The following is a 54583-nucleotide window of genomic DNA, read 5'->3' as shown; positions in this document are numbered from 1 at the left end:
TGTCGTAGACGCCGGGCCCGTCGATGATGGCGGCGGTCTCTGAGATGGCGGTCACTGGGCGCCGTCCTTGCGGCGGTAGAGCAGCGTGAGGTCGTCGCGGGAGCTACGGACTGACTCGAGCAGTTCCTGCGGCGATTTCGTGTTGCCGCCGCCCCTCACGTTGGTCATGACCACGTAGGTGCGGGTGGGCCAAGCGTCGTTCTCCCCCTCTTCGGGGTACGCGCGGGCGAACCACAGCGAGTCCCACGGCATGCCGTCGTCCCACACGTCGCCGGGCTGCGGCGGCCAGTGACGGGGCGGCAGACCGAGGGCCTTGCGCACGCCGGCGGCGACGTACGGCTCGATGTAGCCCTCCAGCTCCCATGCGTCGAGCAATGCGAGCGCCTTGGCGATGGGCTCGGTGGAGTCGAGAGCAGGGGCGGTGGCGTCCGGCTCCGGCTGCTTGTGAGGCGTGATGGCGGCCTGGGCGGGCATGGTGTAGCGGCGGCCGTCGTCGGCGCGGATAGAGGTGAGTCCTGCGCGATGGTCGATGGTGCGCTCGTAGGCGAACTGGACGCCTCTGATGACGACGTCTACGGTGTCGCCGGGGTTGATCTCGGTCATCGGGCACCGTCCTTGCTGGCTGTGGCGGCGAGGTGGTGGGCGTAGGCGATGACGTCGCCGCGGTGCAGCCGCGCCCGCCCGTCTGTCCGGAAGGCGGGGATGCCGCTGACGATCAGCAGGGCGACAGCCTCGACGTCGCGGATGTCGAGTTGCTGGGCGATGACCCGCACCGCGTCGCGGACGCTGACCGAGTCCAGCTCGTCAGCTTCGGCTTCGGCCGCCGCGTCGGCTGCCGCGCGAAGTTCAGACACGATCGCGTCTGCGTTGTGGCGGGCGGACCAGCGGGTGAGGAACCCGCCAGGGTGGCGGCGGCCGGTGTATCCGACCCTGGCGGCGAAGGTCCGGCACGCCTCGGCGAACAGCGGCACGCGGAGCGGCTGGCCGGGCTTGAAGTCCTGCGGGCCGCAGAGGGCGAGGTAGAGGGCCCCGTGCACGGTGACGGCCTTCCGGGTTTCAACCAGGCTGGCGGCGGTGCGCAGGACGTCGGCGACGGTCTCCATCAGCGGTCACCGCCCTCGGGGTGGCTGCCTCGGCAGTGAGCGCCGAATCCGCGACCACCGCAGGTGAGTTCGGGCCGTCCGGGAGGCGGATAGTGCGCGACCGGGGTGCCGTCCTTGCGCTGGACGACGTCGCGGGTGCAGATGGGGCAGGTGGTGCGGGGGCGGGTGGCCATCAGCGGTCACCGCCTGTCGCACTGTCAGGCTGAGTGCCGACGCGGACCGCGCAGCCGTATCCGTCAGGTGCGCTGCCAGCCTGCTGTGCGGTGTAGCCGCGTTCCTTCAGGTACGTCTCGATTTCCAGGGCGTTGCCGCCGCTGTTGACGAGGACGATGATGTGGTCGCCCTGCCCGTAGACGTTGATCACAGCCTCGGGCATTGCGTAGCCGAGACGCCGGGCGATGGCACGCTCGCAGTGGCGTCGGATGTGCGCTCGGTTGAGCCGAGTAGGCGTCCTGGCCATCACTCACCGCCCTGGTCGTCGGAGCTGAGGTAGAGGCCGGAGGTGGCGTTGAACGCCCGGTCGAGGCGTTCGCCCATCACGGCGGCGTCGGTGCGCAGGAGTTCGATCTGGCGTAGCGCCTCGTTGACGGCGCGGGACGGGTCCTCGTGGGTGTGGCGCAGCCGGCCGGTATAGGCCATCTGGGTGAGCCGGTTGCTGAGCTGGCCGAACATCTGGTCTGCGCGCTGCATGCCGTCGCGGAGGCTGCCGAGCACGTCGTGCACGGTGGCCGGGTGTTTGAGCGCGTCCGGGTTGCGGGTGGCGTGGTTGAGGACGCGGACGGCTTCGGCGAAGGCTTGGGCGGCGTGTCGGATGCTGTCGTCGTCGTGCGGCCCATCCGGGTCGAGGCGGTAGGTTGTCACAGCGCCACCGCCGCAGGCTGCTCGTTACCCGTCCACCCGATGCCGTTGTACGAGGGGTAGAACCTTCTGATCTCGGCTCGGTCGTAGAACTCATCGTCGGCGATCTCGCCGCACAGTCTGCACAGGGATCGTCCGCGCGGCGCGACCAGGCGGTTCCTCTGATTCAGCCCCAGCCCACAGAGTCCGGTGTAGATCCGCTCGGGGTTCACGACGTCCTCGATGTGCGCCTCTGCGTCCCAGTCAGCGCCGAGGTAGCGGACTTCTCGTGGCTCGCTAAGTGTCGTCACAGCGCCACCGCCGTGGGGGCGTCGTCGATGGCGGTCAGCTTGTTGCGGCGGATCTGCTTCACCATGTCGTCGGCGATCCGCCCGGCCTCGCGGACCCGCTCGTCGAAGCTGTTGGTGCGTGCCAGCTCGACGGCGTCGTCGCCGGTCGCGTGCCCGTTCGCGGCGAGGATGGCGGCGATCAGCATGGTCCGTTGGGATCCTGAGTTGCCGTAGTCGGCGTTGTGGGCGGCGAGCGCCCATAGGGCCGGGTCCGGCTGCGGCTCCGGCAGGAGTCCATCAGCATCCAGATCGGCGATCGCGGTCACGATCTCCGCAGAGGCGACGTCCGGCACCTCGGACAACGGCACGTCCGGCTTGCCGATGCGGATGACCGTCTGTATCGCGCCGTTGAGCAGGTGCGCGCCCGGCTCGCCGACGTGCATGGCGATCATGGAGGCGAGGGCGGTGATGATCTGGTCGATGACGCACGGCGTCTCGGTGTCGCGGTCGGCCAGCCAGGCGTCGACGTCCTCCTCGGACACTTCCGGCAGGAGATCGGTCAGGGTGAGCAGGTGGGCGGCCGTGTCGCGGGGCAGCGGCAGGGTGACGTCGACCCGGGTCGGGTCGGCCAGCCACGAGATGAAGATCCGGGTGGCGGGCGGCGTCTTGTCCCAGTAGGTGAGGAGCGCGAGAGCCTGCCGGTCCTGCGGGGTGAGGCTGGTGCAGTCGGCGGCGGTGACGTTTCGCAGCGCGGCGGTGATGTCGAGCACGTCGTGCGGGGTGAGCATGCTCTCCGGCGTCGACTCGGGGTCTGCGGGCTTGGTGACGCCGGCGACGGTGTGGGTGGCGAAGAACGCGTCCTCGTCGGCCTCGGATACGGCGGGCAGTCGGTGGATGAGGTCGAGCAGCACCTGCGTGCAGCGCTGGTTGAGGGGCAGCGGGTAACCATCGAAGATGCGCCGGATAACCAGCCGGGCGAGCATCTTGCAGCCGGGCCAGTAGGTGGCGACCGCGAGGGCCTGCCGGTCGGCGGCGTCCGGGGTGATGCCGTAGTAGGCGACGTTGACGATCGCCTTTTCGATGGCGAGCACGTCACACGCGGTCAGTAAGCCTGCCGTCGTGACCGTGTGCTGCTGCCTGTCGGGGGCATGTGTGGTAGTGGTTGTCATGGCTTGTGGTCCCTTGCTGCAGTAGGGATGGCGGGTCGGTTCGTGAGGCTCGGTCGGTGGCTCGGCCGGGCCTTGCGGCTGTCTAAGGGGCGTGCACGCGGGGGCGGCTGGCGATGAACGCCTTGAGTTCGTCCAGCGGCACACGGAGGCAGGTGACCTTGCTGCCGGGGCGGGCCAGGTCGACCGGGTTGAGCAGGCCGTCGGCGATGTAGGTGTAGACGGTGTCGCGGTGCACGCGGAGTTCTTCTGCGGTTTCGGGGATGGTGAGCAGGAGCGTCTTGCGCTCGGTGGCCGGCTGGCGGCCGTTCTTGGCGGTCATGACGCCACCGCTTCGGGTTCGCTGAGTTGGGTGACCTCAACCTCGACCGTGCCGAGGTCGAGGACAAAGTCGAGGTCGAGGTCGAGGAAGGTTTCGATCTCTTCGCGGAGGTTGGGGGCGAGCAGGCCGAGCAGTCGCAGCGCGTAGAAGGCGCTGGGTTCGCGGTCGCCCTTGAGCGCGCGGTGGTGGATGGATGGGACGACGCCGATGGCGCGGGCTTGGGCGCTCTCGGAGTCGTAGCCGAGGGCGTTCATGCGGGTTCTGACGGCGTCGGCGCGCAGTCTCACGCGGTGCTGCGCCATGCGGTCCTCCAGGTGATCCAGAATCAATTTCTGTGCCATTCGGCGTGGTTCGGGAGCGAGTTCTGTGCCGTTCGGCACACCGAAGCGCCCTCAATGTAGCGCTGTGCCGAACGGCATAGCAATACCCGCGCGTCATGATTTTTTGGAGTCAAGACCTCGGGCTTCACGTGGGTAAACCCGGCCGGTCAGGATGTGGTGCCCCAACTGCCCATATTGCGGCGCGTGATCAACGGGGTATCATCTGTGCCCGTGGGCAAAACTCCTGGTCGGCTCGGCGTGTGGTTGAACGCAGAGCTCACCAAACGCGGCTACAACCTCGAAAGAGGTGGCCAGTCGAAGTTTGCGCGCGAAGCGGACGTTCACGCCTCAATGATCAACCGGATCCTGTCCGAGGACCGCGGTGCAGAGGTGGACGTTCTACGCCGGATCGGCAAAGCGCTCGGCTACAACCTGGGGGAGATGCTTCTCCACGCAGGGATGGCTGAGCGCGACGAGCTGCCGCCCCGGCCTCCCGACGAGCTGCAGGCAACGTCGGACAACCCGTACACGGATCCGCAAGAGCGTCACATCTGGGCGATCCCCGGGATGAGCGACGAAGACAAGAGGATGTTCCTTCGGCTCCTCCGCACCATCCGCGCCGAGGAGAACGCGCCAGAGGAACGTCCGTCCGCAGAGGTGCGGCAACTCCGCCGCCCCTCGTGACGCGATGCCGGCCGCGGATTCCGAGACGCCGCGGCCAGGCGATTTACGCTCCGTAACCCGCCTAAAGGATCAGTTCGTGCGTCAGCTGTGCGTCACAAGCGGCCGACACTAGGCGACACACGCCGACACTGGCCGACAGTTGACGCTGGTCAGGGCACAGGTCGCCTATGCTGACCTGTATGTCTTCCTTCGTTCACACCGAAGAGGTCACTGGTTCGATCCCAGTATCGCCCACCGAGCTCAAGGGCCACATCCCTGACACGGGGTGTGGCCCTTGATCTTTCTGCCTGACCGACTGCCTGACGACGCCCCTGCTCGTCAGAGGGCAGGTGCGGCTCATGGCGGTCGCGTCCTGCTCCCCCGCTGTCCGGTGGCAGCGGGCCGTCCAAGGCCGACGCGGCCCTGCGGGCGCCTAGGGGGCGGATGATCCGTGGCGGTGAGCGGCTGCGCGGGCATGCGGCACGTGGCGGCGCCTCCAATCGGCCTGCTTCTCGAGACTCCGGCCGCGCACTGTGGCGGCTCGGCGGCAGGGCTCACGGGCATGGGGCTGAGCTGCGGCGACGGCGGCGGCTACAGAGATATCGCGTTTGTGGCGAAACCGCTGAGGGCAGCCGCGAGTGCGGGCAGCGTCCCCCTGCCCATCCCGGGTCGAAAGGGCTGTGCCGCACATGGCATTCGCATTGGGTCTTCTCGGTCATGACATAGCGGTCGACTTAGGCACCGCGAACACGCTCGTCTACGTCCGCAGGAAGGGCATCGTGCTCAACGAGCCCTCCGTCATCGCGATCAACCTCCACAAGAACACCGTCGTGGCCGTCGGCAAGGCGGCCAAGCGCATGGTGGGTCGCACTCCCCCGCACATCGCCACGATCAGGCCGCTCAAGGACGGCGTGATCGCGGACCTGGACGCGGCGGAGCGGATGCTGCGCATGTTCATCCAGAAGGCGCACCCCAGCAGGTTCCTGGCCAAGCCCCGCATCGTGGTGGCGGTGCCGAGCGGCACCACCTCCATCGAGCAGCGGGCGGTCAAGGAGGCCGCCTACGAGGCGGGCGCGCGCCGGGTGCACATCATCGAGGAGCCGATGGCCGCGGCGATCGGCGCCGGGCTGAAGGTCGGCGAGGCCACCGGCAACATGGTGGTCGACATCGGCGGCGGCACCACCGAGGTCGCCATCGTCTCCATGAGCGGCGTCGTCGTCGCCAAGTCGCTGCGCGTGGGCGGCGACGAGCTGGACGAGGCCATCATCACGTACGCCAAGAAAGAGCACGCGCTGCTGCTCGGCGACCGTACGGCCGAGCGGCTGAAGATCGATCTGGGCATGGTGCGGCCCGCACCCACGCGGGACGCCGAGATCGCCCCGCGCGGCCGGCACCGTGTGGGCGTCCCCGCCAACGGGGACTCCCTGCCGCCCATCGTGGTGGACGAGGAGGAGCCGGAGCCGCCGCCCGCCCCCCGCCGGTGGAACCCGTTCCGGTCCAGGGTCAAGCAGGACGCCGCGCCGCCGCCGGGGGCGCCGCGGCCGATCGCCCCGGACGCCAGCGCCCCGGTACGCGGCCGCGACCTGGTCAGCGGGCTGCCGAAGACGGCGACGATCACGTCGGAGGAGATCAGCGAGGCCATCGAGGACCAGGTGCAGACCATCATCGACTCCGTCCAGACGACGCTCGACCAGTGCCCGGCCGAGCTGGCCGGCGACCTGCTGGACAACGGCATCGTGCTGACCGGCGGCGGAGCGCTGCTGCGCGGCCTGGCCGAGCGCATGGGCCAGGCCACCGGCATGCCGATCAGGGTCGTGGACAAGCCGCTGTACTCCGTGGCGCTGGGCGCGGGCCGCTGCGTCGAGCGCTTCCAGGCGATGCGTGACGTCCTGCTGCCCGATTGGTCCAGGCGGTGAAGCGGACGATCGTCCTGCTCGTCCTCCTCGCCGGTGTGGCCCTCGTGGCGGTCGACCGTACGCTCATGCCCCTGACGCCGCTGCGGTCGGCGGGCTCGACGGTGTACGGGACGGTCCAGAGCGCGATCGGCTCGGTCACCCGGTCGGTCGGTGGCGAGGCCCGCCTGCGGGCCCTGGAGCAGGAGAACGCCCGGCTGCGGGCCCTGGAGCAGGAGAACCTCCGGCTCCGGTCCGACCTGCGGTCCACCGGAGGCAAGAGCCAGGCGACGGCGCGGCTGCAGGGCGTGGCCGCGCACGTGGTCGGGTTCGGGCAGGGCCAGAAGGTGACCATCGACGCCGGGTCGGCGGCGGGCGTCGTGCGGGACGTGACGGTGTTCAACGCCGACGGCCTCGTCGGCAAGGTCACCTGGGCGGGCCCGGCCACCGCGTCCGTGTCGCTGATCACCGATCCCGGCTCCTCGGTGGGCGCCCGCATGGCGGACTCGGGCGAGCTGGGCGTGGTGACGGGGCTGCCGGGCGAGGGCCGGCTGCGGCTGAGCCTGTTCGACCCGAACGCGCCGCTCCGGGTCGGCGACGAGGTGGTGACGCTGGGCTCGGCGGGCGGGCGGCCGTACGTGGCCGGTCTGCCCATCGGCGCGGTGGAGCGGATCGAGAGCGTGCCGGGCGCGGCCACGCGCACGGCGCTGGTGCGGCCCGCCGCCCGGCTGTCCGCACTCGACCTCGTCGCGGTGGTCGTGCCCGAGCCCGGGAGGTGAGCCGTGGGCCTGGTGCTGGTGCTGCTCGCGGCGCCGCTGTTGCAGGTGCTGCTGGTGAACAGGTCGCCGTGGGGCGGGCCCGATCTGGTGGCGCTGGCCGTGGTGTGGCTGGCGCAGTCCAGGGGGCCGGTCTGGGGCTGCGTGGCCGGGCTGGCCGGCGGGCTGATCGCGGACGTGACGCCGCCCGCCGACGGCACGGTGGGCCGCACGGCGCTGGTGCTGGCCGTGACGGGCCTGCTGGCCGGAGGCCTGCAGGGCAGGCAGCTGCCGGAGGGCCGGTGGCGCGAGGGCAGGCCCTGGCTGGTCGGCGCCGTGGCCGCCGCGCTCGCCGTCCTGCTGCAGGCGGGCGCGGCCGTGGCCCTCGGCGACGAGCCCTGGCAGGCGGTGGTCGCGGCGCTGCCGTGGACGCTGGGCTGGACGGTGGCGCACGGGACGCCGGTGAGCGCCGTGCTGCTGCGCCGCCGGCGCTCCGCCGCGGTCGCCGAGCCGAGGGTGGCGATGCGGCGTGTCTAAGGCCAGGTTGTTCGTCCTGCGGCTGGTCGTCGTGGCGATGGTGGCCACGCTGCTCGGGCGGCTGTGGTTCCTGCAGGTGGTCAGCGGCGCCCAGTACGTGCAGGCGGCGGCGGACGTGCGGATCAGGACCGTGCCGGTGCCGCCCGTCCGAGGCCAGATCCTCGACGTGGCCGGGCGGCCGCTGGTGACGAACCGGACCAGGCCCGTGGTCACCGTGGACGCCGTGGCGCTGGCCCATCAGCCGGACGCAGGGCGGGCGGTGCTGGAGCGCCTGGGCGGGGTGCTGAAGCAGCCGTACCAGCAGATCGCGGAGAAGGTCCGGCTCTGCGGGCCGGAGGTGCCGCAGCCGTGCTGGCAGGGGTCGCCGTACGAGCCGATCCCCGTCGCCGAGGACGTCACGCCGCCGGTGGCGCTGCAGATCAGCGAGCGGCAGCAGGACTTCCCCGGCGTACGCACGGAGCTGCGCCCGGTGCGGGTCTACCCGCTGGGGTCGGCGGCGGCGCACACGCTCGGGTACGTGCAGGGCGCGAAGGGCCGCGACGGGCTCGAAGGCGTGTACGACCGCGAGCTGGCCGGGCGACCCGGCCGGCGCGACGTGGCGGTGGACAACACCGGCCAGGTCACCAGGACGCTCCGCCAGGACCCGCCCGTCCCCGGGAACACGCTCGTGACCAGCATCGACTCCCGCATCCAGAGCCTCACCGAGCAGGCGCTCGGCCGGGCGGTGGCCTCCAGCGGCGCCGAGTCGGGGGCGGCCGTGGTCATGGAGTCCGGGACCGGGCGGCTGGTCGCCCTGGCGGGGCTGCCCGCCTATGACCCGGCCGTGTGGACCGACGGCGTGACGGCCCGCGAGTACAAGCGGCTGCCACTGCTGTCGCAGCCCGTGCAGGGCGAGTGGGCGCCCGGCTCCACCTGGAAGGTGAGCTCGGTGGCGGCGGCCGCGGCCGCCGGGTACGGGCTCGGCGCCTTCTACGACTGTCCGAGCGGCTACATGGTGGGCAACCGGGTGTTCAGGAACTTCGGCAGCGCCGACCTCGGGATCATGACCATGCACGGGGCGCTGGTGGAGTCGTGCGACACGATCTTCTATCGGCTCGCCGACGAGCTGTGGGAGCGCGGCTCGCAGACGATGGAGAAGACCGCCCGCGGGTTCGGCTTCGGAAAGCCGACCGGGGTGGATCTGCCGGGCGAGGCGGCCGGGGCGGTGCCAGACGCCGCGTCGAAGAAGGCGTACTGGCAGGCCACGCGCAAGGAGAGCTGCCGCCGTGCCGTCAAGGGCTACCCGGAGATGGCCGACCGGGGGCGGGCGGCGTACCTGACCGCGATCGCCAAGGAGAACTGCCGCGGGGGCGGCGTGTGGCGGGGCGGCGACGCGGCCAACTTCTCCATCGGGCAGGGCGGCGTGCTGGTGACGCCGCTGCAGCTGGCCCGCGCGTACGCGGCCATCGCCAACGGCGGGACGCTGCACAGCCCGCGCGTCGGGCAGAAGATCGTCCGGCCCGACGGGACCACCGTCAGGGCGATCACCCCGCCGGTGGCGGGGAAGCTGCCCGCCTCGGCCGAGACGCTGCGGTTCATCCGGAACGCGCTGAGCCAGGTGCCGAGGAAGGGCACGGCCGAGGGCGCGTTCAAGGGGTTCCCGTTCGGCAAGGTCGCGGTGGCCGGGAAGACGGGGACGGCGGAGTCGTTCGGGCGGCGGGACACCTCCTGGTTCGCCTCGTTCGCCCCGGATCCGGCCTACACCGTGGTCGTCGTGCTGTCGGAGGGCGGCCGGGGCGCGGAGGGCGCGGCGCCGGCGGCCCGGGACATCTGGGAGGGCATCATCGAGCTGACAGAGGAGCGGACGGTCAGGCCCGAGAGCGGTAGCACACGCGACCATCCCACACAGGAGCGGCGGTGATCGCGGTCACCGGGAGGCGGCGGGTCGTGTGGGCGCCCACGCTGGCCTCGCCCGACTGGACGCTGACGCTGCTCGCGCTGGCCCTGTCCGTGACGGGGCTGCTGCTGGTGTGGTCGGCCACGCGCCTGGGGGGCGACTACGCTCTGCTCGTCCGTCAGGCGGTGGCCGTCGGCATCGGGCTGGTCCTGATGTGGTTCGTGTCGCGGTGCGACCTGCGGGTGCTGCGGGCGTACGTGCCTGTGGCGTACGTGCTGGCGCTGATCTCGCTGGCCGCGGTGCTGAGCCCGCTGGGGGTGCGGGTGAACGGGGCGCACTCGTGGATCGTGCTGGCGCCCGGGGTGCAGTTCCAGCCGTCGGAGTTCGCCAAGGTGGCGCTCGCGCTGGCGTTCGCGGTGCCGCTGGGCGAGCTGCGCGACGGGCAGCGGCGGCCGGGGTTCGGCGGGGTGGTGCTGGCGCTGATGCTGGCGGCGGTGCCGATCGGGCTGATCGCGCTGCAGCCGGATCTCGGGACGATGCTGGTGTTCGCGGCCATGGTGACGGGGGCGCTGCTGGTGTCCGGCGCGCCCAAGCGGTGGCTGCTGGTGCTCGTCGTGGGCGCGGCGGGCGCGGCCGTGGCGGCGTGGAAGCTCGGGCTGGTGCGGCCGTACCAGCTGGAGCGGCTGCTCGTGCTGGCCAACCCGGCGGCCGACCCGGGCGGCGTCGGGTACAACGCCGCTCAGGCCCGCATCGCGATAGGCTCCGGCGGCCTCACGGGCAAGGGCCTGTTCAACGGCGAGCAGACGGCCGGGCATTTCGTGCCGGAGCAGCACACGGACTTCATCTTCACCGTCGCGGGCGAGGAGCTCGGCTTCGCCGGGGCCGCGGCCATCGTGCTGGCCATGGGGGCGCTGCTGTGGCGCGGGCTGTCGATCGCGCGGCACAGCGCATCCCCGTACGGGACCGTGCTGGCCGGGGGCCTGGTGTCGTGGATGGCGTTCCAGACGTTCCTGAACGTGGGCATGACGGTGGGGCTCATGCCGATCGTGGGCGTGCCGCTGCCGTTCGTCTCGTACGGCGGCTCGGCCACGGTCGCCGGCCTGCTCGCGATCGGGCTCCTCCAGGCCGTGCACCGGACCAAGGCCATGCAGCCGTAGCAGCGGTCAGTGCGGCGGGCGGAGGGCCGCGAGCTGCTGCTCGAACGGCACGACCTCGTCCTCCTCCCGCGCCGTCCGGGCCTGGGGCGCGCGGCGCAGGAGCAGGTCGGCCAGCTCCTCGGCGGCGCGTTCGATGCGCTCGCCGAGCCCGTCGGTGAAGGGATCCTGCGCGCCGCCCCAGTCCTCCGTCGCCGCGTAGACGGCGGTCGGGACGACGACGGCCCGCAGGTACGCGAACAACGGCCGCAGCGCGTGCTCCAGCGCCAGCGAGTGGCGGGCGGTCCCGCCGGTGGCCGCGACCAGCACGGGCTTGCCCGCCAGCGCGGTGTTGTCGAGCACGTCGAAGAACGACTTGAACAGCCCGCTGTAGGAGCCGCTGAAGATCGGCGTGACCACGATGAGCCCGTCGGCCTCCGTGACCGCCTCGATCACCTCGCGCAGCCTGCCGTTCGGGAAACCGGTCACGAAGACGTTCGCGATGTCCACGGCCAGCTCACGCAGCTCGATCACCCGAGGCTTCCCGGCCTCGGACAGCCGCCGCCCCACCGCCTCGGCGAGGCGGTCGGCGAGCAGGCGGGTCGAGGACGGCTGAGTCAGTCCCGCCGTGATGACGACGAGCTTCATGGGTTCTCCTTCCAGCCAGGTCAGGCGTCCACCGGCTCGGTGGCGGCTGAGGCGGTCTTCGCGGCGAGCAGGGAGGCGTGCGTGGGCGCGTCCGGCACCTCGGCCGGCCGCCCCTTGGCGAACTCGGCGCGCAGCACCGGCACGACCTCCTCACCCAGGAGGTCGATCTGCTCCAGCACCGTCTTCAGCGGCAGCCCCGCGTGGTCCATGAGGAACAGCTGGCGCTGGTAGTCGCCGAAGTAGTCCCTGAACTGCAGGGTCCGGTCGATGACCTGCTGCGGGCTGCCGACCGTGAGCGGGGTCTCGGCCATGAACTCCTCCAGTGACGGCCCGTGGCCGTACACGGGGGCGACGTCGAAGTACGGACGGAACTCGCGGACGGCGTCCTGGGAGTTCTTCCGCATGAACACCTGGCCGCCCAGGCCCACGATGGCCTGCTCGGGGGTGCCGTGGCCGTAGTGCGCGTACCGCTGACGGTAGAGGCCGATCAGCCGCTGGAAGTGCTCCTTCGGCCAGAAGATGTTGTTGGCGAAGAAGCCGTCACCGTAGTAGGCGGCCTGCTCGGCGATCTCGGGGCTGCGGATCGAGCCGTGCCAGACGAACGGCGGCACCCCGTCGAGCGGGCGCGGCGTGCTCGTGAAGCCCTGCAGCGGCGTGCGGAAGCGGCCCTCCCAGTCCACCACGTCCTCGCGCCACAGCCGGTGCAGCAGCGCGTAGTTCTCGATGGCGAGCGGGATGCCCTGCCTGATGTCCTGGCCGAACCACGGATAGACGGGCCCGGTGTTGCCCCGGCCCATCATGAGGTCCACCCGTCCGTCCGCCAGGTGCTGCAACATGGCGAAGTCCTCGGCGATCTTCACCGGGTCGTTGGTGGTGATCAGCGTGGTGGCGGTGGAGAGGATGAGGCGCTCGGTCCTGGCCGCGATGTAGCCGAGCATCGTCGTGGGCGACGACGGCACGAAGGGCGGGTTGTGGTGCTCACCGGTCGCGAACACGTCGAGCCCGGCCTCCTCGGCCTTGAGCGCGATCGTCACCATCGCCTTGATCCGCTCGTGCTCGGTCGGCGTCCTGCCGGTCGTGGGATCCGTGGTCACGTCGCCCACGCTGAAGATTCCGAACTGCACTTTAGTCACCATCCATGACTGTTGAATCTTTGACGGCTACGGTAGCGCTGAGCCCTTTCCGGATATTCCATCATCCGGTATGAGGGGTTCGCGCGCGATCAGCCCTGCCGTTGCGCGGCGCTGTAGACCCGGAGCGCGGCCTGCGGGCCGGCGGGTCACAGGGAGTTGATGTCGGAAGGACCCAGGATCCGCTTCGGGGCGCCGCGCTCGGCGACCGTGATCATGGCCTGCCCGATCCGCTCCGTCGTGGTCACCGCTCCCGGGAACAGCATCCGCAGGAGCGGATAGAGGGGCCGCGCCACGACGTACGCCACCCGGTAGATCCGGGTACGGGACCTGACGCCGTGCATGGGCTGGATGTAGCCGGGCCGGAACATGTACGCCTCCAGCGGCAGCGCCAGCAGCGCGTTCTCGGTCTCCCCCTTCACCCTGGCCCACATCGCCCGCCCGTGCGCGTCGGTCCCGACGCCCGACACGTACGTGAACGTCGAGCCCGGGTTGAGCCTGGCCAGAGTGTTCGCCACGGACATCGTCACGTCATAGGTGACGTGACGGTAGTCCTTCTCGCTCATCCCGGCCGACGAGACGCCCAGGCAGAAGAAGCACGCGTCGAACCCGCTCAGCCGATCCTCGATCGGCGCCAGGTCGAGCAGGTCGCCGTGGACGATCTCGCGCAGCTTCCCGTGAGAGATCCCCGTCGGGGCGCGCCCGACCGTCAGCACGGCCGACACCCGGGGGTCCAGCAGGCACTCGCGGAGCACGCCCCGCCCGACCATGCCGGTCGCCCCGAAAATGATCACTTTCATGGCGGGCTCGCCCCGATCGTCTCGACGATGCCGTCAGGGAGAGGATAGGCCCGCTCTCCGGGCGGCAGCCCGCCCCAACGGTGACCGCCCTGGCGCCCGCCGCGCCCGCCGTCCTCCTCGGAGGCCGGCTCGCAGCACGGCGCGGCGAGCGCCAGGGCGGTGGCTCCGCCCGACGCCGGATCCCGCTCCGATGAACCTGGAGCAGGCCCGGGTCAGCGCTTGACGGCGACCACGTTGTACGGGGTGTCCGGCGTCGGCGTGGTCGTGAAGCGGGCGTTGGGCAGGTAGAGGCGGCTGCCGTAGGCGGCGACCGTCGTCGGGACGTCGAAGCGCGGATCGGTCAGGCGCTTGGCGATCTTCCCGGAGGCGCCGTCGCCGGCCAGGGAGATGACGGCGACCGTGTTGGCCCGGTTGAGCACGGCGTACAGGGTGCGCCCGGACAGCAGCAGGCCGTCGCCGTTGGTGAGCAGCTCGCCGCCCAGGTCGACCTCGGTGGTGACGCCGCTGGACGGGTCGACCTCGAACAGTTTGCCGGTGTTCGACTGGACGATCAGCAGCGACTTGCGGTCGGGGCTGGGTGCGATGCCGTTGGCGTTGTTGCCGGTCGTGTACTGGATGGCGCCGCTGAGCGGGATCTTGACGGCCTCGTCGGGCAGGGATCCGCCGCGGCCGAGGTCGAGCTTGTACAGGACGGGGTTGCGGGAGTCGGTGAAGTAGGCGGCCCGCCCGGTGAGGATGACGTCGTTGACGAACGCCGGGTCGGTGGTCAGCTTGTACGACTTGACGACCTCGCCGGTACGCAGGTCGATCACCCGGGCGTCGCCGCCCGTGCCACCGGCCACGAACAGCCGGCCGCGCCCGTCGGTCTTGAGCCCGAGCGACGGTGACCCCGGGCCCTTGCTGATGACCGATCCCTTCCCGGTACGCAGGTCGGCCCGGTAGATGTCGCCGGTCGCGCGGGAGCCGAAGTAGGCGTACGGCCCGGGCCCGATCGCGATGCCCTCCGGCTGGAAGCCGTTGGGCAGCGCGAAGACATCGGGCTTCGACGTGGCCTGCGCGGGCACGGTGACGGACACCAGGCCGAGCGCGGACACGATTAAGGCACTGAGTGCGGTCTTCAGGATCGCGGGTCTCATGCGGCCCACGATGCCGGTGCGCGCCGCCCCCGGCAAAGTGCTACTGCACGCTTCACAGGGAGTTTGCAGAAACGATCTGCGACGATGCCGGGCCACATCGGCGTCAGGAGATTGCTCCCGGCTCCACGACCACGCCACGCCGAGGGATCCCGCAAGGTAGGTTGGGCACCAACCACACAAACGGGGTTCGGTCATGTCAAATGGTGCCCGTCATGCTTTGGGAGTGGTCGCAGGGCTGCTCCTCCCGCCCATGGTCGCCGCCGGCCTGTGGTTCGGCGTCGGCGACCTCACCGACAAAGCCCAGGCGGCGTTCCAGATCTCCTGGCCCGCATGGGGCGCACTCGTCGCCGCCGCAGTCGTCTTCGCCTTCCTGGCCGGCTCGCGCCTGTCCCCCGCGGCCTCTCTCCTCGGCGGTCTGTCGTTCACCGGCGTCGGCGCCATCCCGCTGGCGGAGACGATCGGCGGTGTGCGGCTGATGCCGGACGGCATCCTGCCCGCCTCCCTCCAGAACGGCTACCTCACCCTGGGATTGTCGGGACTCCAGCTGGCCCTCGGCGTGGCGCTGCTGGTCGTCTCGACGTTCCCGTCGCGCTGGCGGTCCAGCGCCGAGCCGGCGGTCCACTCCCCCGCGTACGCCCCCGCGCCGTCGCCGTACTACCAGTCGGACGCCGGTCCCGAGGACGCCACACGGCCGATGTTCCGCGATTGAGCACCGCGTGGCCTGGCAGAATGCCGCCATGCGCGACTTGAAGATCGTCGACTTCCTGACCGAGCTGGCCGACCGGGTGCCCGCGCCCGGCGGCGGCGCGACGGCGGCCCTGCACGCGGCGCAGGCCGCCGCGCTGCTCGGCATGGTCGCCCGCTACACGACCGGCGAGAAGTACGCCGACCACGCCGAGACCGTGGTCGCCGTGATCGCCGAGACCGACACGCTGAGGGCCCGGTCGCTGCGGCTGGCCGAGGAGGACGCGGCGGCGTTCACAGCGGTCACCGACGCCTACCGACTGCCCAAGGGCGAGGAGCGCGGCGCCGCGATCGCCAGGGCGCTGGCCGGCGCGGCCGAGCCGCCCGCCCGCGTCATCGAGGCCGCCGCCCGCGTGATCGAGCTGTGCGAGCTGCTGCTGCCGATCGCCAACCGCAACGTCGTCACCGACGTGGCCGCCGCGGCCGAGGCCGCCCGCGCCGCCCTGACCACCGCCAGGGTGAACGTCGAGGTCAACCTGGGCGGCATCAAGGACGAGCGGGTACGCGAGGAGCTGAACATCCGCACCTCCGGCGTGGACGCGGCCGTCGCCAGGGCAGACTGGGTGACCGCCGAGGTACGCGAGGAGATCAACCGGTGAAGACCCTGACCGGGAAAGACCTGGCCGCCGCCATCCGCGCCCAGACCCAGGCCGAGGCCGCCTCGGGCCCGCAGCCACGCCTGGCCGTGGTGGTGGCCACCGACGACGAGGCGAGCCTGTGGTACGTCCGGTCGATCGCCAAGGCGGCGGCCGGTGTCGGCATCGCCTGCGACGTGGTCGACCTGGGGCCGCGGGCCCGCCCCGAGGAGATCGCCGAGACCCTCGTCCGGCTCGGCGGCGACCCCGGCGTGCACGGCGTCATGCTCCAGACCCCGCTCCCCGAGGGCGCCTCGGCGCAGGAGCTGGCCGCGGCCATCGATCCGCGCAAAGACGTCGACGGCGCCAACCCGCTCTCGCTCGGCCGGCTGGCCGCCGGGTTGCCGGCGTTCCCGCCTGCCACGGCCGCGGCCGTCATGGCCCTGCTCGACCACTACGAGGTGGAGCTCCAAGGCCGGCGGGCCGTGGTGGTCGGCCGCTCGACCGTGGTCGGCAAGCCCCTCGCCCACCTGCTGCTCGACCGGCACGCCACGGTCACCGTCTGCCACTCGCGCACCCGCGACCTGGCCTCGGTCACCTCCACCGCCGAGGTGCTGGTCGCGGCCGCCGGCCGGGCGGGACTGATCGGGGCCGATCATGTCGCGCCGGGCGCGGTCGTGATCGACGTGGGCACCAACCCGACCGACGACGGCGGGCTGACCGGCGACGTCGACTTCGACGCGGTCGCGGGCGTGGCCGGGGCGCTGACCCCAGTGCCCGGGGGCGTCGGCCCGGTCACGACCGCGCTGCTGCTGCGCCACACCGCCAGAGCGGCCAACCTGCCGTGACGCGACCGTCGTGACGCGGTGGGTCTGCCCGGAGTGCGACCGGGAGTTCGCCCGTGAGCGGCAGTGGCACGTGTGCGTGCCGGGCTGCACGGTGGACGAGACGTTCGCCGCCCACCCGCCGGTCTACCGGGAGATCTACGACCGGCTGACCGCGCACCTCGGGCCGATCCACGAGGACGCGGTGCGGGTCGGGGTGTTCCTCAAGAGCGAGCGGAAGTTCGCCGAGATCCGCCCGAAGGCCCGCAGTCTTTCCCTGGCCCTGGCGCCGCCCCGGCGTGTCGGGCACCCGCTGATCTCCAGGGCGCTGCCCGCGCCGGGCGGGCGCGTGTGGCATTTCTTCAAGCTCACCCGCGTCGAAGACGTGGACGAGCAGATCATCGAGTGGATGGCGGAGGCCTGTGATGGGTGACGTGCTGATCGTGCAGAACAGCCGGAGCGGCGGCCCGAGCCGCGTGGGCGGCTGGCTGGCCGAGGCCGGGCACGAGCTGGACGTCGTGCTCGCCCACGAGGGCGCTCCCCTGCCCGACCGGCTCGGCCACGACGCGATGATCATGCTGGGCGGCGGCTACCTGCCGAGCGACGATGCGCGGGCGCCGTGGCTGGCGGACGCCCGGCGGCTGGTGGGCCAGGCGCTGGCGGAGGGCGTGCCGCTGTTCGGCATCTGCCTCGGCGGACAGATGATCGCCGAGGTCGCGGGCGGTGAGGTCACGGGCGACGCGGGCGCGCCGGAGAACGGCAGCGTCCCGCTCACGATCAGGCCGGAGGCCGCCGGCGACCCGCTCTTCCACGGCCTGCCGCCGGTGGTGCCCGCCGTGGAGCACCACAAGGACGCGATCACCGGGCTGCCCGCGGGCGCCGTCTGGCTGGCGGAGACCGCGGCGTGCCCGTACCAGGCGTTCCGGGTGGGCGAGCGGGCATGGGGCGTGCAGTTCCATCCCGAGGTGCTGCCCGCGCGCGTCCGCGAGTGGCGCGCCGACGGGTTCGACCCCGAGGCGGTCCATGCCAGGGCGGTGGCCGACGAGCCGGTGTCCACGCCGATCTGGCGCGAGGTCACGATGCGCTTCGCCGCGGTCGTCGCCGAGCACGCCTCGCTCAGGAGCCACGCGGCCGTCGCCGGGCGCGCCTCGGGCGGGAGCGACGCGGTCAGTGGGCGTACGAGTCCCAGCCCAGCTTGACCGCCACCGCCAGCCCGCACGCCGCCGCCAGATACCGCAGGCTGTGGCCCGGCATGCGGCGCGCGATCTTCGGACCGACCCACCCGCCGAGCAGGAACCCGGCCGCGAGCGGCAGCGCGGCGCCCCAGTCGACCGGCCCGAAGATCGCGAACCCGAGTGCCGCCACGGCGTTCGCCAGCCCGGTCATGACGTTCTTCATCGCGTTCAGCTTGGCCGCGGAGTGGTCGAGCAGGGCCGCCAGCACGGCGAAGACGAGGATGCCGCCGGCCGCGCCGAAATACCCCACGTAGATCGTCACGGCGAACAACGCCACCCGGCCCAGCACACCGTGCTCGCCGCGCACCCGCCCGGACGGCGGCCGGACCAGCAGCAGCGACGCCATCGCGATCAGCCAGGGCGCGATCAGCTCGAACGTCCTGGCCGGGGTCACCAGCAGCAGGAACGCGCCCGTCGCGCCGCCGAGCGCGGCCACCGGGCCGAGGGTGAGCACCCGGCCGCCCTCGCCGGTCAGCTCGGGCCGCGATCCGGCGGCCGCGCCGATGCCGGTGAAGACGAGGGCGACGGTGTTGGTGACGTTCGCGGTCAGCGGGGGCAGGCCGAAGGCGAGCAGGGCCGGATAGGAGACGATCGAGGCGAGGCTCACGACCGTGCTCACCACACCGGCCACGGCGCCGACTCCGAGCAGGCCCAGCGCTTCTCCGACGATCACCCCGACATGCTATGGGGTTGTCCGTTTTGTCCCCGAGGTCGGGTGTCAGGAACGGCCGGATTCCGCCGGCCGCCCGCCCGCGGGGCCCCGCCGCCCGCGTGCCGCCCAGGCGACGGCCAGGACGGCCGCCCCCGCCCCGGCCGCGGCCCAGCGGCGCTGGCGGGTGACGCGGCGCTCGACCTCCGCGTACGGGATCGTCGTGAACGACACGAGCTCGTACCGGGAGACGTAGCCGGGCAGCACGCGCTCCAGGGCGTGCTCGACCCGCTTGCCCGCCAGGAACATCCTGGAGCCGACCTTGTCGCGCATCTCCACGAAGTTGTCCAGGGCCAGCCTGGCGATCACGTCGGTGTCCGCCTTGCGCCGCTCGAACAGCTCCAGCGCCCGCGGGAAGTCGTCCCCCGCCTCGTCCAGGCAGCGGTCCAGCTCCACGCAGTCCTCGAACCCGCAGTTCGCGCCCTGCCCGTAGAAGGGCACGATGGCGTGCGCGGCGTCGCCGACCAGCCCGACCGTCATGGCGTCCGTGGTGACGTGCCAGGGCGAGCAGTGCATCGTGACCAGGTGCCCGACCGGGTTGCCCTGGTACGCCTCCACCAGACCGGGCATCAGCTTGACCGCGTCCGGGTAGTGATCGGCGAAGTACGCCCTGATCTTCCACGGGCTGTCCAGCGCGGCGATGCTCTCGTGCGGCCAGAACAGCGTGCAGGTGAACGAGCGGTCCGGGTTCGGCAGCGCGATCATCATCGACCGGCCGCGCGGCCAGATGTGCAGCGCGCCGGGATCCATCGCGAACTCTCCGTCGCGCGCCGGGATCGTCAGCTCCTTGTAGCCGTAGTCCAGGTAGTCCTGGCTGAAGCTCACGCCCGGCAGCTGCTGCAGCCGCGCCCGGACCGCGCTGTACGCCCCGTCCGCGCCGATCACCACGCGCACCCCGTCCACCGTGCGCGTCCCGAACTCGAGCCTCCCGCGGCGCTCGTCCAGCTCCGTGAGCCGGTGGCCGAAGCGCACCTCCACGTTCGGCAGCGCGGAGGCCGCGTCGAGGAGGTGCCTGTTGAGGTCGGCGCGGCCGATGGAGTTGATCGCGTGGGTCCGGTCGGCGCTGTAGGGCTGGAAGGTGAGGGCGCCGTCGGGGGCGTGCATCATCCTGCCCGCCATGGGGAGCGCCGCGGCCAGCACCTTGCCGTCGAGCCCGAGGTGGCGCAGGGCGTCGATGCCGCGTTCGGAGATGGCCAGGTTGATGGAGCGGCCGCGGTCGGGGCCCCGGACGCGGGGGTCGTGGCGGCGCTCGTAGAGCGTGACGTGGTGGTCGCGGCGGGCCAGGAAGCAGGCGAGCAGGCAGCCGACGAGTCCGCCGCCGACGATCGAGACCTCCATTCTCCCTTGTTACGGCGGCGCGGCGGCCGTGTCCAGGTGCCCCGCTACGCCAGGGCGGCGGCGATGGCCTCGGCCGTGGCCTGCCAGATGGGGGTGCCCGGGGTGATGACGTCGAAGTGGTCGCCCGGCATTTCCAGATATTTCACGTCATCCCCGGCCTCCTGCGCTGCCCGCGCGTAGCGGCGGCCGAAGTCCACCAGGTCCAGGTCGTCGTCCGTGCCCTGGACGACGAGCTGGCGAACCCCAAGGGGGAGCCTCAGGAGAGGCGACGCGGCGGCGTACAGGCGGACGGCCGCGTCATCCGCCTGCGGCGAGCGGCCGCCGGTGGCTCGCGCGCCACCGCCCACCCGCTCGCCGAGCGCCGCGCCACCGGACAGCCGCTCACGGAATCCGGCGCCCCCGGGCACCCGCTCGCCGAGCGCCGCGCCGCGGGGTACCCGCTCGCCGAGTGCGGCGGCGACCGCGCCGGAGCTGAGCCACCGCCGGTCGGCCTCGACGAGGTCGAGCACGCCGGCCAGCGAGACCGCCAGCGCCGCCCGCGCCCCGTCGGCCACCGCCCGGAGCGCGAGCTGGGCGCCCGCGGAGTGCCCGGCCACCGCCACGTTGCCGAAGTCGCCGAGCGCGGCCAGCCCCGCGGCCACATCAGCGCGGGTCGCCTCCCATCCGTGCAGGTCGGGGCGCCGGTATTCGAGGTTCCACACCGCGAGCCCGCGCGCCACGAGGTCCTCGCGGAGCGCCTCCATGAGGTCGGCCGCCCAGATCGACCGCCAGTAACCGCCGTGGATCAGCGCCACGACCGGCGCGGACTCCGCCGGCGTGACCAGCTCGCCCCACTGGTCCGGATGCGGTCCGTACGGGATGCGCCGCCGGTCGGGCCGCCGCATCCGGTGCACCGCGTGCCGGATCCCCCACGTGATCCCGCTCAGCCCGCGCCCGTGCAGATGCGTCGCCCCTTCCCCCGCCTCGACCCCGTCGACCCGCTCCACGTCCACCCACACCACGGCCCCGGCGGCCCGCCCGATCAATTCCCGCACCGCGCCCGAACGCCCGGGGATCACCACCGCCCCGTCGCGGAGCAGGGAGGCGACGTGGGCGGCGTCCCGCGCGTGCACGACCGTCCCGCTCACCCCCAGCGCAGCGAACTCCCGCCCGGCGATCTCCTCGATCAGCCCGGCGTCGGCGACGACTTCGGGACCTACCACGACCAGCACCTCGTCCATGACATCCGACGCTACCGAACACCTCCCCGCCGACCCCGGCATCTTTCGCCTGACCCGCCCCTTCGCGTCACCTCGCCACGAGTGCTCTTCCGCACGGACCTCCCCGTCGACCCTCGCGTCTTCGGGCGATCGATCCTGCTCCGCTCCTTTCGCGCTGCTTCGTCACCTCTCCGCACTTTCGGCGGAGGCCTTCTCCGGGGAGATCATCGAAGGCGCCGAACACGAGGCAGGGGTCGCCTTTGGTGGCCCGGCTGCGGTCGGGCCGGCGCTGCTTGCGGCGGACGGTCGCCGCGGCACGATGAGCGGCGGCGCGCGGCGCTCACCGTGCCGACGGTCACGGGCCGGCCGACCTGAGACGAGGCGGCACACGTGGAGAACGGGGCCGGTTGATGGCATACCTTGGGCCGGGTGCAGGTTCAGCGGCTTCATCCGTGGCCCTCCGGCGTCGCCGAGGCGGAGGCCATCCAAGACCGGCTCCGCGGACGCGTGGAGCTGACCGGGCCCACCACGTTCGCGCTGGTGGCGGGCCTGGACGTGCACTACCACGGCGACGACGAACTGACGGCCGCGGTGGTCGTCCTGGACGCGGACACGCTCGACGTGGTGGAGCAGGTTGCGGCGCCGGGGAAGGCGGCGTTCCCGTACGTGCCGGGGCTGTTCGCCTTCCGCGAGCTGCCCGCACTGGTGGCGGCGCTGGAGCGCCTCGCCGTGACGCCCGACCTGCTGGTGTGCGACGGCTACGGGCTCGCGCACCCGCGCGGGTTCGGGCTCGCGTGCCATCTCGGCGTGCTGACGGACCTGCCGGCGCTGGGTGTGGGCAAGACGCCGTTCGTCGGCGCCCACGAGCCGCCCGGACCGGAACGGGGGGCGTGGACGCCGATCGTGCACGAGGGCGCCGTCGTCGGCCGGGCGCTACGCACGCAGCCCGAGGTCAAGCCCGTGTACGTCTCCCAGGGCCACCGCATCGCCCTGGACACCGCCACGGACCAGGTCCTCCGCCTCGCCCCCCGCTACCGCCTCCCCGAGCCCGTCCGCCGGGCCGACCACCTGGCCAGGCACCCGATCTGACCCAGGCGAGCCGAACGGGATGGCCTGGCTCGCGCCAGGAGGGCCGCCGGCCGCGCCATGGCCGCCGGCGGGCTCAGCGGCGCCACGACCACACGAGCAGCCACACGCTGAGCCCGAAGAGCCCCATCCCGAGCGGCACGTGCGCGGCCACCGCCCCGGAGCCGCCAAGCATCGATTGGACGAACCCGAGCAGGAGCACCGCCAGGCCGGCCAGGGCGGGCCAGCCCGCCCCGCGCCCGGGCCGCCACATCAGCACGGCCGTCCCGACCAGCGCCAGCCCCAGCACGTGCACGGCCGTCGCGCCCATGCCGTGCGGGCCCGCCCCTCCCCCGCTCATCAGCAGCCCGGCGGTCACGGCCTGAGCGAGCACCGCCAGCGCGTTGAGCGCGGCGACGACCTTGAACGCGGTCACGTACCCGCTTGATTCGGCGACCTGGGTTACCACTGATCTCTCCTTCGGCCTCGTGACGAGACCTCCAGGATCTTGCCGCCGCGCGCTGCGGTCATCCGCCCCCCGTCGTCATCGCCGCTACACCGCAGGGCGTACGGCGGACCGCGGGAAGCCGCCGCCATCCCGCCGATCGGTCAGCGGGGCTCGGCGGGAAGGTGCGTGCCGGAGGCGGCCAGCGGCGGCAGAATGGCCTGGGCGTCGGCGCCGCCGAACCACAGGCCGATCACGAACGCCGCCGTCGCCTCCAGCTGCCGTGCCCGGCCCAGCCCGCCGCCGTCCACCGGCGTGCAACCGAGGTCGGCGACCAGTGCGCGCACGGCCTCCAGCGCCGCGGGGTCGTCGCCGCACAGCGGCACGGCGAGCGGCCGCCCGTCGAACACGGGCGGCGTCATCCGCCACACGTCCACGTGGCACAGGTTGAACGCCTTGACGACGTGCCCGCCGGTGAGCTCGGCGATCCGCTGGGCGAGCGGGCGCGCGGCGTCGTACCCGGCGGGGTCGGCGGCGTTGGTGACGTCGATCACGGGCTTGCCGCGCAGCGCCGTGCCACAGGCCCGCAGCACGTCGCCGAGCCCGGCCTCCCGCACGCCGACCATCACGACGTCCCCGAACCCGGCCGCCTCCGCCCAGCTCCCCGCCAGGACCGGCGCACCCGCTGCCGCGGCCATCTTCCCGGCCTCGGCGGAGCTCCTGCCGAGGTCCCTCCCGCTGATCATCACCTCGTGCCCGGCCCTGGCCCACTGCGTGCCCAGCGCGTCCGCCATCCCTCCGGCGCCCAGGATCCCGATGCGCATGTACGTCCTCCTCCTTGTAAGGGGCTTTACTGATGAGAGGACTGTAGAAATCCCGACGCACACCATTCGGTGCCTAACGGAGGCCCTCGTTGTTCCTCGCCGACTGCCAGGCCAGGCTCGCCTTCGATCTGATCGGCAACACCTGGAACGCCGTCGTCATCTGGTCCCTGCGCCACGGCCCCCGGCGTCCCGGCCGGCTGCAGGAGGAGATCGGCGGCATCAGCGCCAAGGTCCTCACCGAGACGCTGCGGCGCCTGGAGTTCAACGGCCTGGTGACGCGCCACGCCTACGCCGAGGCGCCGCCCCGCGTCGAGTACGAGCTCACCGACCTGGGACGCACGCTGCTCGGCCCCATCGGGGCCTTCGGCGAATGGGCCTTCGCCCACGCCGACGAGGTCATGGCGGCCCAGGACCGCTGGGACCCCACGGGCTGAAGAACATTACAGAACACTCATGTTACTGATTCATTACTCTGGGTAGCAGATCAACGACTGTTCGTAGCGTTACCCAGGAGGTTCCATGCTTCTCAGCCCCCGCCGGATCGCCACTGCCGCGATCATCGCCGGTGGCATGACCCTGTTCGCCGCACCCGCCTCCCACGCCATCGTGGACCCCATCGGCCTGGGCACGTGCCTGGCCGGCTCCGCGACCGACCTCACGACGATCATCGACCCGACCGCTCCCGGCATCCCGGCCGAACTGCCCGCCGTCGCCTGCCTCCACCCCTGACCCGCCCGGCCGGAGCGCCGGCCTGAGCCGGCCCTTCCCCATCCGGCCACGGGCGCGGGCGGCGCGACCGAGCGCGTCGCGCCGCCTGGCCCCGGCCCGTTCCCATCCCCCTTCCGCCGACAGGCGCACAGAGCAGCAAGGAGATTCGTTGAAGGCCCGAGTCCTGACCGCCGTCGCCACCCTGGCGCTGGCGTCCGCCACCCTGCCACCCCTCGTCCTCGACCAACTCGGCTCGAACGGCCCTCCACTCGTCGACGTCCAGACCTTCGTCCAGCACATCAACGTCCTCACCTCGTAGTGGGGCCCGCGCAACTGGCCGTGGCCCGCATGCCGGCCGGGCCACGGTCGCCGCTCACCCGCGTCGGCTACGTCATGTTCCTCAGCCGGTGGTTCCAGGTGCCGCTCTACCTGGGCCTGATCGTCGCCCAGATCGTCTACACCTGGCGGTTCATGGTCGAGCTCGCCCACCTGGTGCACCTCGGCTTCGCCGGCTCGCCCCCGGAGACCACCATCATGCTGATCGTCCTCGGCCTCGTGGACGTGGTGATGATCTCCAACCTCCTCATCATGGTGATCGTCGGCGGCTACGAGACGTTCGTCTCGCGGCTGCGCATCGAGGGACATCCCGACCAGCCGCAGTGGCTCTCGCACGTCAACGCCAACGTGCTCAAGGTCAAACTGGCCATGGCGATCATCGGCATCTCCTCCATCCACCTCCTCCAGATCTTCATCAACGCGGCCAGACCGGCCATCACCGACAGGGAGCTCCTATGGAAAACACTGATCCACCTGACCTTCGTCGTCTCGGCGCTGGCGCTGGCGCTGATCGATCGGATCATGGCGGGAGGCCGGCCGCTCCAGGGCAGCAACCAGGGCGAACATCCGGCGGATCGGCCGCAGGAGCCGCGGGTTGCCGCCTAGCCCGGCACGTCCCGTACGGAGGATGGACGTGGTGAACCGGCTGAAAGGCGCCGCGGCGGCCGTCCTCGCCGGCGTGCTCTTCCCCGGCGCCGCCGCCCACGCCGACGATGAGGCCCGCGGCTCCGGCCCGGCCCCCCTCATCGGCGACGTGACCGTGTTCAACGACGAGATCGTCGAGCCCGTGTCGCTGCCGGTGACCACTTGCGGCGGCGTGCTGCAGGTGTTCAGCGAGGCGCCCGCCGGCTGCCCGGGCGCCTCGCGCGTGTCGGACGACGACGCTTGAGCTCGCGCGTGCCCGCCCGCGGGGGTGGGCGGGCACGGCGGGCCGACGACCCTGCTTCCGTCGGCCGGGTGCCGTCGAGATCGGTGGCCACATGCACGGGAGAGTCGTGAAATGTAAGGTACGCGCGTGTCCTCCACCCCTCGCCCGGACGACCGCGTCGCGTCGGCGTTCCGGTTCGCCGCCGAGCTGGTCGCCTGGGTCGCGACCCCCTGGGCGCTCGCCCCGCACTCCGTGCCGCTGGCCGTGCTGTCGGTCGTGGTGCTGATCGGGCTGCCGACGGTGTTCTCCACGCCGGGCGACAAGCGCAACGTGATCGTCGCCGTGCCGGGGCACGTGACGATCGCGCTCGTCCTCCTCCAGCTGGTGGCCGCGGTGGCGGCGGCGTGGGTGGCCTGGCACGCGTTCGCGGCCGCGCTGGTGTCGGTGCTGGCCGTGGTCACGGTGGTGCTGGAACTGCCGCGCTGGCGGTGGCTCGTCTCGCGGTGACGGACCTCACATCCGCATCTCGGACGGGAGCCGGGCGGCGGCGTTCATGAGCTCCATGCCCAGCAGGCGCCCGGAGTCCCCGTAGTCGAGGACGACGTCCTCCGCCACGACCTGCCGCACGGCCTCGCCCGGGATCACTTCGCGCTTCATCGCGATGTAGGCGATGTCGAGCTCTTTGTCCCAGGTGACGTACACCGTCTGCGCCCGCGGCCCCAGCGGTGTGTCGTCCCAGCTCAGCAGCCCTTCCTTGGCTTCGTGGGAGCCCGCCACCGCGGCCCGTACCATCGCCAGCGCCAGCTCGATCGCACCCAGCGAGTCGAGCCCCGTGACCTTCCTCTCGTGTTCCCACCCGTCGAGTCCGTCGATCCGGTAGGGGCACGACCACTCCCCGGTCGGCTCCTCGTACGGCATGCCGACCGTGACGACCACGTCACGCGGCGGATCGCTGCGCAGCGCCAGTACCCGATGGGCGATCTCGTACATGTCTGCTGCTCTACCCCGGAGGCCACTCCGGGAAGACTGGCGAACGGGAACGGCAGGTCTCCTGTTCAGCCGACCGGCTGGTCCCCTATCGTCGGGACTGTGATGAACGAGTCGTTCGGGAGGCGCCTGCGAGCCAGGCTCGACGCATGCGGACCGCTGTGTGTGGGGATCGATCCGAGCCCCGCGCTGCTCCACGCCTGGGGGCTGGACGATTCGCCCTCCGGCCTCGAGCGCTTCAGCCGCACGGTCGTCGAGACGGTGGCCGACGTCGCGGCCGTGGTCAAGCCGCAGTCGGCGTTCTTCGAGCGGTGGGGCAGCCGCGGCGTCGCCGTGCTGGAACGCGCCATCGCTGACCTGCGCGAGGCGGGCACGCTGGTGCTGCTCGACGTCAAGCGCGGCGACATCGGCAGCACGATGGCCGCCTATGCCGAGGCCTACTTCGACCCGGGCAGCCCGCTGGCCGTGGACGCCGTGACGCTGAGCCCGTACCTCGGCTTCGGGTCGCTGGAGGGCGCGATCGCCTCGGCGGTGGCCAACGACGCGGGCGTGTTCGTGCTGGCCCGCACCTCCAACCCGGAGGCGGCCGGGCTGCAGCAGCTCGTGGCCGACCAGGTGCTGGCCGGGGCGGCCGCGGCGAACGCCGGCCACACGCCGTTCGGGCCGGTCGGGGTGGTCATGGGCGCCACGCTCCCGAAGGCGGAGCACTCGCTGACCGACCTCAACGGGCCGATCCTCGCCCCGGGGCTGGGCGCGCAGGGCGCCACTCCCGCCGACGTGGCGCGGCTCTTCTCGTCGGTACGCCACGCCGTCCTGCCCTCGGTCTCCCGGGCCGTGCTCGCCGACCCCAAGCGGCTGCGCAGCCGCACGCTCCACTACCGGGACGAGTGCGTCGCCCACCTGATGCCCGAGACGGCCGCCCGCAGGTGAGCGGCCGGCCCGGACCCCGCGCGCGGGCGGGGAGGTGACGCCGGTGCGTTTCGAGACAGGCATCGCCATCGACGCGTCCGAGGACGAGGTGTGGCGGACCATGACGGACGTGACGCGCTGGCCGGACTTCATGCCGACCATGACGAGCGTGCGGCGGCTGGACGACGGGCCGTTCGGCGCGGGCAGCAAGGTGCGGATCAAGCAGCCCGGGATCCCCGCGCTCAACTGGGTGGTGACCGAGCTGCACCCGGGCTCCGCGTTCACCTGGGAGACCACCACGGCCGGCGTGACGATCGCGGCCGGCCACACGCTCGTGCCGCGGGACGGCGGCGGCGTCTCGGTCGTGCTCTCCATCACGCAGACCGGCCTGCTGGCGCCGGTGTTCGTGCTGCTGACCGGCGCCCGCACCCGCCGCTACGTACGGATCGAGGCCGAGAGCCTCAAGCGCCGCTGCGAGCGGGCGCGGCCTTGACGGCGGACGGCCTCAGGAGCCGGTGGGAGCGGGCGTGACCAGCGTGCGGTTGACGGCGGCGAGCACGGCGTGGACGGAGGCCGTCAGGACGGAGGTGTCCTGGGCCGCGCCCCAGCAGGTCGTGCCGCCGACGCGGGCCTCGACGTAGGCGATGGCCCGGCTGCCCTGACCGGGCCCGAGGGCGTGCTCGGCGTAGTGCAGGATGTCGACGTCGATCCCGTCGGCGGCCAAGGCGGCGGTCAGCGCGGACAGCGGGCCGTTTCCGGTGCCGCGCAGGCGGCGGCCGGACGTCAGGGTGCCGGAGAACTCGTGCGTGCCCGGCCCGGTCTGCGCCGTCGTCCACTCGGCCAGCGCGCTGGTCTCGCCCGGCGCCAGGTAGGTGGCGTGGAAGAGCTCCCACAGCTCCTCTGCCGTGATCTCCCCGCCGCTGCCGTCCACGGCCCGCTGCACGACCGCCGAGAAGTCGATCTGCAGGCGGCGGGGCAGCTCCAGGCCGTAGCGGGTGCGCAGCAGGTACGCGATGCCGCCCTTGCCCGACTGGCTGTTGACCCGGATGACCGCCTGGTAGTCGCGGCCCACGTCGGCGGGGTCGATCGGCAGGTACGGCACGTCCCAGGGCGCCTCCTCCGGCGGGAGGCCCAGATCGGCGGCCCGCTTGGCGTGGTGGGCCAGGCCCTTGCCGATGGCGTCCTGGTGGGTACCGGAGAAGGCGGTGTAGACGAGGTCGCCCGCGTACGGATGGCGGTCGGGGACGGGCAGGCGGTTGCAGTGCTCGACCGTGCGCCGGATCTCGTCGATGTCGGAGAAGTCGATCATCGGGTCGACGCCCTGGGAGTGCAGGTTGAGCGCGAGCGTCACCAGATCGACGTTGCCGGTGCGCTCGCCGTTGCCGAACAGGCAGCCCTCCACCCGCTGCGCCCCGGCCAGCACGGCGAGCTCGGCGCAGGCCACGCCGGTGCCGCGGTCGTTGTGCGGGTGAACGGAGAGGATCACCGAGTCCCTGCGGTCGAGGTGGCGGTGCATGTACTCGATCTGGTCGGCGTACACGTTGGGGGTGGAGATCTCGACCGTCGCCGGCAGATTGTGGATCACCGGCCGGTCCGGCGAGGCGTCCCACAGCGCCGTCAGGTCGTTGCACACCTGGAGCACGTAGTCCGGCTCGGTGAGGTTGAACACCTCGGGCGAGAACTCGAACCGGACGTCCTCCATTCCGTCGGCGAGCCGGGCCACGTGCCCGGCCGCGTCCATGATGAGCTCGCGCAGCTCTCCTCTGTCGTGGCCGAGCACCACCTCGCGCCAGGTGGGCGCGGTGGGGGTGTAGAGGTGCACGACCGCGCGGGACATGCCCTCGATCGAGGCGAAGGTGCGCTCGATCAGGTCGTCCCTGGCCGCCGTGAAGACCACCACGGTCACGTCGTCAGGCACCGCGCCCGGTGTGGCCAGGTGCCGGACGAAGTCGAAGTCCAGCTGACTGGACGACGGATAGCCGACCTCGATCTCCTTGAACCCCATGCGGACCAGCAGCTCGAACATCGTCCGCTTGCGTGCCGGGTCCATCGGCTCGGCGAGGGCCTGGTTGCCGTCGCGAAGGTCGACCGGCACCCAGAGTGGGGCGCGCGTGATGGTCGCGGCCGGCCAGGAACGGCCGGTGACCGGCACCTCGACCCGCTCGTGGGCGGGGCGGTAGCGGTGGCAGGGCATGGCACTGGGACGTTGCCGGTTCCACTCGTACATGGCGCTACACTAACTACAACACAGGTCCTCAGACAACCTGAGAGGTTTCGGATGCCCCTCGGCGCCCTCCGTCCCAGCCCGCTCGTCGAACAGGCCACCGAGCACCTGCGCGAGCAGATCACGAACGGTGAGTGGCCGGTCGGCACCCGGCTGCCCGGCGAGAACGCCCTGGCCAAGACCTTGGGGGTGGGGCGCTCGACGGTGCGGGAGGCGCTGCGGGCGCTGGCCGGGGCGGGGCTGGTGCAGGCGCGTCAGGGGGCCGGGGTGTTCGTGATCGCCACGGAGCCGGCTGAGGACTGGCCCGCCCGGCTGCGCCGGGCCGCGATCACGGACGTGTACGAGGTCCGGATGATGGTCGAGACGCAGGCCGCCCGGCTGGCGGCGGAGCGGCGCACCGAGGAGGACCTGGCGGCGATGGAGGCCGCGCTGGAGGCCCGCTCCGGAGCGGCCGCGGGGGACGACGCCGCCTTCGTCGACGCCGACATCGCCCTGCACGCCGCCGTCGTGGCGGCGGCGGGAAACCCGGTGCTGACAGACCTGTTCGCCGAGTTCGCACCGGTGCTGCGGGAGCGGCTGATCGACCTGGTGGAGCTGCTGGGGCTGAGGGAACGGGACCGCAATCCCGGGCACGACTCGCATGCCGCGCTGGTCGCGGCGGTGCGGCGGGGGGACGGGGAGTCCGCCGAGCGCATCCTGCGGGAGGAGTTGGAGCAGACCCTCGCCCACCTGCACACCGACCGGCCCGGGCGACCGTAGGGGGTTCAGCCGGTGGGGCCGGCGTCAGGGCGGGTGACGTCCTCGTCCTCCCTGTCCGTGTCCTCCTTTTCCTCGGGCGTTTCCTGTTGCTCCAGCGGCTCGGCGGGAACGGGGCGGCGGGTCTTCCGCGTCTCGGCGCCCGACCGCTCCGCGACGATGTCGCTCTCCCCGTTCACTCTCCCGACCGCCTCGGGCAGTTCGTCGGGTTTCTCGCTCATCTTCACCCCCTGCCCCGCCGACACCCGCCGAACCGGCTTGCCGGCGTCCGTTGGATGACCGCCCCGGGCCTTCCCCCCACGGCCCGTGTCATCCTCGCCGCCCCCGACGACCGGGTCCTGCCGGCTCCGCTGGACGGACGGAGAAAACTGACCGAGGAATTCTTCGCGGGGATGTAGAGACCCCGGATGCGGCTCCGACCCAGTCACGAGAACGACGACAGACGACATGAGGAGCACATCATGGGCAAGCTCATCTACTGGGTCCACACCTCCGTCGACGGCCACATCGACGGCCCGAACGGGGAGTTCGACTGGACGGAGATGGGGCCGGAGCTGTCGGCGTACGGGGACGAGGTCCACGCCCGCGTCGGCACCTTCCTGTACGGGCGCCTCGTGTGGGAGATGATGTCCGGCTACTGGCCGACGGCCGACCAGACCTCGGATCACCCGCACGACCTCACGTTCGCCTCCATCTGGCGCAGCACCCCGAAGGTGGTCTTCTCCACGACGTTGAAGGAGGCGGGATGGAACACCCGGATCGTCTCCGGGAACCTCGGCGAGGAGGTCGCGGAGCTGAAGCGGCAGTCGGACCAGGACCTGCTGCTGAACGGCGGCTCGCAGCTGGCCTCCGCCATCGGCGAACTGGGGCTGATCGACGAGTACCACATCATGGTGCACCCGGTGGTCCTCGGCGGCGGCCGGCCGCTGTTCCCGCCGCAGAAGGAGCGGCTCGACCTGCGGCTGACGGATTCGCGGACGTTCGACGCGCGGACGGTGCTGCTGCGCTACGAGCGATCGGTCAGCTGAGGAAGTTCTCGATCTCGTGGCGGGTGGGCATGGACGTGCTGGCGCCCTCCCGCTGCACCGACAGCGCCGCCGCCGCGGAGGCGAAGCGGAGGGCGTCGGCGATCGGCAGGCGTTCGGTCCTGGCCACGGCCAGCGCTCCCACGAACGTGTCCCCCGCCGCCGTCGTGTCGACCGCCTTCACCTCCACCGCGGGCACTCCCAGCCGCTCTCCCGACCGCGACCCGTACAGCGCGCCCTCCGAGCCAAGCGTGATCACGGCCTCCTCGACCCGTTCGAGCAGCGCGTCCAGGGCGGCGTCCGCGCCGGTGACGCCGGTGATGGCGGCGGCCTCGTGCTCGTTCGGGACGATCATCGTGACCGCGTCGAGCAGCTCGTCCGGCAGCGGCCGAGCGGGCGCCGGGGTGAGGATCACGGGCACGCCGGCGACCTGGCCCGCCTGCGCCGCCGCCACGACGGCCTCCATGGGAAGCTCAAGCTGCAGCAACAACGCCTGCGATGCCGCGATCGCGGCGAGGTCGTCGCCCGAGGGGCCGGTGACGGTGCCGTTCGCGCCGGGCACGACGATGATCGAGTTGCCGCCGTCGTCCTCCACCACGATGTGGGCGATGCCGGTGGGCCCCGGCACCTGGCGCAGGCCGCGTACGTCCACTCCCGCCTCCACCAGCGTGGCGCGCAGCTCCGCGCCGAATCCGTCGTCGCCCACCGCCCCCAGGAACGCCACCTCCGCGCCGGCCCGGGCGGCGGCGATGGCCTGGTTCGCCCCCTTTCCGCCGGGCACGGTGCGGAATCGGTGACCGGTCACGGTCTCACCCCGTTTGGGGGCTTCGGAGACGTACGCGACGAGGTCCATGTTGGCACTGCCGAAAACCGAGATCATGACAGCATCATCTCCTGAGTACGCCGCGCCAGCCCTGCGAGGCTCACCCCGTCGAACCCGGTCAGGCTGCTGGTCAGGCTGTCCCGCATGCGCCACCGGTCCGGCACGCCGCCGTTGAGCGCGCCCGCGATGGAGCCCGCCGTGGCGCCGGCCGAGTCGGTGTCCCAGCCGCCGGCGACCGCTCCGGCGATCGTGGCGGTGAAGTCGCCCCGGCCGTGGACGAGAGTGGCGGCGACGAGGGCGGCGTTGTTGATGGTGTGGACCCAGTGGAGTGCGCCGTGGCGCTCGTGCAGGCGGTCGACGACACGCTCGAAGTCCTTCTCGCGGGCGGCGTCCTCGACGGCCAGGCGTACGGCCTCGTACAGGCGTGAGCCGCGCGGCACCACGGACAGGCCCGCCTCCACGACCTCCTCCGGAGAGGTGGCGACCAGCGAGGCGGCGCACATCGCGGCGGCGGACATCGCGCCGTAGACGCCGTTCGCGGTGTGGGTGAGGCGGGCGTCGCGCCAGGCGTACTCGGCGGCCGTTGCCGGGTCGCCCGGGTTGACCCAGCCGTACACGTCCGCTCTGATCATGGCGCCGATCCACTCGCGGAACGGGTTGCGGCGCCGTGCCGTGTGCGGGGGCTCGACGCCGTCCAGGAGGTTGCGGTACGCGACGCGCTCGGCGGTGAACGTGCGGCCGGCCGGGAGCTCGTCCAGCCACAGCTTGGCCACGTCGTCGGTGGTGAAGGCGCGGCCGTGGCGCTCCAGGACGGTCAGGGCCAGCAGCGGGTAATTGAGGTCGTCGTCCTCGGGGATGCCGTCGATGTTCTCGGCCAGGGAGTTGACGGCGCTGCGGCGGTTCCAGGGCCAGCGGCGGGCGATGTCGTCCGGCAGGCCCTTCGCGGTGAACCAGCCGCGGATCGGCCAGTTGCCGGTGGCCTCGGCGATCCGCCTGATGCCTTCGCGCGGGATCTTCTCGACGGGCTTGCCCAGCACGCACCCGGCGGCCCGCCCGAGCCACGCCCCCAGCACCCGCGCCGGGTCCACGGCGACACCACGCCCGCAGCCGTCCGCTCCGGCCTGGCCGCCGCTCCCTCCAGCCTGGCGGCCGCTCTCTTCGGCCTGCGTGCCCCGCGAGCCGTGCGTCTGATGCGCGCCATGGACGCCGCTCCCGCCATGGCCGGAGCGGACGTCGTAAGCGGGGGCGTCGGAGCCGAGGGTGCCCTGGCCGGCGGCGTTCCGTGCGGAGGCGGCATGCCGGGCGGGCCAGTCCGGGCAGGCGGCGATGATGCCGGGCAGGTCCGATGGCTCGGCCGGCGGTGACGGGACGGCCGCCAGTTGGTCGAGCAGTTCCTCGGCCAGGCCGCGCAGCCGCGCCGCGCCCGGCTCCGAGGCGCCGGCCCGGGGCGGGGCGTCGTGGCCGCCCGCCGCGCGCCACCGGTCCGCGATCTGCCGTACGAGCCCGGGGTCCCGGCCGTCCTCGGCGGCCTGGCGGAGCTCGTGACCGATCAGGTCCTCCGGCTGGACCCAGGTGAGGCGGATCATCGGCGGTCGAGGTCGGCGAAGGCGGCCTCGTGGGCGCGGCGCCGTACCAGGTCGTCGGCGTGCACCCGGCGCGCCACCTCGGCGATCGCGAGGCCGGGCGCCACCAGGTCCAGACGGCTGGCCACCCCCACCTGCTCCACCCACTCGGAGGGCACGGCGCCCAGCCCCCCGAGCGCTCCGGCGATGGCCCCGCCCATGGAGGCGATCGAGTCGGCGTCGCGCCCGTAGTTGACGCCGCCCAGGACGGTGTCGCGGTAGTCGCCCTTGGCGATCACCAGGAATCCGAGCGCCAGCGGCAGCTCCTCGATGCTGTGCAGCCGGCTCGGCCGCCGCGCCCCCAGCCCCTGGTCGCGGTAGGTGTCGGCCACGGTGTCGTACGGCCGTACGGCGGCCCGCAGCGCGGCGAAGGAGCCGTCCCAGTGCCCGAGCCCGGCGGCGGCCTCGCAGACGGCCTCGATGGCGGCCCTGGTGCCGTCCTTGGCCAGGCGCAGGCAGGCGGCGACCACGGAGTCGACGGTGGCGCCGGGGCGCATGGCCTCGGCGACGGCGGCGGCCATGACGCCGGCGGCCTCGCGGCCGTAGCTGGACTGGTGGGCCCCGGCCAGGTCGACGGCCTCGGCGTAGGCGGCGTCGGGGTCGGCGGCGTTCACGATGCCGACGGGGGCGATGTACATGGCGGCCCCGCAGTTCACGATATTTCCGACACCGGCCTCGCGCGGGTCCACGTGCCCGTAGTGCAGCCTGGCCACGATCCACTTCTCGGCCAGGAAGACCCGCTGCAGCGGCAGAGCCTCGGCCTCCAGCTCGGGGATCCAGCGCCGCTCGCCCATCAGCTCGGGCACGAGGTGGTCGGCCATGGCGTAGGCGTCGAGGTGGCCGCCGACCTTCTCGTACACGCGGATCAGCGCGTGCGTCATCAGCGTGTCGTCGGTGATGTGCCCGTCGCCCTTGTGGTACGGCGCGATGGGGCGGGCATTGCGCCAGTCCTCGTTGAACGGCGGGACGATGCCCTCGACCCTGCCGTCGTACCGCTCCATGATCTGCTCGGGGGTCCAGCCCTCGGTGGCGCCGCCCAGCGCGTCACCGACCGCCGCACCCGCCACGCAGCCGGTCGCCCTGTCCTCAAGCGGCGTCATGCGATTCCCTCCGTGAGTTCGATCAAATTCTTGCCCGCCAGGTGCGGCAGGCAACAACCGGCCAGCGTACGGGCCGACGCCTTCCACCCCTCTGGGATCGCCTCGTACCCGCCGCACGCCCCCGCCAGCGCGCCGGTCAGCGCGGGCGCCGAGTCGGCCAGCGCGGCCAGGCACGCCGCCGCCGGCACGGCCTTCCCGAGCTCGCCGCCGGCGGCCTCGGCCAGTGCCAGCGCCACGGGCACCGTCTGGGCGGCGCCCACGCCGTAGCTGTAGACGTGGTCGAGCAGCGCCGCGTCGAGCGCGGGCACGGCGGCGAACGCGTCGCCCGCCTGCCGTGCGATCTCCAGCGCCACGCGGGCGTTGTGCCCGATGGCGGTGTCCTGCGGCAGTACGGCCAGCGCCGCCTCCACGGCCCGGCCGACGTCGGCGGTCGTCACGGCCTCGGCCACGGCGGCGGCCATGGCCTGGGCGCCCAGGACGCCGTCGGCGGCGTTCGTCACCTGGGCGTCGGGCGTGGGGTCCCTCCCGAGTGCCCCGAACGCGACGGCCCTGATCGCGGCGGCGTCGTCGAAGTGGTGCGGGTTGTCGTGCCCGGACGCGGGCGGCTCGACGCCCTTGGCCAGGTTGTCCAGCGCGGTGGCCACCGAGATCCGCGCCCGCACGTCCGCTGCGGCGAGCTCGCGGAACGCCTCCGCCCGCGGGCGGTCGATGGTGAGCACCGTCCAGGCGAGCCACTCGGCGTCGTCGGACGGGCCGACGGCCAGCGGGGCGGTGGGCTGGTTGAGTGCGAACGGCACCGGCAGCGTGGTGACCCGGTGCTCTTCGGCGAACGCGTCGAGCTCTCTGTGCAGGCGTCTGCTCCAGGGGGCGTGCAGCGCCGCCCGGTGCCTGGACGCGGGCCAGCCCACGGCGTCACCGACGGCGAGCCCGGCGAAGGCCCCCCTGATCCTGTCCCCCGACATGGTTCCTACAGTCCTTTCGCCAGCTCGTCGGCGACGTCCAGCACGTGTCTTCCGGCCACGACGGGCAGGCACTTGCCCGTCACGGGCCCGATCCTGGCGGCCCACCGCGCCGGCACGCCGCCCTCACCCTGCCCCGCTCCCGCGATGGCCCCGGCGATGGCGCCGATCGTGTCGGCGTCCCTGCCCAGGCCCACCCCGAACGTCACCGCGGCCTCGACGTCGCCTTCACCCACGAGGAACGCCGCCAGGGCCAGTGCCACGGCCTCGGGCGCGATGTCGGTCCACGGATAGTGCTTGACGACGACGGCTCGGTGCAACGCCTCGACGAGCTCCACCTCGGCCGGTGCACGCGTCGCGCCGGACTCCGCCGGCCCGCCTCCCGTCGCACCGCCGCCGGGAGGACGGGCGCCGGAGGTGGCGGCGGCATGGGGGCGCATCTCGCTGAGCACCTCGCGCACCCGCGTGATGTTCCGGGCCGTCCACGAACCCGCCGGGATGACCGACAGCGCGGCGCGCACGACGACCTCCGCCGACGCCCCGCCCATGGCCGCGGCCACCGCCCCGGCGACCGCACGCCCGCCCAGGATTCCCTCACCGGACCCGCTGACCAGACCGTCCTGTTCCACCAGCCGGGCCGCCTCCGCCGGATCTCCCGGGCAGAACACCCCGTAGGGGGCGGCGCGCATGGCGAGGCCGTCGGACCAGCCGTGGGAGTGCGCCAGACCGGTCAGCGGCGGTTCCAGCCCACGTCGAAGCGCTTCGACGGTGCCCAGTTCGGAGAATCCGGCCCCCCGCATCGGCCCGGTCACCCGCGGGATGATCTCCGTCCGGTACGCCTCCGCCACCAGCTCGGCGGACAGGCCGTGCCCGTGCCGCACCAGCAGCGACGCGGCGAAAATGGCGTACTCGGTGTCGTCCGTGCCCCCGCCCTCGATCTCGGTGAGCCGCCCCCACCGCCGCCGGATCTCGTCCGGCGACAGGTTCTCGGCCGGGGCCCCGAGGGCGTCGCCGGCCGCCAGGCCGAGCAGACACCCCCGGGCTTTATCCCGATAAGTCACCGCTGGTACCGCTCCAACACCTTGTTGCCCTCGTCGACGAGCCGCTTGGCCGCCTCCTCGATGGTGATCTTATTGGCGTAGAACTCCTGGAGGACCGGCGTGGCGACCTTGCTCTTCCACTCGTCGAACCCGTTCACCTTGAGGAACGGCGCCACGACGAGGTTCTTGGCGGAGGCGGTGGCCACGTCCCAGCCGTTCTCCTCGGTGGTCATCGCCGGGTCGGCGGCGGCCGACTGGGAGGTGGGCAGCAGCCAGTCGCCCTTGGCGAGCTTGGCCTGGTTGGGGCCGTTCAGGAAGAAGGCGATGAACTTCATGGCCTCGTCCGGGTGCTTGCTGTCCTGCGCGATCGACAGCGTCTGGGAGACCGCCCCCTGCTGGGCGGTGGTGCCCTTGGGCCCGGGCAGCGTCACCCACTCGAACCCGTCGGGCGCCTGCTCGGCGACCTGCTGGCGCAGGAACACCCCCGCGGGCAGCAGGGCGAACTTGCCCTTGAAGAAGGCCGGCAGCGGGTCGGCGGTGCCCATGCCGAGCGCGTCCGTGTCGGCCGACTTGTCCTTGTAGAGCTGGTCGTGGATGCGCTGGAGCACCTCGCGCTCCTCCGGCCCGACCTTGACCGTGGTCTTGCCGTCGGCGCCGGTCTGGAAGAAGGTGCCGCCGAAGTTCAGCGCCAGGTTGAGGGTCTTGTTGACGGGCGACTTCATCGGCCACGCCACGCCGAACGAGTCACCCTCGGTCATCTTCTTGGCGGCCTCGGAGAACTCGTCCCACGTCCAGGGGTTGTCGGGGGTCGGGATGCGCACCTTGGAGGCGTCGAGGAGCTTCTTGTTGGCGATGATGACCTGCGACTCCTGCAGGAACGGCACGCCGTAGACGCCCTGCCCGCCCTTGCCGTCGCCGAAGGTGACGGTGTCCCAGGCGGCCTGCGGGATGTCGCTCTTCAGCTCGGCGGGCACTTTGTCCTTCAGATCCAGCAGGTAGCCGTCGGTGGCGAATCCGGACAGAGCGGGCGAGTCGTTGTGGATGACGTCGGGCGCGGTGCCGCCGGCGAACTGGGTGACGAGCTGGTCGTTGACGTTGTCCCAACTGCCCTGGACGTACGTGACCTGGATGTTGGGGTTGGCCTTGTTCCATTCGTCCACGAGCTGCTTGTTCGCGGCGACGGACTCCTTCTGCCACGCCAGGCTGAGGAAATTGATCTTTACCGGCTCGCCGGGGGCGGAGGACGAGGATCCGCCGCCGCCTCCGCTGCCGCACGCGGCGGTGAGCGCGACGATCGCCGCGGCCGCCAGAGCGGACGTGATTCGCATGTGAGCCTCCTAGCCCTTGACGGCGCCGGCCATCAGGCCGGACTTCAGGCGCCGCTGGATGATTGCGAAGAAGATCAGGCTCGGGATCGTCGCCATGAGCGACGCCGCGGCCAGCGGGCCGAGCCTGGCCACCCCCTCGGGGCCGGTGAATCTCACCAGCGTGAGCGGGAGCGTCATGACGTCGGGGTTCTGCAGGATGACGAGCGCGAACATGAACTCGTTCCAGGACGAGATGAACGCGAACAGCAGCGTGGCCACCACGCCGGGCGCGAGCAGCGGCGCCACGACCTTGACGATCGAGCGCAGCCGCGTCGCGCCGTCCACGGCCGCGGCCTCCTCCAGCTCGGGCGGCACCGCGCGCACGTACCCCTGCAGCATCCACAGCGCGAACGGCAGCGTGAACGTGACGTGCACGACCACCAGTCCGGGCAGCGTGTTCACCAGCTCCAGATCCCGCAGGATCATGAAGAGCGGGATGATGATCAGGATGAACGGGAACACCTGGCTGACCAGCACCCACCCGATGGCGATCCGGTTGACCAGGCCGCGGTGGCGGGCTATGGCGTACGCGGCGGGCAACGAGATCAGCACCGTGATCAGGCTGCTGGCCAGCGCCACGCCCAGGCTCCGGACGGCCGCGCCCACGAGGTCCTGTTCGCCGAAGGCGTCGGCGAAGTTGGCCAGCGTCGGCTCGCGCGGAATCCACGTCGGGTCGGCCAGCGCCATCTCCTGCGGCGTCTTCAGCGCCGTGGACAGCAGCCAGACCAGCGGGAAGGCCAGGAAGACGATGTACGCGACCAGCGCGACGTACTGCGACAGGCGTCTCATCGGGCCTCCCTCATCTGCCGCCACAGGTAGAGCCCGAGCACGGCCAGCACGACGATCGCCATGGCCAGGCCCAGCATCGAGGCGTAGCCGGCGAACCGGTAGCGGAACGCCTCCTCGTAGGCGAACAGCATCGGCAGCCGGGTCTGGCCGCCGGGTCCGCCCTGGGTGAGCACGTAGACGAGCCCGAACTGGTTGATGTTCCACACGAAGTCGAGCGACGTGATCGCCACGATCACGGGCCGCAGCTGCGGGAGCGTGATGTTCCAGAACCGGCGCCAGCGGCCCGCGCCGTCCACCTCGCCGGCCTCGTACAGCTCCTTCGGGATGCCCTGCAGGCCCGCCAGCAGCACCACCGTGGTCTGCGGCATGCCGGTCCAGACGCCCACCACGATGATCGCGGGCAGCGCGAGCGAGAAGTCGGCCAGCCAGTTGACGTCCGTGCCGAGCAGGCTGTTCAGGATGCCCGCGTCGGGATGGTAGACGAGCTTCCACATCAGCCCGATGACGACCGGCGGCATCGCCCACGGCACCACCGCCAGCACCCGGGCCACGCCCCTGAACCGCAGGTTCTCATTGAGAAGCAGCGCCAGGCCGAGCGCGGCCAGGAACTGCAGCACGGTCACCGAGACCGCCCAGATCAGGCCTATGCGGAAGGAGGACCAGAAGTCGGCGGCGCCCAGCAGCTCGACGAGGTTCTCCAGGCCGACGAAGGCCGTCTCGTGGTTGCGGACGTTGCGGGCGTCGGTGAAGGCCAGGCCGATGCCGTACAGCAGCGGGCCGACGCTGAACAGCAGGACCGGCACCAGCGCGGGCAGCATGAGCAGCCACATCTCGCGGGTCCTTCGCGAGATCCGCCTGGGCCGCGCGTGCGGGCGCCGAGGCGGCGCCGGCCTCGTCGCGGTCGCGGTCACGCCCCGCCCTCCTCTGCCCCCACCGTGGAGGCGCGCACCATGAGGTGGGGCGGCACGGTGACCACCCGAGGCTCGCGTTCGCCGCCCTGAAGCCGGTCGAGCAGCAGCTCGGCTGCGACCTTGCCACGCTCGGCCGACCCGAGCGACACGCTGGTCAGCGCCGGCCAGGAGGCCGCGGCCAGGTCGGTGTCGTCCATACCGGCCACCGCCACGTCGTCGGGCACCCGCCGCCCGGCCGCACGGAGCACGTCTAGCGCGCCGAGCGCGATCAGGTCGTTGGCGCACATCAGCGCGTCCACGTCGGGTCTCCTGGCGAGCAGCTCCGCCACCGCGCGGCCGCCCTCGGCGCGGTAGAAGTCGCCGATCTGCACGAGGTCCTCGTCGTAGGGCAGGCCGAGGTCGCCGAGCGCCTCACGGTAGGCGGCCCCGCGGGCGGCGCCGGGCACGGTGTCGAGCGGGCCGTTGATCATGCCGATCCGGCGGCGGCCGAGCGAGTGGAGGTGGTCGACGGCGAGCTTGACACCGGTACGCGAGTCGGCGCGCACGTTGTCGACCGGCGTCCCCTCGGGCACCGAGCCGATGATCACGACGGGGGCCCTGGCCGCGGCCAGCATCTCGAGGTGGGACTCGGTGACCCGCAGCGGCACCATGATCAGCCCGTCCACGTACCGCTCGCCGAGGCCGTGCAGCACGTCGATCTCGTCGGCCACGACGGCGTCGGTGGAGTGGAGCACGAGCCGGTAGCCGGCGGCCTTCAGCACGGGCTGGATCTGGCGCAGCATCGCCAGGTAGGCGGGGTTGCCCACGTCGGCCATCGCGAAGGCCACCTGGTGGGTGCGGCGCGACTTGAGCGACCTGGCCACGGCGTTGCGCACATAGCCGAGCTCGTCTGCGGCCGCCATCACCTTGCGCACCGTCTCCTGCCTGGTCGGCAGGCCGTTCAGGACCCGCGAGACGGAGGCGATCGAGACACCGGCGCGCGCGGCGATCGTGTTGATCGTGGGACCGTCGGCCAAGGCTGTCCTTCCATCGTGTAAACGTTTACGACCCTCGCACTGTAAACGTTTACGGTGTGGCCCAAATGAAACCTGGATGTAACGTACAGGTCAAGTCACGATCGCATAACACCAGGTCAGCGGGGTGAAAGGGCAAATAGCCGCCCTCGCGCGCGCGAGGGCGGCGATCAGTACGTCAGTCGCGCACCGGCTCGGGCACCGGAGCGGCGGGGGCCGCGAGCCGGACCATGGAGCGGATGGCCGGGGTGCCGGCGAGCGTGACGACGGCGGCGAGAACGGCAGGGATGATCAGAGCGATCGGCAGCGAGGTCGCCTCCGCCACGTACCCCAGCACCGCCGGCCCCAGCAGCAGCCCGCTGTAACCGAAGGCCGTCACCATGGCCAGCGCCCGCCCGACGCGCCCGCCGGCCGCCCCGACGGCGCTGAAGAGCACCGGCACCACGGTGGCCAGCCCCACGCCGGCCAGCGCCCACCCGGTCCAGGCACACACCACCCGGAGCCCTTCCGGGGTCATGGGCGCGACGAGGACGAGCACGTAGCCCACCGTGGCGAACACTCCGGCGAGCCGGATGGTGCGCTCGGATCCGAGCCGGGCCCGGATCGGGTCGCCCAGCAGCCGCACGGTGGTCATGGCCGCGGAGAAGATCGTGTAGGCCAGGGGCGCCAGGGCGGGGTCGGTGTCCAGCACCCAGCGCGCGTGCAGCGCGGCCCAGTCGATGGCCGCCCCCTCGCTCAGGTGCCCGGCGAAGGCGGCGAGCCCGAGCAGCGCGATCAGCCCCCACTTCAGCGACGAGCCGCCGCTCTGCCCGGCGCCCGGCTCCGCGGACTCGTGCTCCGGCGGGTCCGGCAGCAGCAGCCGCGCCGCCGGGACGTACAGGAACGGCACCACCACAGCCGCCGCGATCAGCAGCGCCTGGGCGTCCACGCCCGCACCCAGGATCAGCGAGGTCAGCCCGCCCCCGGCGGCCCCGCCCAGGCTCCACGTCCCGTGGAAGGCGGAGATGATCGGCCGCCCGTAGCGCCGCTCGACCTCGACGGAATGGGCGTTCATGGCGACCTCGGTCACCCCCAGCCCGAGCCCGAACACCACCGCGAGTGCCACCAGCGTCCAGTACGAGGGCGCGAGCGCCGGCCCGAGCAGCACCAGACCGGAGAAGGGCCCGGCGAACCAGCACACCCGCCGGCTCCCCCATCGGTCCACCATCGGCCCGGCCGCCAGCATCGACGCCAGCGCCCCGCCCGAGATCAGCAGCAGGACGGTGCCCAGCCGCTGGGGGCCGAGGTCGAGCCGGTCGTTGAGCGACGGCAGTCCGGCCGCCCACAGGCCCATCACGAAGCCGGCCAGGAAGAAGAACCCGAAAACTCCGGCACGAGCACGTCTGGCATCAATGAGGCTTTTGTTCACGGCCAGAGCATACAGTTTGTTCGCGGCCAGAGCATAGACTCGGGTTCGTGAATGGAGCCAGGACCAGCGGCGAACTCCGCGCGCACAACCGGGTGCGCCTGCTGCGCGCCGTACATGACTGCGGCGCCACCCGCACCAGGTCACAGCTGACCCGCGACCTGGGGCTGGCGAGAGGGACGGCGTCGGTGCTCGTCGCCGGGCTGGCCGAGGACGAGCTGCTGCACGAGGAGCCCGCGCCGGAGCACGGCCGGGGGCGGCCGACCCAGGTGCCGGGGCCGCACCCTTGCGGCCCTCTCGCCCTGGCCGTGGACGTGCGTGAGGACGCCTGGGAGCTGGCGGCGTGCGAGCTGGGCGGGCGGGCGACGGTGCTCGCGACCCGTCCCCACGACGGCACTCCGGAGGGCGCGCTCGGCCCTCTGGGGGAGGCGATCGCCGCCGAATGGCGACGGCTCGGGCACCGGGTGATCGGGGTGGGCGTGGCGCTGGCGGGCCCGGTCCGCCACGGCGGCCTCGTGGACATCGCCCACCTGGGCTGGCGCTCGGTCGACGTCCCCGCCCTCCTGGGCCTCCACGCCGCCCAGGTCCATCTCCACGGCCTCGACGGCGCCCCCACGCCCGAAGCGGGCACCGCCGGCCGCCGGGGTGTCACAGGGGAAGCGAGCGCCGAGGACGAGCGCCACCTCCCGGACGGGCGCCTCACAGGAGAGCACGGCATCCCGGACGAGCGCCCCACTGGCGAGCACAGCACCTCGGACGAGCGCCCCACGGCCCGGCACGGCGGCACCTCGGGCGGGCGTGGACTCCCGGGAAAGGGCCCCTCAGGCGAGGGCGCCCCCACGGGCGAGCGCGGGCGCGGCCGGGGCAGGCCGGCCGAGGGCGTGCCCGTTCCCGGCCGGGGCAGGCCGCGCGGGCAAGCGACCCCGACGGACGGGGACGTCGAGGACCCCTCGGGCGAGCGCCCTGTTCACGGTGAGCGCGGTGCCGGCGGGCGCGCCCCTTTGGGCGGACGCGACCTTGCCGGCGAAGGCGGGAGCGGCCTCACGGGCGGGAGCGGCCTCACGGGTGAGGAAGGCGGGGCGGGGAGCGGAGGTGGTGTGGGTGCTCCGGGGAGCCCGGAACAGGGCCGGTCCGGGGACGCCGGGGTGACGCTCGTCGTGGGGAACGACACCGCGTTCGCGGCGCTGGCGGAGGCCCGGCGGGGACGGTTGCAAGGGGTTCGGGTGGGCCTGCACCTGCACGTGGACTTCGACCTGGGCGGCGTGCTGGTCGTGGACGGCCGCCCGCTCGGCGGCGCCGGCGGCACGGGCGCCGAGTTCGGCCACATGCCGCTCACCGGCGGCGACCGCCCATGCCCGTGCGGCGCGATCGGCTGCTGGAGCATGGACGTCGGCGCGAACGCCCTCCTGCGCCACGTCGGCCTCGCCTACGGCGGCGGCAGGGGCCGCGAGCAGGCCGAGCACGTGCTGGCCACGAGCCGCGAGGCGGTGGCCGACAACGCCCGCGCCCTGGGCCGCGGCATCGCCGCCCTCGTCAACGCCCACGACCCGGAGGCGGTCACCCTGTCCGGCCACGGCGTCGAGCTGTACGAGCGGGCCGGAGACGCCCTCATGGCGGCCTGCGAGCCGGGCCTGATGGCGATCCGCCGCGACCACCCTCCCCGCATCGAGGGCTCGGCCCTGGGCTGGCGCGGCTCGCTCCTGGGCGCCATGGAGTCGGTCTTCGACGCCTTCCTCACTCCGGAGGGCCTCGACCGGTGGCGCGCGAACCACCCTGACCAGGGCCGCGACACGCCCGACCAGCAAAGTGTGACGAATTCCACGCTGAGGGGGTAAAGCCCGCCATAACCCACATCCGCTCCCTCCTCAGTCAGCGATCTTGCCGGGGCGCGGAGCGGGCCTGTACCCATGGAGAGACCGATGCGCGAAAGAATCCTGACCGAGGGACGTGACGCGTGGATCTGGAACTCGCGCTCCGCATGACCGAGGCGGCCATGAGGCAGGCGGTCAGGGAGGGTGCGGCGATCTCCGTCGCGGTCGTGGACGAGGGCGGGAATCTGGTGTCTTTCCAGCGTATGGACGGTGCGGAGATCTCCGGGCCGGTGCTCGCGCAGGGCAAGGCGTACACCTCGGTGGCCCTGCGCGCGACCACCCTCGACCTGGCCCGGGAACTGTCCAGAGGAGGGGAGCTCGCGGGCCTGGCGGGAGGCGGATTCGTCGCCGTAGGAGGTGGCATCCCGCTGTGGGCGGACTACGGTGAGGGAGAACGCGTGGTCGGCGGCATAGGCGTCAGCGGAGGCACGGTCGCGCAGGACGTGGCGTGCGCCGAAGCGGCCGGGTTGGTGTGGCGGACACGTTGAGCGGGCGCTTTCCGCAACACGAACCGCTGGTATCCGCCATGATTAGCCACTGCACCACGGGTAACAGAATCCCGATCGTAAACTCCCCGAGGAGAGAACAGAGATGGCACTTCCCACTCTCACCCCCGAGCAGCGTCAGGCGGCTCTGGCGAAGGCCGCCGAGGCCCGCGCCGCCCGCACGGCCCTGCTGGCGAAGGTCAAGGCCGGCGAAATGACGTTCTCCCAGCTGCTGGAGCGGGACGACGACATCGCGAAGAAGATCAAGGTGTCGCAGGCGCTGCGCGCCGTGAAGGGCGTCGGTCCGGCCAAGGCCACCGCGCTGATGGAGGAGGCGGGCGTCGACGAGAAGCGCCGCCTCGGCGGCCTGGGCGCCCAGCAGCGCAAGAAGCTGGTCGAGGCGCTCGGCTGACAACCGAGCGGCCAGGTCCGCGCGCAGCGCCGCGCGGACCGGCCGGCGTTTTCCCTCAGGCAGGCAAGGAGGGGCCGGGAGAGCGGCGAGCCGCCCCGCTCTCGCCCGGCGGGCCGGCCGAGGGTCTGAAGGGGTTCAGGAACGCAGGTAGGCCAGCACGGCGAGCACCCGGCGATGCTGATCGCTGTCCTCCGCGTAGAGGCCGAGCTTGTTGAAGATGCTCCTGATGTGCTTCTCCACGGCTCCGTCGCTGATCACGAGCTGCCGCCCGATGGCCGGATTGGACTTGCCCTCGGCCATCAGCCCGAGCACCTCGCGCTCGCGCGGCGTCAGCTGCGCCAACGGATCGTCCTTGCGCCTGCGCACCATCAACTGGGACACCACCTGGGGATCGAACACGGTCCCGCCCGCGGCCACGCGCCGCAGGCCCTCCAGGAACTCGTCCACGTCGACGACCCGGTCCTTCAGCAGGTAGCCCACCGCGCCACGGGCGTCGGCGAGCAGGTCGTCGGCGTAGGAGACCTCGACGTACTGCGACAGGATGAGCACGGGCGCCCCCGGCACCACGCGCCGGGCCTCGACGGCCGCCTTGAGCCCCTCGTCGGTGAACGACGGCGGCATCCGCACGTCGACCACCGACACGTCCGGCTTGTGCTCGGCGATCGCGGCCACGAGGGCGTCGCCGTCCCCGACGGTGGCGACGACCTCGCAGCCGAACTCCTCGAGCAACCTGACGAGGCCCTCCCTGATGAGGACGGCGTCATCGGCCACGACTACCCGCACGGCACCTCCGCCACGATCAACGTCGGTCCGCCGTCCGGTGACTTGACCGTCAGCTCCCCGTCGACGGCGCGGAGCCGGTCGGCCAGCCCGGCGAGACCGTGTCCCTTGGCGACGTGCGCGCCGCCGACCCCATCATCCCCGATCGTGAGCATCAGTACGTCGCCGATGCGGGAGAGCTGGACCGTGCAGACGGTGGCGCGGCTGTGTTTCGCCACGTTGGTGAGGGTCTCGGCGCAGACGAAATAGATCGCGTTCTCGACCGCGGCCTGGTAGCGCTCGACGGTCTGCACGTCCAGGTCGACGGGGACCGTGCAGCGTCCGGCGAGGGCGGCCAGGGCGGGCGCGAGGCCGCGGTCGGACAGGATGGGCGGGGCGATGCCGCGCGAGAGCGCGCGCAGCTCGTCGAGCGTCTCGCGGGTGGCGGCGATCGCGGACTTGATCGTGGCCTGGGCCGCCTCCGGGTCTTTCGCCAGCTGCCGCTGTGCCCTGGACAACTCCATGGCGAGCGAGACCAGCCGCTGCTGGGGGCCGTCGTGGATGTCGCGCTCCAGCTTGCGCAGCGCGTTGGCCTCGGCCGACACGGCGGCGGCCCGGCCCTCGGCCAGGTCGTCGATGCGTTCCTGCAGCTCGGCCACGCCGGTCAGCAGCGCCCGGCCGAGCCCGGCGCGCAGCAGCGCGGCCCCGCGCACGATGAACGGCAGGAGCATCGCGAAGATCACGCCGATGGAGAAGTTGAAGATCGCGTCGACGACGTAGCCGCTGCCCAGGCCGAGCTGCTCGGGCAGCCCCTCGTAGTCGGGGATGCGGTAAAGGAAGATCCCGTACAGCGGCCAGGTCAGCCCGGCCAGGGGGATCGCCCAGAACGTGATGGTGAGCACGAACGACAGGATCGCGACGGGGAAGTTGATGACCCCGTGCAGCAGGTCCAGCCAGGACTGGCCGCTCATCAGCGGGTTGACGATCCGGCGGAAGCGTCCCGCGCCGGGCGGGGCGGGCTTGTAGCGCGGCCGTACGGGGGGCCGCTTGAGCACGTCGGACAGCCAGCCGCGCTCCGCGTCGGCGAAGCCGCGCGCGACCATCAGCGTGCCGGCCAGCAGCGGCACCCCGATCCAGACCACCGCCGTGCCCACGCCGGCCGCGAAGCCGGCGATCATGAGCACGAAGCCGATGACGGCCGTGGGGAAGCCGACCAGCGTGTAACGGGTGTCGAGAAGGACACGCCTCATCAGGGAGCGCATGACCTTCACGCTAGGGCCTCGGCCCGCGCGTGACGAGCGGGTGCGCAGGCGTGTGGGGGTAGGGACAGCCCTACCCCGGGCGGTGGTGCGATCTTGACCTCGAGACGGCGGCTCACGTCAATGTGCCGTGGCCGCCCCGGCGGGAGCCTTGAGCCATCGACTCTGAGTCTGATGGTCGCACTCGCACGGGGCTCCGCTGGTCACGCGAGCTACCGCTCTACGCCCCCAGGCTCGCCGCTCCGTCCGAATCGAGGCTCCCCCATGACCGTCCTCCTGGACCGCCCGGTCGCCCCGGTCGCGAACGCGTCCCCCAAGGCGAAGGCCTCCCCCAAGGCGCGGGACCCGTTCATCGACCTGCTGCGCGTGGCGGGGATGGCGCTCATCGTGTTCCAGCACTGGACGATCCCGGTGCTGTCCTACGACGGCGTCCGGCTGACCACGGGCAACGCGCTGGCCACCCCGGGCGTGTGGGTGGTGACGTGGCTCAGCCAGGTCATGCCGCTGGTGTTCTTCGCGGGCGGCGCGGCGAACGCCATCAGCTTCGGCCGGTCCGCCCAGGGCGCGCCGCGGTGGCTGGCGGCGCGGCTGCGGCGGCTGGCCTGGCCGCTGCTGCCGCTGGCGGCCGTGTGGATCCCGCTCCCCCACGTGCTGCTCACCTTCGGCGTGCCGGAGCAGCCACTGGAGGTGGGGGCGCGGCTGACCGGGCAACTGCTGTGGTTCCTCGCCGTCTATCTGATCGCGATCCTGGCGACCCCGTACGCGCTGCGTCTGCACGAACGGCACGGCTTCCTCGTCCCGGCGGCGCTGGCGACCGGCGCCGTGGTGACGGACGTGGCGCGGTTCTCGACCGGGTTCGAGGCGGTGGGCTTCCTGAACGTCGTGTTCGTGTGGCTGGCCGTGCATCAGCTGGGCTTCTTCTACGCCGAGGGCCGCTTGCGGCGGCCCTGGGCGCTGGCGGCGGGCGGGTTCGGGGCGGCGGCGCTGCTGGTGGCGTTCGGGCCGTACCCGGGCAGCATGATCGGCCTGCCCGGCGCGGAGATCTCCAACATGGCGCCGCCCACGCTCGCGATGCTCGCCGTGGGCGCCGGTCAGGTCGGGCTGGCCGTGCTGCTGCGGCCGTGGCTGATGCGGCTGCTGCGGCTGCGCACGGAGCAGCGGAGCCCCGTGCGAGCGCGACCGTTCGACACGGAGCGCGAGCCTGGGGCGGAGAGCGGTAGCTTGCGTGACCAGCGGAGCCCCGTGCGAGTGCGACCATTGGACGCAGGGCGGCTGCTGGAGTGGGCCGGGTCGCGGATCATGACGGTGTACCTGTGGCACATGCCGGCCCTGTTCGTGGTGACCGGGCTCGTGGTGGTGCTCCTGCGGATCGACACACCGGCCCCGGGCAGCGCGTTCTGGTGGGCCGGGTGGCCGCTCTGGTTCGGGCTGCTGTGCCTGGTCATGTGGCCGCTGATCAAGGTGTTCGCCAGGTTCGAGACACCGCCCGCGCTGCCGTACGGCGCCGCCGGCTGGGGCGGCATGCTGGCGGCGGCCACGCTGGTCGGCGGCGGGGTGCTGACGCTGACCGTAGGCGGTTTCGCGCCCGGCGGCGGGCCGTTCCTGGCGGTGCTGGCGCTGATGGGCGGGCTGCTGATGACCGCGCCGCGGGCGCGGGCGTGACGGTCCCGGGGCTCCAGGTTGACCCGGGATGCGCGGGAGCGGTTCGACCATCGGGCAAACTTCGGCAGGATAGGGAGCGTGAGCCTACTCGTTGACCGCCTGCCCGAAGAGATCGACGCCGATCCGGACGCCATCTTCGACGCCTTCGTCCAGTGGAACTCCGAACGGGGGCTCACCCTCTATCCCGCCCAGGAAGAGGCGCTCATCGAGGTCGTCTCCGGCAGCAACCTGATCCTGGCCACGCCGACGGGCTCGGGCAAGTCGCTGGTGGCCGCCGGGGCCCACTTCACCGCGCTGACGCGGGACGTGCGCACCTTCTACACCGCGCCGATCAAGGCGCTGGTGTCGGAGAAGTTCTTCGACCTGTGCGCCGTCTTCGGCACCGAGAACGTCGGCATGATGACCGGCGACGCCAGCGTCAACCCGGGTGCGCCGATCATCTGCTGCACGGCCGAGATCCTGGCCAACGTGGCGCTGCGCGACGGCGCGCGGGCCGACATCGGCCAGGTCGTGATGGACGAGTTCCACTTCTACGCCGAGCCCGACCGCGGGTGGGCCTGGCAGGTGCCGCTGCTGGAGCTGCCGCAGGTGCAGTTCATCCTCATGTCGGCCACGCTCGGCGACGTGTCGATGTTCGAGCGCGACCTGACCCGCCGCACCGGCCGGCCGACGTCCGTGGTCAAGCACGCCGAGCGGCCCGTGCCGCTGGTCTACTCCTACCGGATGACCCCGCTCCACGAGACGCTGGAGGAGATGCTCAAGACCGGCCAGGCCCCGGTCTACGTCGTGCACTTCACGCAGGCCGCGGCCATGGAGCGGGCCCAGGCGCTGATGTCGATCAATATGTCGACGAAGGCCGAGAAGGAGGCCATCGCCGCGATGATCGGCGGATTCCGCTTCACGACCCGGTTCGGGCGGGCGCTGTCGCGGCTGGTCCGCCACGGCATCGGCGTGCATCACGCCGGCATGCTGCCGAAATACCGGCGCCTGGTGGAGCGGCTGGCCCAGGCGGGCCTGCTCAAGGTCATCTGCGGCACCGACACGCTCGGCGTCGGCGTCAACGTGCCGATCAGGACGGTGCTGTTCACCGCGCTGTCGAAGTACGACGGCAACAAGGTGCGCCGGCTGCGCGCCCGCGAGTTCCACCAGATCGCCGGCCGGGCCGGCCGGGCGGGCTTCGACACGATCGGCTACGTCGCCTGCCAGGCGCCCGAGCACGACATCGAGAACGCCAGGGCCCTCGCGAAGATCGGCGACGACCCGAAGCGGCGGCGCGGCTACGCGCGCAAGAAGCCGCCGGAGGGCTTCGTCGGCTGGAGCGAGGAGACCTTCCAGAAGCTGCAGGAGGCCGAGCCGGAGCCGCTCACCTCGCGCTTCAAGGTCACCAACGCGATGCTGCTGGCCGTCATCAACCGGCCCGGCGACTGCTTCCAGGCGATGAAACACCTGCTGACCGACAACCACGAAGACCGCAAGTGGCAGCGGCGGCACATCAGCCAGGCCATCGCCATCTACCGGTCGCTGCTGGCCGGAGGCATCGTCGAGCAGCTCAAGGAGCCCGACGAGCAGGGCAGGCGGGCCCGGCTGACCATCGAGCTGCAGGAGGACTTCGCGCTCAACCAGGCGTTGTCGACGTTCGCCCTGGCCGCCTTCGACCTGCTCGACCAGGAGTCGCCGAGCTACGCCCTCGACATCGTGTCGATCGTGGAGGCCATCCTCGACGACCCGCGCCAGATCCTGTCGGCCCAGCTGAAGAAGGCGCGCGGCGAGGCGGTCGCGCAGATGAAGGCCGACGGCCTCGACTACGAGGAGCGGATGGACGCCCTCACCGAGGTGATGTACCCGATGCCGCTGGAGGACCTGCTGCTCGGGGCGTACGAGACCTACCGCCGCGGCCACCCGTGGGTGGGCGACTACACCGTCAGCCCGAAGTCCGTCGTGCGCGACATGTTCGAGCGCGCCATGACGTTCAGCGAGTACATCCAGTTCTACGAGCTGGCCCGCTCCGAGGGCACGGTGCTGCGTTACCTAGCCGACGCCTACCGGACGCTGTCGCGCACGGTGCCCGAGCACCTCAAGACCGACGACCTGGTCGACCTCATCGAGTGGCTGGGCGAGCTCGTCCGGCAGGTCGACTCCTCGCTGATCGACGAGTGGGAGAAGCTGGCCAACCCGGCCGAGGCGCTGGAGAAGCAGGAGCAGCTCGAGGCCAAGGTCCGCCCGGTCACGGCCAATCCGCGCGCCTTCCGCGTTCTGGTGCGCAACGCCATGTTCCGGCTGGTCGAGCTGTGCGCCCTGGAGAAGGAGGAGGAGCTGGAGGAGCTCGCTCCGGACGTGGACTGGGGTGCGGCGCTGGACGCGTACTACGCCGACCACGAGGAGATCTTCACCGACGCCGACGCGCGCGGGCCCGCGCTGCTGCGCATCGAGGAGGAGAGCGGATTCTGGAAGGTCCGCCAGACGATCAAGGATCCGGCCGGCGACGGCGACTGGGGCATCGACGCCCAGGTCGACCTGGCGGCGTCGGACGAGGAGGGCCGGGCCGTGCTGCACGTGCAGGGGCTCAACCGGCTGTGAAGACAAGCCGTGTGCCGGAACGGACTGGCAAGGGCGTCCCGGCACACGCCTGTCTGGGATTCAGTTTCTTCCGTCCAACGTCGGCGTCGTGTCATGGCAATGTCCCAAGATCGAGACATTTGGTGACTTCAGCAGTCGGCGATGGTGCACACCTTGGCGAGCATGCGTCTGGTGTCCTTGATCTGCTGTTTGAAGTCGGAGGCGGCGGCGGGCCTGCCCCACTCGCCGCCCACGGTGTAGACGATCAGGGCGTTCGCGCGGCGCGTCACGAGGGCCCGCTCGCCGCCGACGGCCGCCTTCCTGCCCTGATAGGCCTGGCCCGTGATCTTGAGCGCCTTGTCGCCGTAGTCCACGACGGCGGCGGAGTAGCGGTAGGCCTTGGTGCCGCAGGCGCGCACCGCGGCCTCCAGGTCACGCATGGCCTTGCCCGCGCCGGCCGGTGACGAGTAGAGGATGACCTGCTCCGACTTGGAGTAGTCGGGGACCGCCGTGTAGGTGAGCGTCCTGGCCGCCTTCCGCCCGCTCTGGCCGAGCCCGGCCTTCTGGCAGGGGTTGACGACGAGCCGGGCCGAGGTCTTGCTGCCGGCCGACCAGTTGGTCTCCGGGTCGTCGTCCTTCTTGGCGGCGTCCTTCTCGTACAGCAGGAAGTTGTTCGGGATGGCGATCGTGGCCGCCAGTAACAGTGCGATCATGGGACAAAATAGTAGGGGTGAGCGACGAAGAGATCAGGCGCGTCCTCGGGCTGCTCTACCAGGACGACACGTTGCGGGCCTTCGCCTCCCTGGTGCTCGGCGACGCCGGCGGGCTCTCCCCCAAGACGCTCCACAAGCTGGCCGCCGGCGGGCTGGCGGCGCGTGACGAGAGCGGCGAGTGGCGGGCCACGCCCGAGCGGTTCAGGGAGCTGATGCGGGCCCGCGCCGAGCCGGCCGAGGAGCTGAGCGCCGAGGAGCGGGTGCTGCGCACGTTCCTGGTGGACGGACGGCTGACGACCCTGGCGATGCGCCGCGACAAGCGGCTCGTGGTACTGCGTTACATCGCCAGGGTGTTCGAGCCCGGGGTGCGCTATCCCGAGAAGGACGTCAACGTGGCACTGCGGGCCTTCCACGACGACTACGCGGCCCTGCGGCGCTATCTGGTGGACGAGGACCTGCTGTCCAGGGAGGACAACGTCTACTGGCGCAGCGGCGGCCCCGTGGACCTTTAGAGCGTCCGCAGGTTGCTCGTCCAGGCGTCGATCTTGGCTTGCCAGCGCTCCGGGTCCTCAGGCCGCCCCGGCACACCCGGCCGGGTCTGCCAGGGCAGCGGGCCCTCCGCGCGGCGATACTCCACGCCGATCGCGTCCAGCCGGGGCAGGTGCGCGACCAGCCGCTCGCGGAAGCCGGCCAGGTCCCGCTCGGCGGAGCCCCACACCGTCTCGGCGAAGGCCGCGAGCCTGGGGAAGGCCATGTAGTCGACGCGCCGGCTGGAGTCGATCAGCTCTGTCCAGACGCCGCACTGGGCGCCCAGCACGCGGGAGGCGGCCGGGTCGCCGCGCAGCTCCTCGGGGACGGGCTCGAAGGCGTAGACGTCCTCCAGGGTCAGCACGGTCCCGAACGGCGCCGGCTCCTCCTCCCCCGGCGCCTGCCGGTAGTCCAGGTAGAGGCTCGTGTTGGAGCAGTTGATCACGTCGTGGCCGCGCCGGGCGGCGGCCACCGCGCCCAGCTCGCCGCGCCAGGAGGCGACCACCGCGCCGGGCGCCAGGCCGCCTTCGAGGATCTCGTCCCAGCCGACGAGCCTGCGGCCGCGCTCGGTCAGGTAGGCGTCGAACTGGTGGATGAACCAGCTCTGCAGCTCCTCCTCGTCCCGCAGGCCCAGCTCGGCGATGCGGCGCCGGGCTGCCGGGCTGGCCCTCCACTGGTCCTTGCGGCACTCGTCGCCGCCGACGCACACGTACGGGCCGGGGAACAGCTCCAGCACCTCGTCCAGCACGTTCTTGAAGAACGCGATCGTGGTGTCCTCGACGTTGAGCACGTTCACGCCGACGCCCCAGGTCGTGCGCACCTCCAGCGGCGTGCCGAGGTTGCCCAGCTCGGGGTAGGCGGCGATGGCGGCCTGCGTGTGGCCCGGCAGGTCGATCTCGGGGACGACCGTGACGTGCCGGCGGGCGGCGTAGGCGACGATCTCCCTGATGTCGTCCTGGGTGTAGTAGCCGCCGTGCGGGCGGCCGTCCATGGCGCCGTTCCAGCCGGTCTGGCTCTCCCTGCGCCACGCCCCGACCTCGGTGAGCCTGGGGTAGCGGCGGATCTCGATCCGCCAGCCCTGGTCGTCGGTGAGGTGCAGGTGCAGCACGTTGAGCTTGTGGAGGGCCAGCAGGTCGATGAAGCGCAGCACGTCATGCTTGGTCATGAAATGCCGGGCGACGTCGAGAAGGCATCCGCGCCACCGGAACCGCGGCGCGTCCTCGACGTACGCGCCGGGCACCGTGAAAGGCCCTCTGGCGGCCTTCCTGAAGGCGGCGGCAGGGAGCAGCTGCCGGAACGTCTGGGCTCCGTAGAAGGCCCCGGCAGGGCCGCCCGCGACGATCTGGACCTGCGGTCCGACGGTCAGCCGGTAGGCCTCCGGGGGCAGGTCGCCGAGGGCGAGGGTGATCGTTCCCGAGCCCGGTCCCGGCAGCAGCTCGCCGCCGGTGAGAGGGGCCAGCTCGCCGCGCAGCCAGGCGGCCACCTCGCTCAACTCGGGATCGGCGGCGAGCGAGGTGCGGCTGTCGAGGACGAACGAGCCCGGCCTGGACTCGTGCTTGACGGGCTTGGGAACGATCACGGATCTCCTTCTACTTGCAGGTGATGGTGGCGTCGGCGAAGTCGACGTGGTCGGAGGTGGCGTTGTCGCCGCCGTTGGTCGCGACCAGCCGGACGAACCGGGCGCCCTCGATGGACGCGGTGACCTTGCGGGCGGGCATGGCGCCGGTGAGCAGGCCCGAGTAGGCCACCCGGCCGCCGTCGGCCCAGACCTCGAACCCGGCGGATCCGGCCGTGCCGACCTCGTCGTCGATCCCGGCCTGGAACTCGACCGTCGAGCAGCGGCCGGCGGTGTAGTACTCGATGTCGGCGGGCGCGTGGGCGCCGAGGCCCTTGGCGTACCGGACGCCCTCGACGGTGATCGGGCGGCCGT

At 72.1% G+C, this 54583-nt stretch carries 65 protein-coding genes (2 of these 65 cut by a window edge); 28 read left to right on the top strand and 37 right to left on the bottom strand.

Annotated elements, in window-relative coordinates:
* The 10 genes from ID574_RS07650 to ID574_RS07605 all read right to left on the bottom strand — a co-directional run.
* Positions 1-55, bottom strand: the start of a protein-coding gene (locus tag ID574_RS07650; protein ID WP_223166456.1) for a PD-(D/E)XK nuclease-like domain-containing protein. Its footprint begins 815 nt before the window's first position; the window shows 55 of its 870 coding nt (coding positions 1-55); it begins with the start codon at positions 53-55; its stop codon lies beyond the left edge, outside the window.
* Positions 52-603, bottom strand: coding sequence for a hypothetical protein (locus tag ID574_RS07645; protein ID WP_188187979.1), 552 nt, complete (start codon positions 601-603; stop codon positions 52-54). The genes ID574_RS07650 and ID574_RS07645 overlap by 4 nt, the downstream gene beginning before the upstream one ends.
* Positions 600-1103, bottom strand: a complete 504-nt coding sequence (locus ID574_RS07640; protein WP_188187978.1) for a hypothetical protein — start codon at positions 1101-1103, stop codon at positions 600-602. The genes ID574_RS07645 and ID574_RS07640 overlap by 4 nt, the downstream gene beginning before the upstream one ends.
* Positions 1103-1276: a hypothetical protein gene (locus tag ID574_RS07635; protein ID WP_188187977.1), complete on the bottom strand. Its 174-nt coding sequence runs from the start codon at positions 1274-1276 to the stop codon at positions 1103-1105. The genes ID574_RS07640 and ID574_RS07635 overlap by 1 nt, the downstream gene beginning before the upstream one ends.
* Positions 1276-1467 (bottom strand): hypothetical protein, encoded by a 192-nt coding sequence (locus ID574_RS07630; protein ID WP_188187976.1) that lies wholly within the window; start codon positions 1465-1467, stop codon positions 1276-1278. Before ID574_RS07630 ends, ID574_RS07635 begins: the two co-directional genes overlap by 1 nt.
* Positions 1468-1562: 95 nt before the next feature.
* Entirely contained in the window at positions 1563-1964 is a 402-nt protein-coding gene (locus ID574_RS07625; protein WP_188187975.1) for a hypothetical protein, read from the bottom strand.
* Positions 1961-2251 (bottom strand): hypothetical protein, encoded by a 291-nt coding sequence (locus ID574_RS07620; protein ID WP_188187974.1) that lies wholly within the window; start codon positions 2249-2251, stop codon positions 1961-1963. Before ID574_RS07620 ends, ID574_RS07625 begins: the two co-directional genes overlap by 4 nt.
* Entirely contained in the window at positions 2248-3399 is a 1152-nt protein-coding gene (locus tag ID574_RS07615; protein WP_188187973.1) for a hypothetical protein, read from the bottom strand. Before ID574_RS07615 ends, ID574_RS07620 begins: the two co-directional genes overlap by 4 nt.
* Positions 3400-3481: 82 nt before the next feature.
* Positions 3482-3718, bottom strand: a complete 237-nt coding sequence (locus tag ID574_RS07610) for a helix-turn-helix domain-containing protein (RefSeq protein WP_188187972.1) — start codon at positions 3716-3718, stop codon at positions 3482-3484.
* Positions 3715-4020, bottom strand: a complete 306-nt coding sequence (locus ID574_RS07605) for a hypothetical protein (protein ID WP_188187971.1) — start codon at positions 4018-4020, stop codon at positions 3715-3717. Before ID574_RS07605 ends, ID574_RS07610 begins: the two co-directional genes overlap by 4 nt.
* A gap of 249 nt (positions 4021-4269) precedes the next feature.
* Here ID574_RS07605 and ID574_RS07600 point away from each other — a divergent pair, with 249 nt between their 5' ends.
* From ID574_RS07600 to rodA, 6 genes are all read left to right on the top strand, one after another.
* Positions 4270-4722, top strand: coding sequence for a helix-turn-helix domain-containing protein (locus tag ID574_RS07600; protein WP_188187970.1), 453 nt, complete (start codon positions 4270-4272; stop codon positions 4720-4722).
* A 668-nt stretch (positions 4723-5390) separates the two neighbouring features.
* Positions 5391-6617, top strand: coding sequence for a rod shape-determining protein (locus ID574_RS07595; protein WP_188187969.1), 1227 nt, complete (start codon positions 5391-5393; stop codon positions 6615-6617).
* Complete coding sequence (gene mreC / locus ID574_RS07590) at positions 6614-7372, top strand: rod shape-determining protein MreC (protein ID WP_188187968.1); 759 nt, start codon at positions 6614-6616, stop codon at positions 7370-7372. Before ID574_RS07595 ends, mreC begins: the two co-directional genes overlap by 4 nt.
* A gap of 3 nt (positions 7373-7375) precedes the next feature.
* Complete coding sequence (locus ID574_RS07585) at positions 7376-7885, top strand: hypothetical protein (RefSeq protein ID WP_188187967.1); 510 nt, start codon at positions 7376-7378, stop codon at positions 7883-7885.
* Complete coding sequence (gene mrdA / locus ID574_RS07580; RefSeq protein ID WP_188187966.1) at positions 7878-9785, top strand: penicillin-binding protein 2; 1908 nt, start codon at positions 7878-7880, stop codon at positions 9783-9785. Before ID574_RS07585 ends, mrdA begins: the two co-directional genes overlap by 8 nt.
* Positions 9782-10918: a rod shape-determining protein RodA gene (gene rodA, locus ID574_RS07575; protein ID WP_188187965.1), complete on the top strand. Its 1137-nt coding sequence runs from the start codon at positions 9782-9784 to the stop codon at positions 10916-10918. The genes mrdA and rodA overlap by 4 nt, the downstream gene beginning before the upstream one ends.
* Before the next feature lie 6 nt (positions 10919-10924).
* Here rodA and ID574_RS07570 read toward each other — a convergent pair whose 3' ends face one another.
* From ID574_RS07570 to ID574_RS07555, 4 genes are all read right to left on the bottom strand, one after another.
* Positions 10925-11542: an FMN reductase gene (locus ID574_RS07570; RefSeq protein WP_188187964.1), complete on the bottom strand. Its 618-nt coding sequence runs from the start codon at positions 11540-11542 to the stop codon at positions 10925-10927.
* 20 nt (positions 11543-11562) lie between these two features.
* Positions 11563-12666, bottom strand: coding sequence for an LLM class flavin-dependent oxidoreductase (locus ID574_RS07565; RefSeq protein ID WP_188187963.1), 1104 nt, complete (start codon positions 12664-12666; stop codon positions 11563-11565).
* 155 nt (positions 12667-12821) lie between these two features.
* Entirely contained in the window at positions 12822-13472 is a 651-nt protein-coding gene (locus tag ID574_RS07560; protein ID WP_188187962.1) for an NAD-dependent epimerase/dehydratase family protein, read from the bottom strand.
* Positions 13473-13684: 212 nt separating this feature from the next.
* Positions 13685-14608 carry an NHL repeat-containing protein gene (locus ID574_RS07555; protein WP_188187961.1) on the bottom strand — a complete coding sequence of 308 codons (924 nt, stop codon included), beginning with the start codon at positions 14606-14608 and terminating at the stop codon, positions 13685-13687.
* A gap of 223 nt (positions 14609-14831) precedes the next feature.
* Between ID574_RS07555 and ID574_RS07550 the strand changes: the two genes are divergently transcribed.
* Genes ID574_RS07550 through ID574_RS07530 form a run of 5 tightly spaced genes read left to right on the top strand, consistent with a single transcriptional unit; the run spans position 14832 to position 17950 of the window.
* A complete protein-coding gene (locus ID574_RS07550; RefSeq protein WP_188187960.1) occupies positions 14832-15317 on the top strand; it encodes a hypothetical protein in 486 nt (161 codons plus the stop codon).
* A 28-nt stretch (positions 15318-15345) separates the two neighbouring features.
* Positions 15346-15951, top strand: a complete 606-nt coding sequence (locus ID574_RS07545) for a cyclodeaminase/cyclohydrolase family protein (protein WP_188187959.1) — start codon at positions 15346-15348, stop codon at positions 15949-15951.
* The gene (locus ID574_RS07540) at positions 15948-16775 is read left to right on the top strand and encodes a bifunctional 5,10-methylenetetrahydrofolate dehydrogenase/5,10-methenyltetrahydrofolate cyclohydrolase (RefSeq protein WP_188187958.1); all 828 of its coding nucleotides are present in this window, start codon (positions 15948-15950) and stop codon (positions 16773-16775) included. The genes ID574_RS07545 and ID574_RS07540 overlap by 4 nt, the downstream gene beginning before the upstream one ends.
* A gap of 10 nt (positions 16776-16785) precedes the next feature.
* Positions 16786-17184, top strand: a complete 399-nt coding sequence (locus tag ID574_RS07535) for a DUF5655 domain-containing protein (RefSeq protein WP_188187957.1) — start codon at positions 16786-16788, stop codon at positions 17182-17184.
* Positions 17177-17950, top strand: a complete 774-nt coding sequence (locus tag ID574_RS07530; protein WP_223166455.1) for a type 1 glutamine amidotransferase — start codon at positions 17177-17179, stop codon at positions 17948-17950. The genes ID574_RS07535 and ID574_RS07530 overlap by 8 nt, the downstream gene beginning before the upstream one ends.
* Here ID574_RS07530 and ID574_RS07525 read toward each other — a convergent pair.
* The 3 genes from ID574_RS07525 to ID574_RS07515 are packed head-to-tail and all read right to left on the bottom strand — an operon-like array spanning position 17919 to position 21253.
* Complete coding sequence (locus tag ID574_RS07525) at positions 17919-18659, bottom strand: sulfite exporter TauE/SafE family protein (RefSeq protein WP_188187956.1); 741 nt, start codon at positions 18657-18659, stop codon at positions 17919-17921. The two genes, ID574_RS07530 and ID574_RS07525, sit on opposite strands and share 32 nt — an antisense overlap.
* Positions 18660-18704: 45 nt before the next feature.
* Positions 18705-20033: an FAD-dependent oxidoreductase gene (locus ID574_RS07520; protein ID WP_188187955.1), complete on the bottom strand. Its 1329-nt coding sequence runs from the start codon at positions 20031-20033 to the stop codon at positions 18705-18707.
* A 44-nt stretch (positions 20034-20077) separates the two neighbouring features.
* Complete coding sequence (locus ID574_RS07515) at positions 20078-21253, bottom strand: alpha/beta hydrolase (protein WP_188187954.1); 1176 nt, start codon at positions 21251-21253, stop codon at positions 20078-20080.
* 408 nt (positions 21254-21661) lie between these two features.
* Between ID574_RS07515 and ID574_RS07510 the strand changes: the two genes are divergently transcribed.
* The gene (locus tag ID574_RS07510) at positions 21662-22321 is read left to right on the top strand and encodes an endonuclease V (protein WP_188187953.1); all 660 of its coding nucleotides are present in this window, start codon (positions 21662-21664) and stop codon (positions 22319-22321) included.
* Between the two features lie 73 nt (positions 22322-22394).
* Here ID574_RS07510 and ID574_RS07505 read toward each other — a convergent pair whose 3' ends face one another.
* A complete protein-coding gene (locus ID574_RS07505) occupies positions 22395-22766 on the bottom strand; it encodes a hypothetical protein (protein ID WP_188187952.1) in 372 nt (123 codons plus the stop codon).
* A gap of 140 nt (positions 22767-22906) precedes the next feature.
* Positions 22907-23566 carry an NADPH-dependent F420 reductase gene (locus ID574_RS07500; protein WP_188187951.1) on the bottom strand — a complete coding sequence of 220 codons (660 nt, stop codon included), beginning with the start codon at positions 23564-23566 and terminating at the stop codon, positions 22907-22909.
* A gap of 89 nt (positions 23567-23655) precedes the next feature.
* Between ID574_RS07500 and ID574_RS07495 the strand changes: the two genes are divergently transcribed.
* The 6 genes from ID574_RS07495 to ID574_RS07470 all read left to right on the top strand — a co-directional run bounded on the left by ID574_RS07495 (position 23656) and on the right by ID574_RS07470 (position 25985).
* Complete coding sequence (locus tag ID574_RS07495) at positions 23656-24000, top strand: winged helix-turn-helix transcriptional regulator (protein ID WP_188187950.1); 345 nt, start codon at positions 23656-23658, stop codon at positions 23998-24000.
* An 85-nt stretch (positions 24001-24085) separates the two neighbouring features.
* Positions 24086-24295 (top strand): hypothetical protein, encoded by a 210-nt coding sequence (locus tag ID574_RS07490; RefSeq protein WP_188188384.1) that lies wholly within the window; start codon positions 24086-24088, stop codon positions 24293-24295.
* Positions 24296-24443: 148 nt separating this feature from the next.
* Positions 24444-24593 (top strand): hypothetical protein, encoded by a 150-nt coding sequence (locus ID574_RS07485; RefSeq protein ID WP_188187949.1) that lies wholly within the window; start codon positions 24444-24446, stop codon positions 24591-24593.
* Positions 24593-25216: a TIGR00645 family protein gene (locus tag ID574_RS07480; protein ID WP_223166454.1), complete on the top strand. Its 624-nt coding sequence runs from the start codon at positions 24593-24595 to the stop codon at positions 25214-25216. The genes ID574_RS07485 and ID574_RS07480 overlap by 1 nt, the downstream gene beginning before the upstream one ends.
* 31 nt (positions 25217-25247) lie before the next feature.
* Positions 25248-25499 carry a hypothetical protein gene (locus ID574_RS07475; protein ID WP_188187948.1) on the top strand — a complete coding sequence of 84 codons (252 nt, stop codon included), beginning with the start codon at positions 25248-25250 and terminating at the stop codon, positions 25497-25499.
* A 126-nt stretch (positions 25500-25625) separates the two neighbouring features.
* Positions 25626-25985 (top strand): hypothetical protein, encoded by a 360-nt coding sequence (locus ID574_RS07470; protein ID WP_188187947.1) that lies wholly within the window; start codon positions 25626-25628, stop codon positions 25983-25985.
* A gap of 6 nt (positions 25986-25991) precedes the next feature.
* On the opposite strand, the gene ID574_RS59565 is transcribed toward ID574_RS07470, so the two are convergent.
* Positions 25992-26468, bottom strand: coding sequence for a DUF2283 domain-containing protein (locus ID574_RS59565; protein WP_223166453.1), 477 nt, complete (start codon positions 26466-26468; stop codon positions 25992-25994).
* 102 nt (positions 26469-26570) lie between these two features.
* Here ID574_RS59565 and pyrF point away from each other — a divergent pair, with 102 nt between their 5' ends.
* Positions 26571-27395, top strand: coding sequence for an orotidine-5'-phosphate decarboxylase (pyrF, locus tag ID574_RS07460; protein WP_188188350.1), 825 nt, complete (start codon positions 26571-26573; stop codon positions 27393-27395).
* A gap of 43 nt (positions 27396-27438) precedes the next feature.
* Positions 27439-27867, top strand: a complete 429-nt coding sequence (locus ID574_RS07455; protein WP_188187946.1) for an SRPBCC family protein — start codon at positions 27439-27441, stop codon at positions 27865-27867.
* A gap of 12 nt (positions 27868-27879) precedes the next feature.
* Here the strand turns inward: ID574_RS07455 and leuA are convergent, their stop codons facing one another.
* On the bottom strand, positions 27880-29601 hold the full coding sequence (gene leuA, locus ID574_RS07450; RefSeq protein ID WP_223166452.1) for a 2-isopropylmalate synthase: 1722 nt from the start codon (positions 29599-29601) through the stop codon (positions 27880-27882).
* Positions 29602-29652: 51 nt separating this feature from the next.
* Between leuA and ID574_RS07445 the strand changes: the two genes are divergently transcribed.
* The gene (locus ID574_RS07445; protein WP_188187945.1) at positions 29653-30357 is read left to right on the top strand and encodes a FadR/GntR family transcriptional regulator; all 705 of its coding nucleotides are present in this window, start codon (positions 29653-29655) and stop codon (positions 30355-30357) included.
* 5 nt (positions 30358-30362) lie between these two features.
* On the opposite strand, the gene ID574_RS07440 is transcribed toward ID574_RS07445, so the two are convergent.
* Entirely contained in the window at positions 30363-30575 is a 213-nt protein-coding gene (locus ID574_RS07440) for a hypothetical protein (RefSeq protein ID WP_188187944.1), read from the bottom strand.
* Between the two features lie 240 nt (positions 30576-30815).
* Here ID574_RS07440 and ID574_RS07435 point away from each other — a divergent pair, with 240 nt between their 5' ends.
* Positions 30816-31382, top strand: coding sequence for a dihydrofolate reductase family protein (locus tag ID574_RS07435; protein ID WP_188187943.1), 567 nt, complete (start codon positions 30816-30818; stop codon positions 31380-31382).
* Here the strand turns inward: ID574_RS07435 and rbsK are convergent.
* The 10 genes from rbsK to ID574_RS07385 form a co-directional block, all read right to left on the bottom strand.
* Positions 31375-32259, bottom strand: a complete 885-nt coding sequence (gene rbsK, locus ID574_RS07430) for a ribokinase (protein ID WP_188187942.1) — start codon at positions 32257-32259, stop codon at positions 31375-31377. The two genes, ID574_RS07435 and rbsK, sit on opposite strands and share 8 nt — an antisense overlap.
* Positions 32256-33788: an ADP-ribosylglycohydrolase family protein gene (locus ID574_RS07425; protein ID WP_188187941.1), complete on the bottom strand. Its 1533-nt coding sequence runs from the start codon at positions 33786-33788 to the stop codon at positions 32256-32258. The genes rbsK and ID574_RS07425 overlap by 4 nt, the downstream gene beginning before the upstream one ends.
* A complete protein-coding gene (locus tag ID574_RS07420; protein ID WP_188187940.1) occupies positions 33785-34924 on the bottom strand; it encodes an ADP-ribosylglycohydrolase family protein in 1140 nt (379 codons plus the stop codon). The genes ID574_RS07425 and ID574_RS07420 overlap by 4 nt, the downstream gene beginning before the upstream one ends.
* Entirely contained in the window at positions 34921-35886 is a 966-nt protein-coding gene (locus ID574_RS07415) for an ADP-ribosylglycohydrolase family protein (protein WP_188187939.1), read from the bottom strand. The genes ID574_RS07420 and ID574_RS07415 overlap by 4 nt, the downstream gene beginning before the upstream one ends.
* Before the next feature lie 5 nt (positions 35887-35891).
* The gene (locus ID574_RS07410; RefSeq protein ID WP_188187938.1) at positions 35892-36944 is read right to left on the bottom strand and encodes an ADP-ribosylglycohydrolase family protein; all 1053 of its coding nucleotides are present in this window, start codon (positions 36942-36944) and stop codon (positions 35892-35894) included.
* Entirely contained in the window at positions 36941-38251 is a 1311-nt protein-coding gene (locus ID574_RS07405; protein WP_188187937.1) for an ABC transporter substrate-binding protein, read from the bottom strand. Before ID574_RS07405 ends, ID574_RS07410 begins: the two co-directional genes overlap by 4 nt.
* A 9-nt stretch (positions 38252-38260) precedes the next feature.
* Positions 38261-39079 carry a carbohydrate ABC transporter permease gene (locus tag ID574_RS07400; protein WP_188187936.1) on the bottom strand — a complete coding sequence of 273 codons (819 nt, stop codon included), beginning with the start codon at positions 39077-39079 and terminating at the stop codon, positions 38261-38263.
* Entirely contained in the window at positions 39076-39909 is an 834-nt protein-coding gene (locus ID574_RS07395; protein WP_223166451.1) for a carbohydrate ABC transporter permease, read from the bottom strand. The genes ID574_RS07400 and ID574_RS07395 overlap by 4 nt, the downstream gene beginning before the upstream one ends.
* Positions 39910-39986: 77 nt before the next feature.
* Positions 39987-41006, bottom strand: a complete 1020-nt coding sequence (locus tag ID574_RS07390) for a LacI family DNA-binding transcriptional regulator (protein WP_188187934.1) — start codon at positions 41004-41006, stop codon at positions 39987-39989.
* Positions 41007-41181: 175 nt separating this feature from the next.
* A complete protein-coding gene (locus tag ID574_RS07385; protein WP_223166450.1) occupies positions 41182-42411 on the bottom strand; it encodes an MFS transporter in 1230 nt (409 codons plus the stop codon).
* Positions 42412-42458: 47 nt separating this feature from the next.
* On the opposite strand from ID574_RS07385, the gene ID574_RS59560 reads away from it, so the two are divergent.
* The 3 genes from ID574_RS59560 to mihF all read left to right on the top strand — a co-directional run bounded on the left by ID574_RS59560 (position 42459) and on the right by mihF (position 45176).
* A complete protein-coding gene (locus ID574_RS59560; RefSeq protein WP_223166449.1) occupies positions 42459-44243 on the top strand; it encodes an ROK family transcriptional regulator in 1785 nt (594 codons plus the stop codon).
* Positions 44244-44362: 119 nt separating this feature from the next.
* Positions 44363-44767, top strand: coding sequence for a GlcG/HbpS family heme-binding protein (locus tag ID574_RS07375; RefSeq protein WP_188187933.1), 405 nt, complete (start codon positions 44363-44365; stop codon positions 44765-44767).
* Between the two features lie 103 nt (positions 44768-44870).
* On the top strand, positions 44871-45176 hold the full coding sequence (gene mihF / locus ID574_RS07370; RefSeq protein ID WP_127934572.1) for an integration host factor, actinobacterial type: 306 nt from the start codon (positions 44871-44873) through the stop codon (positions 45174-45176).
* Positions 45177-45311: 135 nt separating this feature from the next.
* Here the strand turns inward: mihF and ID574_RS07365 are convergent, their stop codons facing one another.
* Positions 45312-45959 carry a response regulator gene (locus ID574_RS07365; RefSeq protein ID WP_188187932.1) on the bottom strand — a complete coding sequence of 216 codons (648 nt, stop codon included), beginning with the start codon at positions 45957-45959 and terminating at the stop codon, positions 45312-45314.
* Positions 45950-47197, bottom strand: coding sequence for a sensor histidine kinase (locus ID574_RS07360; protein WP_188187931.1), 1248 nt, complete (start codon positions 47195-47197; stop codon positions 45950-45952). The genes ID574_RS07365 and ID574_RS07360 overlap by 10 nt, the downstream gene beginning before the upstream one ends.
* Positions 47198-47458: 261 nt before the next feature.
* Between ID574_RS07360 and ID574_RS59555 the strand changes: the two genes are divergently transcribed.
* Positions 47459-48856 (top strand): acyltransferase family protein, encoded by a 1398-nt coding sequence (locus tag ID574_RS59555; protein WP_223166448.1) that lies wholly within the window; start codon positions 47459-47461, stop codon positions 48854-48856.
* A gap of 69 nt (positions 48857-48925) precedes the next feature.
* A complete protein-coding gene (locus tag ID574_RS07350; protein ID WP_188188347.1) occupies positions 48926-51433 on the top strand; it encodes a DEAD/DEAH box helicase in 2508 nt (835 codons plus the stop codon).
* A 128-nt stretch (positions 51434-51561) separates the two neighbouring features.
* On the opposite strand, the gene ID574_RS07345 is transcribed toward ID574_RS07350, so the two are convergent.
* Positions 51562-52125 carry a hypothetical protein gene (locus ID574_RS07345; RefSeq protein ID WP_188187930.1) on the bottom strand — a complete coding sequence of 188 codons (564 nt, stop codon included), beginning with the start codon at positions 52123-52125 and terminating at the stop codon, positions 51562-51564.
* Positions 52126-52142: 17 nt separating this feature from the next.
* Between ID574_RS07345 and ID574_RS07340 the strand changes: the two genes are divergently transcribed.
* Positions 52143-52637, top strand: coding sequence for a DUF2087 domain-containing protein (locus tag ID574_RS07340; protein ID WP_188187929.1), 495 nt, complete (start codon positions 52143-52145; stop codon positions 52635-52637).
* Here the strand turns inward: ID574_RS07340 and ID574_RS07335 are convergent.
* Both ID574_RS07335 and ID574_RS07330 read right to left on the bottom strand, forming a co-directional pair.
* Positions 52634-54232, bottom strand: coding sequence for a beta-N-acetylhexosaminidase (locus tag ID574_RS07335; RefSeq protein ID WP_188187928.1), 1599 nt, complete (start codon positions 54230-54232; stop codon positions 52634-52636). The genes ID574_RS07340 and ID574_RS07335 overlap by 4 nt on opposite strands.
* A 10-nt stretch (positions 54233-54242) precedes the next feature.
* Positions 54243-54583, bottom strand: partial view of an NPCBM/NEW2 domain-containing protein gene (locus ID574_RS07330; RefSeq protein ID WP_188187927.1) — the 3' portion only. Its footprint extends 1597 nt past the window's final position; only the last 341 of its 1938 coding nucleotides appear in the window; its start codon lies beyond the right edge, outside the window; it ends in the stop codon at positions 54243-54245.

Origin of the sequence: Nonomuraea sp. SYSU D8015 (genome assembly GCF_008065375.1) — a bacterium.
GTDB lineage: Bacteria > Actinomycetota > Actinomycetes > Streptosporangiales > Streptosporangiaceae > Nonomuraea.
The sequence above is the reverse complement of the archived record's forward strand: the minus strand, read 5'-3'. Positions and strand labels throughout refer to the sequence as shown.

Coding starts and splice junctions, on each gene's coding strand:
- ID574_RS07555 (WP_188187961.1), bottom strand. CDS start 14,608: ATGAGACCCGCGATCCTGAAGACCGCACTCAGTGCCTTAATCGTGTCC.
- ID574_RS07360 (WP_188187931.1), bottom strand. CDS start 47,197: ATGCGCTCCCTGATGAGGCGTGTCCTTCTCGACACCCGTTACACGCTG.
- leuA (WP_223166452.1), bottom strand. CDS start 29,601: ATGTACGAGTGGAACCGGCAACGTCCCAGTGCCATGCCCTGCCACCGC.
- ID574_RS07440 (WP_188187944.1), bottom strand. CDS start 30,575: ATGAGCGAGAAACCCGACGAACTGCCCGAGGCGGTCGGGAGAGTGAAC.
- ID574_RS07520 (WP_188187955.1), bottom strand. CDS start 20,033: ATGGAGGTCTCGATCGTCGGCGGCGGACTCGTCGGCTGCCTGCTCGCC.
- ID574_RS07610 (WP_188187972.1), bottom strand. CDS start 3,718: ATGACCGCCAAGAACGGCCGCCAGCCGGCCACCGAGCGCAAGACGCTC.
- ID574_RS07405 (WP_188187937.1), bottom strand. CDS start 38,251: ATGCGAATCACGTCCGCTCTGGCGGCCGCGGCGATCGTCGCGCTCACC.
- rbsK (WP_188187942.1), bottom strand. CDS start 32,259: ATGATCTCGGTTTTCGGCAGTGCCAACATGGACCTCGTCGCGTACGTC.
- ID574_RS07530 (WP_223166455.1), top strand. CDS start 17,177: ATGGGTGACGTGCTGATCGTGCAGAACAGCCGGAGCGGCGGCCCGAGC.
- mihF (WP_127934572.1), top strand. CDS start 44,871: ATGGCACTTCCCACTCTCACCCCCGAGCAGCGTCAGGCGGCTCTGGCG.
- ID574_RS07500 (WP_188187951.1), bottom strand. CDS start 23,566: ATGCGCATCGGGATCCTGGGCGCCGGAGGGATGGCGGACGCGCTGGGC.
- ID574_RS59555 (WP_223166448.1), top strand. CDS start 47,459: ATGACCGTCCTCCTGGACCGCCCGGTCGCCCCGGTCGCGAACGCGTCC.
- ID574_RS07420 (WP_188187940.1), bottom strand. CDS start 34,924: ATGACGCCGCTTGAGGACAGGGCGACCGGCTGCGTGGCGGGTGCGGCG.
- ID574_RS07415 (WP_188187939.1), bottom strand. CDS start 35,886: ATGTCGGGGGACAGGATCAGGGGGGCCTTCGCCGGGCTCGCCGTCGGT.
- ID574_RS07645 (WP_188187979.1), bottom strand. CDS start 603: ATGACCGAGATCAACCCCGGCGACACCGTAGACGTCGTCATCAGAGGC.
- ID574_RS07615 (WP_188187973.1), bottom strand. CDS start 3,399: ATGACAACCACTACCACACATGCCCCCGACAGGCAGCAGCACACGGTC.
- ID574_RS07545 (WP_188187959.1), top strand. CDS start 15,346: ATGCGCGACTTGAAGATCGTCGACTTCCTGACCGAGCTGGCCGACCGG.
- ID574_RS07425 (WP_188187941.1), bottom strand. CDS start 33,788: ATGATCCGCCTCACCTGGGTCCAGCCGGAGGACCTGATCGGTCACGAG.
- ID574_RS07435 (WP_188187943.1), top strand. CDS start 30,816: ATGGGCAAGCTCATCTACTGGGTCCACACCTCCGTCGACGGCCACATC.
- ID574_RS07395 (WP_223166451.1), bottom strand. CDS start 39,909: ATGTGGCTGCTCATGCTGCCCGCGCTGGTGCCGGTCCTGCTGTTCAGC.
- ID574_RS07570 (WP_188187964.1), bottom strand. CDS start 11,542: ATGAAGCTCGTCGTCATCACGGCGGGACTGACTCAGCCGTCCTCGACC.
- ID574_RS07400 (WP_188187936.1), bottom strand. CDS start 39,079: ATGAGACGCCTGTCGCAGTACGTCGCGCTGGTCGCGTACATCGTCTTC.
- ID574_RS07515 (WP_188187954.1), bottom strand. CDS start 21,253: ATGGACGAGGTGCTGGTCGTGGTAGGTCCCGAAGTCGTCGCCGACGCC.
- ID574_RS07560 (WP_188187962.1), bottom strand. CDS start 13,472: ATGAAAGTGATCATTTTCGGGGCGACCGGCATGGTCGGGCGGGGCGTG.
- ID574_RS59565 (WP_223166453.1), bottom strand. CDS start 26,468: ATGTACGAGATCGCCCATCGGGTACTGGCGCTGCGCAGCGATCCGCCG.
- ID574_RS07490 (WP_188188384.1), top strand. CDS start 24,086: ATGCTTCTCAGCCCCCGCCGGATCGCCACTGCCGCGATCATCGCCGGT.
- pyrF (WP_188188350.1), top strand. CDS start 26,571: ATGAACGAGTCGTTCGGGAGGCGCCTGCGAGCCAGGCTCGACGCATGC.
- ID574_RS07640 (WP_188187978.1), bottom strand. CDS start 1,103: ATGGAGACCGTCGCCGACGTCCTGCGCACCGCCGCCAGCCTGGTTGAA.
- ID574_RS07345 (WP_188187930.1), bottom strand. CDS start 52,125: ATGATCGCACTGTTACTGGCGGCCACGATCGCCATCCCGAACAACTTC.
- ID574_RS07445 (WP_188187945.1), top strand. CDS start 29,653: ATGCCCCTCGGCGCCCTCCGTCCCAGCCCGCTCGTCGAACAGGCCACC.
- ID574_RS07595 (WP_188187969.1), top strand. CDS start 5,391: ATGGCATTCGCATTGGGTCTTCTCGGTCATGACATAGCGGTCGACTTA.
- ID574_RS07635 (WP_188187977.1), bottom strand. CDS start 1,276: ATGGCCACCCGCCCCCGCACCACCTGCCCCATCTGCACCCGCGACGTC.
- ID574_RS07605 (WP_188187971.1), bottom strand. CDS start 4,020: ATGGCGCAGCACCGCGTGAGACTGCGCGCCGACGCCGTCAGAACCCGC.